Origin of the sequence: Hymenobacter telluris (assembly GCF_017313265.1) — a bacterium.
In the GTDB taxonomy this organism is placed as follows: domain Bacteria; phylum Bacteroidota; class Bacteroidia; order Cytophagales; family Hymenobacteraceae; genus Hymenobacter; species Hymenobacter telluris.
In genome coordinates this window covers 516,740-574,410 of record NZ_JAFLQZ010000003.1, presented here as the reverse complement: position 1 = coordinate 574,410, position 57,671 = coordinate 516,740, and the positions used below count along the sequence as shown (strand labels likewise).

Annotated in this window: 51 protein-coding genes (2 of these 51 running past the window's edge); 31 read left to right on the top strand and 20 right to left on the bottom strand. The window is 57.1% G+C overall.

Annotated features, from left to right (window positions below):
* From J0X19_RS07375 to ccsA, 4 genes are all read left to right on the top strand, one after another.
* On the top strand, positions 1–222 hold the 3' portion of the coding sequence (locus tag J0X19_RS07375; RefSeq protein WP_219167731.1) for a CcmD family protein. It extends 69 nt beyond the left edge of the window; only the last 222 of its 291 coding nucleotides appear in the window; the start codon falls outside the window, past its left edge; it ends in the stop codon at positions 220–222.
* A gap of 160 nt (positions 223–382) precedes the next feature.
* Complete coding sequence (locus J0X19_RS07370; RefSeq protein WP_206983305.1) at positions 383–811, top strand: cytochrome c maturation protein CcmE domain-containing protein; 429 nt, start codon at positions 383–385, stop codon at positions 809–811.
* 180 nt (positions 812–991) lie between these two features.
* On the top strand, positions 992–1,831 hold the full coding sequence (locus J0X19_RS07365; protein ID WP_206983296.1) for a hypothetical protein: 840 nt from the start codon (positions 992–994) through the stop codon (positions 1,829–1,831).
* Positions 1,832–1,901: 70 nt separating this feature from the next.
* A complete protein-coding gene (ccsA, locus tag J0X19_RS07360; protein WP_206983294.1) occupies positions 1,902–4,502 on the top strand; it encodes a cytochrome c biogenesis protein CcsA in 2,601 nt (866 codons plus the stop codon).
* 82 nt (positions 4,503–4,584) lie between these two features.
* Here the strand turns inward: ccsA and J0X19_RS07355 are convergent, their stop codons facing one another.
* Positions 4,585–7,287, bottom strand: coding sequence for a T9SS type A sorting domain-containing protein (locus J0X19_RS07355; protein ID WP_206983284.1), 2,703 nt, complete (start codon positions 7,285–7,287; stop codon positions 4,585–4,587).
* Positions 7,288–7,498: 211 nt separating this feature from the next.
* A complete protein-coding gene (locus J0X19_RS07350) occupies positions 7,499–8,896 on the bottom strand; it encodes a T9SS type A sorting domain-containing protein (RefSeq protein ID WP_242582240.1) in 1,398 nt (465 codons plus the stop codon).
* Between the two features lie 799 nt (positions 8,897–9,695).
* Here J0X19_RS07350 and J0X19_RS07345 point away from each other — a divergent pair.
* From J0X19_RS07345 to J0X19_RS07310, 8 genes are all read left to right on the top strand, one after another.
* Entirely contained in the window at positions 9,696–10,532 is an 837-nt protein-coding gene (locus J0X19_RS07345) for a Rossmann-like and DUF2520 domain-containing protein (RefSeq protein WP_206983259.1), read from the top strand.
* Positions 10,533–10,591: 59 nt separating this feature from the next.
* The gene (locus J0X19_RS07340) at positions 10,592–10,924 is read left to right on the top strand and encodes a 2Fe-2S iron-sulfur cluster-binding protein (RefSeq protein ID WP_206983257.1); all 333 of its coding nucleotides are present in this window, start codon (positions 10,592–10,594) and stop codon (positions 10,922–10,924) included.
* A gap of 120 nt (positions 10,925–11,044) precedes the next feature.
* Positions 11,045–11,284 carry a Fe-S cluster assembly protein IscX gene (gene iscX / locus J0X19_RS07335; RefSeq protein ID WP_206983254.1) on the top strand — a complete coding sequence of 80 codons (240 nt, stop codon included), beginning with the start codon at positions 11,045–11,047 and terminating at the stop codon, positions 11,282–11,284.
* 82 nt (positions 11,285–11,366) lie between these two features.
* Entirely contained in the window at positions 11,367–11,855 is a 489-nt protein-coding gene (locus tag J0X19_RS07330) for a KdsC family phosphatase (RefSeq protein WP_206983244.1), read from the top strand.
* Between the two features lie 131 nt (positions 11,856–11,986).
* A complete protein-coding gene (locus J0X19_RS07325) occupies positions 11,987–12,181 on the top strand; it encodes a cold-shock protein (RefSeq protein WP_206983242.1) in 195 nt (64 codons plus the stop codon).
* A 176-nt stretch (positions 12,182–12,357) separates the two neighbouring features.
* Positions 12,358–13,302: a geranylgeranylglycerol-phosphate geranylgeranyltransferase gene (locus J0X19_RS07320; protein WP_206983240.1), complete on the top strand. Its 945-nt coding sequence runs from the start codon at positions 12,358–12,360 to the stop codon at positions 13,300–13,302.
* 130 nt (positions 13,303–13,432) lie between these two features.
* On the top strand, positions 13,433–14,680 hold the full coding sequence (locus J0X19_RS07315; protein ID WP_206983238.1) for a BamA/TamA family outer membrane protein: 1,248 nt from the start codon (positions 13,433–13,435) through the stop codon (positions 14,678–14,680).
* A gap of 228 nt (positions 14,681–14,908) precedes the next feature.
* Positions 14,909–16,144: a glycosyltransferase gene (locus tag J0X19_RS07310; protein ID WP_206983227.1), complete on the top strand. Its 1,236-nt coding sequence runs from the start codon at positions 14,909–14,911 to the stop codon at positions 16,142–16,144.
* Here J0X19_RS07310 and J0X19_RS07305 read toward each other — a convergent pair.
* The 3 genes from J0X19_RS07305 to J0X19_RS07295 form a co-directional block, all read right to left on the bottom strand.
* Complete coding sequence (locus tag J0X19_RS07305) at positions 16,091–16,693, bottom strand: class I SAM-dependent methyltransferase (RefSeq protein ID WP_206983225.1); 603 nt, start codon at positions 16,691–16,693, stop codon at positions 16,091–16,093. The two genes, J0X19_RS07310 and J0X19_RS07305, sit on opposite strands and share 54 nt — an antisense overlap.
* Positions 16,694–16,788: 95 nt before the next feature.
* Complete coding sequence (locus tag J0X19_RS07300; RefSeq protein ID WP_206983223.1) at positions 16,789–17,535, bottom strand: PIG-L deacetylase family protein; 747 nt, start codon at positions 17,533–17,535, stop codon at positions 16,789–16,791.
* Positions 17,528–18,712, bottom strand: coding sequence for an acyl-CoA dehydrogenase family protein (locus J0X19_RS07295; protein WP_206983214.1), 1,185 nt, complete (start codon positions 18,710–18,712; stop codon positions 17,528–17,530). The genes J0X19_RS07300 and J0X19_RS07295 overlap by 8 nt, the downstream gene beginning before the upstream one ends.
* A gap of 222 nt (positions 18,713–18,934) precedes the next feature.
* Between J0X19_RS07295 and purH the strand changes: the two genes are divergently transcribed.
* The 8 genes from purH (at position 18,935) to J0X19_RS07255 (ending at position 28,796) form a co-directional block, all read left to right on the top strand.
* A complete protein-coding gene (gene purH / locus J0X19_RS07290) occupies positions 18,935–20,485 on the top strand; it encodes a bifunctional phosphoribosylaminoimidazolecarboxamide formyltransferase/IMP cyclohydrolase (RefSeq protein WP_206983212.1) in 1,551 nt (516 codons plus the stop codon).
* Positions 20,486–20,726: 241 nt separating this feature from the next.
* On the top strand, positions 20,727–21,752 hold the full coding sequence (locus tag J0X19_RS07285; RefSeq protein ID WP_206983210.1) for a rod shape-determining protein: 1,026 nt from the start codon (positions 20,727–20,729) through the stop codon (positions 21,750–21,752).
* Between the two features lie 106 nt (positions 21,753–21,858).
* On the top strand, positions 21,859–22,788 hold the full coding sequence (gene mreC, locus J0X19_RS07280; protein ID WP_206983208.1) for a rod shape-determining protein MreC: 930 nt from the start codon (positions 21,859–21,861) through the stop codon (positions 22,786–22,788).
* A complete protein-coding gene (locus tag J0X19_RS07275; RefSeq protein ID WP_242582192.1) occupies positions 22,785–23,312 on the top strand; it encodes a hypothetical protein in 528 nt (175 codons plus the stop codon). The genes mreC and J0X19_RS07275 overlap by 4 nt, the downstream gene beginning before the upstream one ends.
* A gap of 165 nt (positions 23,313–23,477) precedes the next feature.
* Complete coding sequence (gene mrdA, locus J0X19_RS07270; RefSeq protein WP_206983207.1) at positions 23,478–25,322, top strand: penicillin-binding protein 2; 1,845 nt, start codon at positions 23,478–23,480, stop codon at positions 25,320–25,322.
* A gap of 32 nt (positions 25,323–25,354) precedes the next feature.
* Positions 25,355–25,732 carry a four helix bundle protein gene (locus J0X19_RS07265; protein WP_206983205.1) on the top strand — a complete coding sequence of 126 codons (378 nt, stop codon included), beginning with the start codon at positions 25,355–25,357 and terminating at the stop codon, positions 25,730–25,732.
* Between the two features lie 83 nt (positions 25,733–25,815).
* Positions 25,816–27,117, top strand: coding sequence for a rod shape-determining protein RodA (gene rodA, locus J0X19_RS07260; protein WP_206983203.1), 1,302 nt, complete (start codon positions 25,816–25,818; stop codon positions 27,115–27,117).
* 104 nt (positions 27,118–27,221) lie between these two features.
* Positions 27,222–28,796 (top strand): hypothetical protein, encoded by a 1,575-nt coding sequence (locus J0X19_RS07255; RefSeq protein ID WP_206983201.1) that lies wholly within the window; start codon positions 27,222–27,224, stop codon positions 28,794–28,796.
* A 140-nt stretch (positions 28,797–28,936) separates the two neighbouring features.
* Here J0X19_RS07255 and J0X19_RS07250 read toward each other — a convergent pair whose 3' ends face one another.
* Positions 28,937–29,980: a hypothetical protein gene (locus J0X19_RS07250; protein WP_206983199.1), complete on the bottom strand. Its 1,044-nt coding sequence runs from the start codon at positions 29,978–29,980 to the stop codon at positions 28,937–28,939.
* Between the two features lie 102 nt (positions 29,981–30,082).
* Positions 30,083–31,252, bottom strand: a complete 1,170-nt coding sequence (locus J0X19_RS07245; RefSeq protein WP_206983196.1) for a hypothetical protein — start codon at positions 31,250–31,252, stop codon at positions 30,083–30,085.
* A 35-nt stretch (positions 31,253–31,287) separates the two neighbouring features.
* Here J0X19_RS07245 and J0X19_RS07240 point away from each other — a divergent pair, with 35 nt between their 5' ends.
* The 4 genes from J0X19_RS07240 to recO all read left to right on the top strand — a co-directional run bounded on the left by J0X19_RS07240 (position 31,288) and on the right by recO (position 35,654).
* A complete protein-coding gene (locus tag J0X19_RS07240; RefSeq protein WP_206983194.1) occupies positions 31,288–31,611 on the top strand; it encodes a 2Fe-2S iron-sulfur cluster-binding protein in 324 nt (107 codons plus the stop codon).
* Between the two features lie 183 nt (positions 31,612–31,794).
* On the top strand, positions 31,795–32,418 hold the full coding sequence (locus tag J0X19_RS07235; protein ID WP_206983192.1) for a thymidine kinase: 624 nt from the start codon (positions 31,795–31,797) through the stop codon (positions 32,416–32,418).
* Positions 32,419–32,478: 60 nt separating this feature from the next.
* On the top strand, positions 32,479–34,842 hold the full coding sequence (porZ, locus tag J0X19_RS07230) for a type IX secretion system anionic LPS delivery protein PorZ (protein ID WP_206983189.1): 2,364 nt from the start codon (positions 32,479–32,481) through the stop codon (positions 34,840–34,842).
* A 95-nt stretch (positions 34,843–34,937) separates the two neighbouring features.
* Entirely contained in the window at positions 34,938–35,654 is a 717-nt protein-coding gene (gene recO / locus J0X19_RS07225) for a DNA repair protein RecO (RefSeq protein WP_206983180.1), read from the top strand.
* A gap of 86 nt (positions 35,655–35,740) precedes the next feature.
* Here recO and J0X19_RS07220 read toward each other — a convergent pair whose 3' ends face one another.
* From J0X19_RS07220 to J0X19_RS07200, 5 genes are read right to left on the bottom strand one after another with little or no spacing between them, the layout of a single operon-like run.
* Entirely contained in the window at positions 35,741–36,805 is a 1,065-nt protein-coding gene (locus tag J0X19_RS07220; protein WP_206983178.1) for an FKBP-type peptidyl-prolyl cis-trans isomerase, read from the bottom strand.
* Between the two features lie 39 nt (positions 36,806–36,844).
* Positions 36,845–37,333, bottom strand: a complete 489-nt coding sequence (locus J0X19_RS07215; RefSeq protein ID WP_206983176.1) for an FKBP-type peptidyl-prolyl cis-trans isomerase — start codon at positions 37,331–37,333, stop codon at positions 36,845–36,847.
* Complete coding sequence (locus J0X19_RS07210; protein ID WP_206983173.1) at positions 37,323–37,904, bottom strand: FKBP-type peptidyl-prolyl cis-trans isomerase; 582 nt, start codon at positions 37,902–37,904, stop codon at positions 37,323–37,325. The genes J0X19_RS07215 and J0X19_RS07210 overlap by 11 nt, the downstream gene beginning before the upstream one ends.
* Positions 37,905–37,959: 55 nt before the next feature.
* Positions 37,960–38,919 (bottom strand): FKBP-type peptidyl-prolyl cis-trans isomerase, encoded by a 960-nt coding sequence (locus J0X19_RS07205; RefSeq protein ID WP_206983172.1) that lies wholly within the window; start codon positions 38,917–38,919, stop codon positions 37,960–37,962.
* 39 nt (positions 38,920–38,958) lie between these two features.
* Entirely contained in the window at positions 38,959–40,002 is a 1,044-nt protein-coding gene (locus tag J0X19_RS07200) for a DHH family phosphoesterase (RefSeq protein WP_206983170.1), read from the bottom strand.
* Between the two features lie 353 nt (positions 40,003–40,355).
* Between J0X19_RS07200 and J0X19_RS07195 the strand changes: the two genes are divergently transcribed.
* Positions 40,356–40,775, top strand: coding sequence for a nucleoside-diphosphate kinase (locus J0X19_RS07195; protein ID WP_206983168.1), 420 nt, complete (start codon positions 40,356–40,358; stop codon positions 40,773–40,775).
* Positions 40,776–40,965: 190 nt separating this feature from the next.
* On the opposite strand, the gene J0X19_RS07190 is transcribed toward J0X19_RS07195, so the two are convergent.
* The 6 genes from J0X19_RS07190 to J0X19_RS07165 form a co-directional block, all read right to left on the bottom strand.
* Positions 40,966–42,069, bottom strand: a complete 1,104-nt coding sequence (locus tag J0X19_RS07190; RefSeq protein ID WP_206983166.1) for an ATP-binding protein — start codon at positions 42,067–42,069, stop codon at positions 40,966–40,968.
* Between the two features lie 139 nt (positions 42,070–42,208).
* Positions 42,209–43,486 (bottom strand): nucleoside permease, encoded by a 1,278-nt coding sequence (locus J0X19_RS07185; RefSeq protein WP_206983164.1) that lies wholly within the window; start codon positions 43,484–43,486, stop codon positions 42,209–42,211.
* Between the two features lie 376 nt (positions 43,487–43,862).
* On the bottom strand, positions 43,863–44,471 hold the full coding sequence (locus J0X19_RS07180; RefSeq protein ID WP_206983162.1) for a superoxide dismutase: 609 nt from the start codon (positions 44,469–44,471) through the stop codon (positions 43,863–43,865).
* Positions 44,472–44,554: 83 nt separating this feature from the next.
* Complete coding sequence (locus tag J0X19_RS07175; RefSeq protein WP_206983160.1) at positions 44,555–44,986, bottom strand: nucleoside deaminase; 432 nt, start codon at positions 44,984–44,986, stop codon at positions 44,555–44,557.
* 287 nt (positions 44,987–45,273) lie between these two features.
* Positions 45,274–45,840, bottom strand: a complete 567-nt coding sequence (locus tag J0X19_RS07170) for a hypothetical protein (RefSeq protein WP_206983158.1) — start codon at positions 45,838–45,840, stop codon at positions 45,274–45,276.
* 192 nt (positions 45,841–46,032) lie between these two features.
* The gene (locus tag J0X19_RS07165; protein ID WP_206983156.1) at positions 46,033–46,485 is read right to left on the bottom strand and encodes a hypothetical protein; all 453 of its coding nucleotides are present in this window, start codon (positions 46,483–46,485) and stop codon (positions 46,033–46,035) included.
* A gap of 315 nt (positions 46,486–46,800) precedes the next feature.
* Between J0X19_RS07165 and aspS the strand changes: the two genes are divergently transcribed.
* From aspS to J0X19_RS07135, 6 genes are all read left to right on the top strand, one after another.
* Complete coding sequence (gene aspS, locus J0X19_RS07160; RefSeq protein ID WP_206983154.1) at positions 46,801–48,564, top strand: aspartate--tRNA ligase; 1,764 nt, start codon at positions 46,801–46,803, stop codon at positions 48,562–48,564.
* 618 nt (positions 48,565–49,182) lie between these two features.
* The gene (locus J0X19_RS25105) at positions 49,183–50,679 is read left to right on the top strand and encodes a T9SS type A sorting domain-containing protein (RefSeq protein ID WP_206983152.1); all 1,497 of its coding nucleotides are present in this window, start codon (positions 49,183–49,185) and stop codon (positions 50,677–50,679) included.
* A 73-nt stretch (positions 50,680–50,752) separates the two neighbouring features.
* On the top strand, positions 50,753–51,007 hold the full coding sequence (locus tag J0X19_RS07150) for an autorepressor SdpR family transcription factor (RefSeq protein ID WP_206983141.1): 255 nt from the start codon (positions 50,753–50,755) through the stop codon (positions 51,005–51,007).
* Positions 51,008–51,024: 17 nt separating this feature from the next.
* Positions 51,025–51,690, top strand: coding sequence for an SdpI family protein (locus tag J0X19_RS07145; protein ID WP_206983139.1), 666 nt, complete (start codon positions 51,025–51,027; stop codon positions 51,688–51,690).
* 333 nt (positions 51,691–52,023) lie between these two features.
* Complete coding sequence (locus tag J0X19_RS07140) at positions 52,024–55,107, top strand: sensor histidine kinase (RefSeq protein WP_206983137.1); 3,084 nt, start codon at positions 52,024–52,026, stop codon at positions 55,105–55,107.
* Positions 55,108–55,286: 179 nt separating this feature from the next.
* Positions 55,287–55,943 (top strand): response regulator, encoded by a 657-nt coding sequence (locus J0X19_RS07135; protein WP_206983135.1) that lies wholly within the window; start codon positions 55,287–55,289, stop codon positions 55,941–55,943.
* 59 nt (positions 55,944–56,002) lie between these two features.
* Here the strand turns inward: J0X19_RS07135 and J0X19_RS07130 are convergent, their stop codons facing one another.
* Both J0X19_RS07130 and J0X19_RS07125 read right to left on the bottom strand, forming a co-directional pair.
* Entirely contained in the window at positions 56,003–57,412 is a 1,410-nt protein-coding gene (locus J0X19_RS07130) for an NADH-quinone oxidoreductase subunit N (protein ID WP_206983133.1), read from the bottom strand.
* 125 nt (positions 57,413–57,537) lie between these two features.
* On the bottom strand, positions 57,538–57,671 hold the end of the coding sequence (locus tag J0X19_RS07125) for a complex I subunit 4 family protein (protein WP_206983131.1). It continues 1,336 nt past the right edge of the window; 134 of the gene's 1,470 nt are visible here — the last part of the coding sequence; the start codon falls outside the window, past its right edge; its stop codon occupies positions 57,538–57,540.

The following is a 57,671-nucleotide window of genomic DNA, read 5'->3' as shown; positions in this document are numbered from 1 at the left end:
TCGGGCCGCCTGGTACTACTGCTGGTAGCGTTGTTGCTGCCTGCGTTGCAAGCCGCTGCCCAAACCGCCACCGATACACCCGAAATGGCTGATGCTCTGCGCGGCAATGGCAAGATTTACGTGGTAGTAGCCGTAGTAACGGTCGTGCTGGCCGGCCTGCTGGCGTTTCTCGTGTCGCTGGACCGGAAAGTGGGCCGCCTGGAGCGGGAGCTGAACGAGTAGCTGAGTAGCAGAGCAACCAAGTAATCGTTCTAACGGTGCGGTTATGCAGCCAGAATAATTACTCTGCTACTCAGTTACTCGTTCCGGGACCCTTCTGTAGATTTCCTTTGTTACAACGTACCCTTAGCTCGGGCTTGAGCTGTTCTGTTCTACGCAAGACATGAAAAAAGCACACATTCTGGCTATTGCCGTCATTGCCATAGCCATTGGTATCATCATGAGTGCCGCCGGAGATGCCAGCGTCTACGTGTCGTTCAATGAGGCCAAGGAGCGGGCCACCGAAGGCAACCTAACCAAGGTGCACGTAGTAGGCCGGCTCCCGCGTGACGGCCAAAAGAACATTCTGGGCCTGGAATACAACCCAGTGCTCGATCCTAACTACTTCGCTTTTACGCTGGTAGATACCAACCGGGTTGCGCAGCGTTGCGTGTACTTCAATCCTAAGCCTCAGGATTTCGATAAGTCGGAGCAGGTGGTGATTACGGGTGCCATGCGCAACAACGTATTCGTGGCCGACAAAATCCTGCTGAAATGCCCATCTAAGTACGTGGAGAAGGATTTGAAAGGAGCCACCGCTGGGGTCAATTAAAAATGAAGAATTAAAAATTAAAAGATGAGTGGACGGCGCGAGTTTCTAGGCCCCTGTCGCAAAGCGGATATTCGCTTTCGACTGCTCGTAGCTGCATTATTTTTAATTTTTAATTCTTCATTTTTAATTGGCGAAGCTGCTGCCCAAGTACCGAATGACGACATCGAGCACCGCCGGACATTGCAGCTCAACCAAGCCGTTCAGTCTTCTACCACCGACTGCACCGTGCAGTGGACCGCCGTCGATGAGAAGCTCACCGGCAAGTGCATCGAGTATCACAACGACCAGTGGTTTGAGTTTACGCCCCGCACTGCGGGCCGCTACTACGTGAATATTGCGGGGCAGCAGTGCCGCGACACGCGCGGCGTGCAATTGGTAGTACTCACCGGCACGCCCGGCCAACCTGCTACGTATCAGGTTCTTTCCTGTACTTCGCTCGGCAGTCAGGATGATGTATTCGTGACCCTGGAGGGGTTGAAAGCCGGGCAGCCGTATCTGTTGGATGTGGATGGCTACCTCAAAGACTTTTGTGGTTTCAGCATAGCCGTAAGCTCTACGCCGCGGGGCGTGCCAGCTATGGCCCTGCCTCCCTTGGCTACCGTAACGCCAAGCGAGAAAAAACTCTTCACGTTGCGCTGGACGCTGGCCGACTCCCTGGGAAGTGTTGCCCGGTTTCAAGTGTTGCGGCGTGAGGCGGCGGCCTTTCGGGCCGCTCCACTGGCTATCCTTTCAGTTGAGCGCACAACGCTTGGCAATGCCAACACCGAGTACTCCTGGACTGACACGCTGGCCATTCCCGGCCGCTACCTCTACCAAGTGGTAGCCGAAACCACTGATACTACCGCTCCTGTACTGGTGCAGCAACAGTGGTACGCTTTCAGCCAGATCATGCCGAACGAGAACTACTTTTCTGGAGCGGCAGCCGCCGCCGCCAAACAAGCCACCAAAGCGCAACAGAGCTGGGAACGGCGCAGTCACCGGGCCCGCATGAAGCACCTCGCAAACTTGCGCCGACACTAATCTTTAAACACGTTCGGGCCGGCTGGTTACTAACGCAGCAAGTCAGCCTTTCTCTACTAGTACCTTTGCTATGCTCAACACTTTCATTGGCGACACTGGGCACCTGAGTGTCATCGTGGCTTTCGTGGCAGCCACGGTGGCTGCGTATTCCTACTACATGGCGGCGCGCAACCAGCCGCTGGGGCAGTCGGATGCCAGCTGGCTACGCATTGGCCGGAGCGCATTTATCGTGCACGGCGTGGCGGTAGTGGCCGTAATTGCCTGCCTGTTCGGCATCATCCACGGGCACCGCTACGAGTACTACTATGCCTGGAGCCACTCCAGCAACCACCTGCCGGTGTACTACATGATTTCCTGTTTCTGGGAAGGGCAGGAGGGCAGCTTCCTGCTCTGGATATTCTGGCACGTGGTGCTGGGCTTCATCATCATGCGCTGGAATAAGCTCTGGGAAGCCCCCGTTATGGCCGTGTTTGCGGGCGTGCAGCTATTCCTCACCTCCATGATTCTGGGCGTGGTGCTGGGCGGTGTGAAAGTGGGCTCGTCGCCGTTCATTTTGCTGCGCGACTTCCTGGATATCCCGGTGTTCAAAATGAACCCCGATTTCGTGCCTAAAGACGGAACCGGCCTCAATGCCCTGCTCCAGAACTACTGGATGGTAATTCACCCACCCACGTTGTTTCTGGGCTTTGCCCTCACGCTGGTACCGTTTGCGTTTGCCGTGGCGGCCCTCTGGAAAGGCGAGTTTACTAAGTGGGTGAAGCCGGCCTTACGCTGGTCGTTGGTGGGGGGCTTGGTGCTGGGTGTAGGCGTGATGATGGGCGCCTACTGGGCCTACGAAACGCTGAACTTCGGCGGCTACTGGAACTGGGACCCGGTGGAAAACGCTGTGTACATTCCGTGGCTGGTGCTGGTGGCCGGTATTCACACGCTGGTGCTCTGGAAACAGCGCCGCACAGCCCTGCGCACCTCATTCGTGCTGGTAGTAGCCACCTTCCTGCTGATTCTGTACGCTACCTTCCTAACCCGGAGCGGTGTGCTGGGCAACGCCTCCGTACACTCCTTCACCGACTTAGGTTTGTCGGGGCAGCTTATGATTTATCTGGGCGCGTTTGTGGTGCTGGCCATTGCCTTGCTGGTGAAGCGCTGGAAGCACATTCCGGTTTCCGAGAAAGAGCTGACCACGTACAACCCTGAGCTATGGGTATTTGTGGGGGCTACGGTACTGTGCCTGGGCGCGTTCCAGGTACTGGTAACCACCAGCATTCCGGTGTACAACGCTTTCCTGGGCTTTATTGGCATCAAATCCAACCTGGCCCTGCCCGCCGACCAGATTGCCCACTACACCAAAATCCAGCTGTGGATGGGGGTGGGCGTGGCCTTGCTTTCCGGCTTAGCCCAACTGATGTGGTGGCAGCGCAACGACAAGAAAACGTTGGTTGAGTCGCTTACTAATCCGGGGGCCTTGGCCTTATTGGGGGCGGCCTTGGTTATCCTGTTGCTGCGCCGCAACAACCTGGAAATTTCGGCCACTTACATTGTGCTCCTCACGGCCGGCCTGTTTGGTTTGCTGGCCAACCTGGGCGTGGTGCTGAAGATGCTGCTGCGCCGGGTACAGCTGTCGGGTGGGGGCGTGGCGCACTTGGGTATTGCGCTGATGCTGCTCGGGATTCTAGGTTCGGCGGGCTATTCCAACATCGTGTCCAAGAACATGTCGGGCATGGTGTATTCCAAGGAGTTCGGTGAGGAAATGAACCGTGACAACGTATTGCTGTGGCGCAACGACACCGCCCCAATGGGCGAGTACGACGTGACGTACACCGGCCAGTATTTCGATGTGCCTGGCGTGCCCGACTACGTGAACAAAGACCTGCTGTTCCGTCTCGAAGACGAGTACAAGGCGCTGGCCCGCGGTACCATCAAGCAGGGTGAGAAAGTGTACTACAAGCCCGGCGACACGGTGAATATTTTGCCCGAAAACACCTACTACCGCGTCGAGTACAAAAACCGGAAGAGCGGCGAGGCCTTCACCCTGTACCCACGGGCTCAGGAAAACGAGGAAATGGGTGGCCTGCTGGCTTCCCCCGACATCAAGCGCTTTGCCTCCCACGACATCTACTCCCACGTAAATGCCGTGCCGCCAATGAAGGAAAAAGACTGGAGCGAGCTGAAGGAGTATCAGCTGGCTGTCGGTGATACCATTTTCCTCAACGACTACTTTGCCGTGTTCCGCGCCATCGAGCCTGCCCAGCAAACTGCCGGCCTCGGCCTCAACAAAGGCGACCTAGCTATTCAGGCCGACGTGGTGGTGTTTGGCGAGAAGCAGCGGCAGTATCATGCCCACCCCGTGTTTGTGGTGCGCAACCGCCTCATCGGCCGCGTGCCTGATGAAATTGAAGACCTGGGCTTGCGCCTGAGCTTGAACGCCGTTGACCCCACCAAAGGCAAGTTCACCTTCGGCGTCAGCACCACCCAGAAGGACTATATCATCCTCAAAGCCATTGAGAAGCCTTTCATCAACCTGCTCTGGAGCGGTACCCTGCTGATGGCCGTGGGCTTCGGACTGGCCCTGCGCGAGCGGAAAACCAAGAAGCAGCCAGTTGCTGCGTCCCCGTCACAACGCACAGTAGCTCGGCCTGCTACCAAGCCTCGGCCCGCGCAACGGGTTGCCTAATCAGCAGCAGAAAAGCAGAATACAAAAAAAGGGCAGCCATGTGGCTGCCCTTTTTGCTGATGGTCGTGGTTGGCGCCTGAACTTACTTGGTGAGCACCAGCTGGCGGGAGGTGAACTCGCTGCCGGTCTGCACCTTCAGCGTATAGATGCCGCCGGCCAGGCCCGAGAGGTTCACTTCGTTGGTGAAGTTGTCTTGCAGCTTAGCCGAGTAGACGGTCTGGCCCAGCAGGTTGATGACCTGCACGTGCAGGTTGCCTTTGGCGTTGGCCCCGCGCACATCGAGCTTGACCACCCCGGTGGAGGGGTTGGGGTACATCGACACGGCCCGGTTCAAGGCTGCCGACGTGCCCTGTACTATTGCGTTCTGGGCTTCCAGCATGAAAATGCCCAGATTGCTGCTAGCAGCATCTACTAGTGTGCCGCCTAGCGCAGTGAATGGCACAGCGGTGTAGAAGGTGCCCGTGCGCGTAGGCGACTCCGCTATGGTACCCATCGGGAAATAGCCGTTACCGGTTGGATCGGTAGTCTGCACCAAGCCTACGTAGAAGTTGCCAGCTGCTACAGCTACTGGCGTGCTGAACGTAAACGACTTCAACTGATTGATGTCGGCTGCTTGAATCACGTAGTCGGCCGAGCGGGCTACCAGTCCGCCGGTGGCGTTTACCATCACGGCGTACACGGTACGTCCTGTTGCATCCAAATCAGCCAATACGGCACCTACCCCACCAATAGTACGGGCATTTGGTGTCGTAAATTTCGCTATAAAAGCACCTGTGATAGTCGGCTGGAAGCCTACGCTGCTGGTTGGCGTAGCCGTGTTGGCGTAGCTAAACGTGCTAGGTGTTACTGCCTGCGTGTAGGTCTGGGTGTTGTTAGACGCAACAGCGTCGGCTGGAATAGTGACCGTTAGGGTGTTGTTGCCAACTGCTGTTGGCGTAAATGCCGGGAACGATACCGTGGCCGAAGCACCTACGGCCAGCGAAGGCACCACCTGAGCGGTAGCGTAGGTATTAGCGCCTGTCACGTTCAAGGCTACTGCCACGTTAGTGAGGGCTGTCGAGCCCGAGTTGCGCACAACTGCCTGTACCGCTTGAGCCGTGTTAACCGGCGACTTACCCAACGAATAGATGATCTGTACGGCGGCGTCATTGGCAGGTAGCGCGGCAGTTACGGCTTCCAGCATGTAGCGGGCGTTGTTGGCCGTGTTGTCGGCAGGAGTGCCGGGGGTGGAAACGCTAAACTGATAGAAAGCCTCTTCGCGCGCCGGGTTTTCGGCCTGATAGGCCATCGGGAAAGCCTGGGTGCTGTTGGCTGGTACTACCTGCGCCAAGCCAACCAAGAAGTCACCGGCTGGCAACGACACGTTCGAGCTAAGCGTGAACGACTTGAGCGTGTTCAAGTCAGCGGCAGTAAGCACGTAGTCGGGCGAGCGGCCAAGGATAGCGCCCGTGTTGAAATCGGCCATTACGCCAAATACGGTTTTGCCTACCAGGTTAGCATCGCTACCAATAAAAGCATTAACACCGGTGCCAAGTCGAGCCGTGTTCAGCGTGAACTTCGCGCCGAAAGCGGCCGTGAAAGCCGTGGCGGTAGGCGTGAAGCCGTAGCTGCTGGCAGCCGGAACGCCCGGATAGATGTACGACGACGTGGTGGGGTCAGTGGTCATCACCAGCGTCTGGGTGTTGTTTCCGTTGTTACCGTCGGTTGGCACGGTTACAGTGAGGGTGTTGCTACCCGCATTCGGAAGCGCTACGCCGGGAAAACTAACTACGCTGGTGGCACCAGGTGCCAAAGAAGCAATAGTTTGAGCAGGAGCAGTTACTGTGTTGGCACCGGTTACAGCCAACGTTACGCTTACGTTGCTGATAGCGGCCGTACCAGCGTTGCGTACCAACGCCTGCAGTGTAGTAGGCTGGCCGGCTGGTACTACTAGCTTGCCATAAGCATAAATCAGCTGCACGGCGGCGTCATTGGCGACAGGCAGCGTGAAGCTGTAGGTGCGGCCTGCATCAGGCAGCGCCGTGGTGCGGATATTGTGCGCGTTGCCGGTGTAGTTGCCACTGATAAAGGTAGTGCCCGACCAGGGCGTAGCCGAAGCCTTAACGCCTAGCACCGATTGTGCCGCGTTGGTGCCCTTAATGCCAACAGTTACAAATTTGGCTGCGTCGCCGGCTGCTGGGCCTGCCGTACCGGGGCCGTACACAAACTCAATCTGGTTGCTGGTTTCATACAGCTTCACCTGGAAAGAAATGTTGGCAAACTGTACTCCGAACGTGCCGCGGGTTTTGTCGCTCACGTTTTTCCACTGAATAGTGGTTACGCGGTTAGGCGCCGTACCAGTGGTAGCCACCCGGTACTCGGTGCCCCCTGCCGTGCCGGCAAACAAATCTTGGTTGAAAGGCAGAAGCAGGTTGGCGTCGGCGCTAGTAATTGGGCCATTCAGCAGCGACTGTGGACCATCCGTGAAGGCAGGGCCTGTTGGTGCAGTGGTACCTAGCTTAAGAAAGCCGTTGGTATTGAGCACAAAATCGGTAAACGCAGTACCGTTGTAAGTGAACGTGAAGCCAATGGGCGTGGCCGCCGAGTTGGCATCATCGGTGTTGGCGGTGGCAATAGCCGTACCCGTGGTGCCCAGGTCGGAGTAGGTGCCCGCCGCATTAGTAACGTTGGGTGCCAAGTAGAACTGCGCCTGCGCCGCAGTGGTACCAGCAGCCAGCAAGCCGGCCAGCGCCATTTTGTGCCAGAAACGAGTGGATGGAGCCACTAGCATGTATTTGTTTCTCATAAGGAAAAGTGAAAAAGTGAAAAAAATAAAAGGCAAGTAGATTCTTGAAAATGAGTGATTCACTCACGCCACAATTTGCTGAATATTCAGGATAATACACAACTAAGATGGGTTTTAGCCAAGTGTATAGTGCTATTTGGGTACACAGGTACAAAAAAAGGGCAGCCATGTGGCTGCCCTTTTTGCTGGTGGTCGTGGTCGGCGCGTGGGCCTACTTGGTGAGCACCAACTGGCGGGAGGTGAACTCGCTGCCGGTCTGCACCTTCAGCGTGTAGATGCCGCCGGCCAGGCCTGAGAGGTTCACCTCGTTGGTGAAGTTGTCTTGCAGGCTGCTGGTGTACACCACCTGGCCCAGCAGGTTGATGACCTGCACATGGAGCTGGCCTTTGGCATTGGCGCCGCGCACATCGAGCTTGACCACACCCGTAGAGGGGTTGGGGTACATCGATATGGCCCGGTTCAAGGCCGCCGACGTGCCCTGTACCAAGTTGACTACGGCTTCAATAACAGGCAAGCCAATGTTAGCGTTGGCAGGTGCGGTTGTAACGTCAGTAGGAGCACCACCGGCTAATGGAACAGCATATACAACGCCGGTACGAGTAGGGGCCTCTTCCTGCGAAGCAATGGGGAAATAGCCCGTAGTGGCATTTGCTGTTTGGGCAAGGCCAGCATAGAAGTCGCCTGTGGCAAGAACTGCTGGTGTAGTCAGCGTGAACGATTTGATAGTACCAAGGTCAGCTGCTGCTATTGTATAATTGGCAGAGCGCCCAACAATAGCTCCGTTGGCATCAAGTATTACTCCATAAACCGTATTGCCTACGCTGGTAGTGCCACCGCCAATACGTGCAGCAACCGACGTAGCGGTGCGAGCAGCAGGTGTATTGAATTTGACGGCTATAATACCGGCGCCTGTGCCGAAGCCAATGCTATTGGTACTAGTGGTTTGCGCGGGATTATATTGAGCAAAAGTGGTATTCTGAATCTGCTGCGAATACGTTTGAGTATCATTAGTGGTACCACCGTCAGCTGGTACAGATACCGTGATAGTATTAGTACCAACAGCAGTTGGAGTAAAAGCAGGGAAAGTCACTACAGTGGAAGCACCAACAGCTAAGCTAGGCACTGTTACCGCATTGGTGAAAGTGTTTGCTCCTGCTACGTTCAAAACCACTGCCAAATTGGTGAGAGCACTCGAACCCAAATTGCGAACCACTGCCCGTATAATCTGTGGCGTGCCAGGCTGCGTTTTTCCTAAAGCATATATGTACTGCACGGCAGCGTCAGTAGCCGGTACTACCCGGAAACGGTACGTGCGGCCAGCATCCGGCAATACGGAATTCTGCGCAAGAATCCCAGATATATAGGCTTGTCCGCCGGAGGTGAACGTGTTAGTGAATGCTGTAGTGCTCCACGCTTGGGTAGGAGCTTTAAATAACAGGCTTAATTCAGCTAGATCCGCTTGCGTGATAGTAGTTCCACTGCTGAGCGCATTAGCCTTGAGGCCAGAAAGAAACTGCTGATAATCAGGGGTAGACGTAGTAGCAGTCCATGCGCCATATACGAATTCAATGGTATTTGTGCCCTCGTACAGTTTAATCTGAAACTGCATGGTAGCAAACTGTGGTGGCACTGATCCACCCGTATAAGCCGTAGCTTTGTCGCGTAAGTTTTTGAACTGGATAGTACAAACTCGGCTGCCTGTCGTACCAGTTGTTACTACGCGAAATTCAGTGGGATTAGCAGTCTGGTCCGCCGCGCCTTGTAGGTCCACGCCCGAAGCCGGAGCTATAATATTAGCATCGGTGGAGTTTAGCAATGCACTAACATCACTGGCAGAGGTTGGCGCTACCGCCCCTAACTTGATAAAGCCGTTGGTGTTGAGGACGAATTGTGTGAACGAAACTCCATTATAGGAAAAGGTGAAACCAATGTTCTGCGCAGCCGAATTAGCATCATCAAAATTAGCAGTGCTGATAGCAGTACCAGTGGTGCCTAGGTCGGTGTACGTTCCTGCTACGTTCTGGCCTTGGCTGGCGGTGTAGTTGTTTGCTGTTGTACGATTAGCAGTGTTCGGCTGCGTGCTCTGAGACAAATCAACATTAGAATTGACTAGACGCGTGGCGCGCAATAGGTCTTGTCCTTGAGCAGTAGCAGCGCCAGCCGTAAACAACGCTGCCAGCGCTAGTTTCTGCCAAGATGCAGTGTATAAGTTCTTCATGAATGTAGAAGTGTTGAAAATGGGAGGGTGGTAAAGTGAGAAAACAGTTAATATGCAATTAAAACGATATTGCAGCGCCATCTTTGCGCCACCAAGTTGCTTAATTTTCCTGTGAACTTACCAAGATGAACCCGTCATTATTGCTTATTCAGGTGCAATCTTGAGTCGCAGCCTTCTTTAATTAGTACCAATGACACCACAACAGGCGCTGCCGTTGCGCATCATATTGCTGGGAGCCGGCCGGGTAGCCAACCAGTTGGGCGCAGCACTCGTGCAAGCTGCACATCAAGTGTCGTACGTTTGGAGCCGTACGCCGGCCTCAGCAGCTGCTCTAGTAGTTCACCTGCCTGGCACGCAGGTTCTTCCCGACCTGAACCTAGCCGCATTGCCACCGGCCGATGTATACTTGGTGGCTGTGCCCGATGCGGCTATACCAGAGGTGCTGGCGCAAGCGCAGTTTCCAGCGGGAGCATTGGTAGCCCATACGTCAGGCACTGTGCCACTCACCGTTTTCAAGGAAGTACCTGGCATTCGGGGTGGGGTCTTCTATCCGCTTCAAACATTTAGCATGGGCCGCAATGTGAACTGGCGTACTGTGCCGCTGTGCATTGAAGCCACCGATGCGGAAGCCGAAGCTACCCTGTTGGCATTGGCCGGTACGCTCAGTGAGCAGGCTCAGCGCGTGGCCACGCCGCAACGGCAGGCCATTCACGTAGCTGCTGTATTTGCCTGCAACTTCACCAATCACCTGCTGGGCATCAGCCACGCGCTGCTCCAGGAGCAACAGTTGCCGCTGACATTGCTGGCGCCACTCCTGCACGAAACCGTGGAAAAAGCCTTGGCCTTTCCGCCGTTCACGGTACAAACGGGCCCCGCTGCCCGCCATGATGCGCCTACGTTGGCTCGCCACCGCACGGCCCTGGCAACGTATCCGAACTGGCTGGAGCTATATAACAAGCTGACAGCCAGTATTCAGTTGCAACAGGCGAAGCCTGGGTTAAACATTGAGGAAGCCTCGGAGCTTTGAATCGGGGGCGGGGGTGCGTACCTTTGTGCCCTTGTTTTGCCTCGCCTGAAGATTCCCTTGTGAAAGCTGTTAACATTACCTTCCAATTCCAGGACGGCCAGCCCGCCCAGACACACGTTGCCGCTGAAGGCGAATCGGTTCTGGACGTCGCCCTCAACAACGGCATTCAACTCCAGCATAACTGCGGTGGCGTTTGCGGCTGTAGCACCTGCCACGTATACGTGCTTCAGGGTGAAGACGAGTTGCCTGAAATCAGTGACAAAGAAGAAGACTTCATCGACCGGGCTGTAAATCCGCGTATTAACTCGCGGTTAGGTTGCCAGTGCGTAGTACAGGCCTCCACCCAAGATTTGGTTATTCTTATTCCGCCGCAGGAATTCCTGGGCCACTAAGTGATGTGTTGATTTCTTGATGTGTAGGTGTGCTGACACAATGCCCGAATAGGCAGCGGCCAGCCGACACGTCAATTACATCAGCATATAAGCACATCAAAAATCAAAAATTCAGAAAACATGGCCCACTTCGAGCCCCCCATGCACTGGAATGACCACGAAGACGTGGCCATGGCCCTCTATGAAAAGTTCGGCGACGACTTTTCGGAAGCTAAAATCTACCGCATCCGCTTCACTGAGCTGCTGGAGTGGGTGCTGAGTTTGCCCAACTTCGAGGGCACCAAGGAAGAGGCCAACGAAGGCCACTTGGAGCAAATTCAGGCCAAGTGGGTGTACGAGTGGCGCGACAATCAGAAATAAGCTGCTGCTTGCTGCTTGCTGACTGTAACCGTAGCAGTTAGTAAGTACCAACCAACGCGCATTAGCAACCAATCAGCACCCGATGCTTCCTGATTTATCGGCTATTAAAGCATTTATTTTTGATGTGGATGGCGTGCTGACCGATGGCACAATGCTGGCCCTGAACTCCGGGGAGCAGGCCCGTACCTTCCACATTCATGATGGTTACGCCATCCGGCATGCGCTCAAGCAAGGCTACCGGGTGGCTATTATATCGGGCCGCGAAGAGGAAGGCGTGCGCAAGCGGCTGGAGTCGTTGGATGTGCGCGACATCTTTCTGGGGGTGGATGACAAGATGAAAATCTTCAACAACTACATCAACACCTACCGCCTCGACCCGCAACACATTGCTTACATGGGCGACGACATGCCCGACATGGAAGTAATGCGCCGCTGTGGCCTAGCCACGTGCCCCTCCGATGCCGCCGCCGATGTGCTAGCCATCAGCCATTACGTCACTACCAAGCCGGGCGGGCGCGGCGCCGTGCGCGAGTTGCTGGAAGCCACCATGAAGGCCCAGAAAACTTGGTAGTTGCGAATGCAATATCCGGGCATCAGTGGCCTGATTTAGAAGCAATAATGCGGTAGGTTGCGCGGAGTTGCGCTTTTCCTAATTACCTCTATCTTTACCCACATCATCTATTCACCATTTTCTTTTTTTACATGAAAACAGGAACCGTAAAATTCTATAATGAGTCGAAGGGCTATGGCTTCATTACAGAAGACGAGACGAAGGAAGATTTCTTCGTGCACGTAACGGGCCTTAACGGGGGCCAGATCCAGCAAAATGACCGGGTGGAATTTGATACGCAGGAAGGTCGTAAGGGCGTAAATGCTGTGAACGTAAAGCGCCTGTAAGGCTTAGCTCTACGCCGCTTTTTGCATTCTGGAAAGCCTCTCCAATACTGGGGAGGCTTTCTTTCTATCTGTAAGGGCACCGTCCCGCGCAGAAAAGCCGGATTTCAACGTTACCTTTTTGTTGCCTGCTGCTTTTGGGCACTGGCAGTACCTATACTCCCTCACTATCTGTGGCCATGTCGTCTGCTTCCTTCTCTTCGACTGCCTCGCCGGCTGGCCCGGCCGGGTCCGACGACGACAGCGCTGGCCACAGCCTGCTGCTACGGCCCATTGCGCAGCTTATTCGGTTGCCCAACTTGCTGATTATGCTGCTGTGCTTGGTGCTGGTGCGTGCCGGCCTGCTGCGGCCTGCTACACCCTTGGCTACCCTGTTTGATCTGCGCTTCGGACTGCTGGTGCTGGCCACTTTGTGCATTGGCGCTGCGGGCTACATCATTAATGATTATTACGATGTCAAGATTGACGCCATCAACCGGCCGGGGCGGCTGGTGGTGGGGCGGGCCGTGCGCCGCCGCCGCGCCATGCTGGCCCACCTGCTGCTTTCGGGGCTGGGGGTGGGCATTGGCGGGCTGCTTTCCCCGTTGTTGGGCGTCGTAACGTTGGGGTCGGCGGTGCTGCTGTGGGGATATTCGGTGCGCTTTAAGCGGGTGGCGCTGGTGGGCAACCTCAGCATTGCTACCCTCACGGCGGCACTGGTGCTCCTGCCCGAATTGCAGCTGCGCACCACCAATAGTAGTGTGTGGGCTTATGCGCTGGCCGCTTTTCTGCTTACCGTGGTGCGCGAAATCGTAAAGGACGTGGAAGACATGCGCGGCGACGCCCAACACGACTGCCGAACCCTGCCAATTGTGTGGGGCGTAGCGCGCACCAAATGGGTGACGGGCTTTTTCCTGGGGTGCTTGCTGTTGCTGGTGCTCGGGGCAATAGGGGAGGCGCTGCTACACGGTCCGGTGCTGTTGGGGGTGTGGCTGTTGGTGCTGGTGCTGGTGCCGCTACTGGCTTTGCTGCGGCTGTTGTGGCGGGCCGACCGACGCCGGCATTTTGCGAAGTTAAGTACTTGGTGCAAAGGGATTATGTTGGCCGGGGTGCTCTCGATGCTACTGGTAGAGGTGATAGGGTAAAACCGTAGACGCGACTGTTGCGTTAGGAGACCAACGACATGTGCTGTGGACTGTAGTTGCTGGTAGCTAGCTGCTGCCTGAACTACCCTCCAACGTGCTGTTATCCTCTTCCTTCTTACTTAAAGCCTATATGCGCTTTCTCTACCTGCCGCTGATTCTGCTGTGCAGCCTGGCCCGAATGGGTGCGGCCCAAGTGGCCCCTACTACTACCGATGGTACCACTGCGCCCGCGCCACCGCCGCTTGGCGTTGTTGATGACACTCCCAAGAAAAAATCGATTTTTGCGCCCAGCGACAAACCCAGCTTCATTCCCGTTCCGATAGCCTTCTATCAGCAGGAAACAGGATTTGCGGCCGGAGTAGCTATCCTGCCGATATGGCGCTTCGGCACCGATACTACGGTGCGCAAGTCCAATGCTCGTTTGCTGGCGTGGTACTCGCAAGAAAAGCAAACCACAGTGCAGCTCACGCACACCATTTTCACGCCCGGTGAAAAGTTTTACTTTTCTGGTGAGTTGAGCTATTATGATTTGGTTTTCAACTATTACGGTATTGGCAACAATACGCGTAAGAGCGACGAGGTGCAAATTCAGTATCCGTTGTTTGTGTTTGATGAAAAAGCATTAGCGAATGTGGCTCCCAACTTATTCGTGGGGCTTCGCTACCGGCTTACCAACCTCGGTGATGTAAAGCTTCAGGATGCCGAAGATTACTCGCCAATCAATCCGCCCGTTGTATACGACCAGCTCGGCGAGGCTGCCAACGTACGCGGATTGGGTGAGCAACGCAATGGAATTATTAGCTCGGGCGTTGGTCCGGCCATTCTCTACGATGGGCGCGACAATGTGCTAGCCACATACCGCGGCAACTTTGTGGACGCGCACATGCTCTTCAATGGCTCGGCTTTGGGCAGTGATTATAAATTTACTCGTTATCAAGTAGATGCCCGACACTTCAATCCTTTGTTCGGCTCCAACAACACCATTTTTGCGGCGCAGTTTATGGGGCAATATCACTCTGGTGATGTTCCGTTTCGTGAGCTAGGCGGTATGGGCGCTACGTTGGGCGGTTCGCTCTACAACAATGCCTACCTGATGCGCGGTATCTACGAAAACCGCTTCCGCGACCGGCAGTTCACTACGGTGCAGGCCGAAATTCGGCAGAAACTGTTCTGGCGTTTCGACGTGGTTGGCTTCCTAGGTGCAGGCCAAGTGGGCTATAAGATTTCTGATTACACCTTCGACGGCACCAAGCTGGCTGGTGGCCTGGGTGCCCGCTTCCGCTTCAACCGCCGCGACCGGCTTAATATTCGCCTCGACTACGGGGTGGGTTCCGGGGGCAACTCGGGTATCATTTTCGCCGTGGGCGAGGCATTCTAGGCAGTTCGTATCAGCAAAAGCGCTGCTGCTTTCTAGAGCATACCTAGGCAATTTTTCGGCCCTTCCGCCCCGTGTGGAAGGGCCACTGTTTTGTCTGCCTGCGGTAAGCTCGACGCTAGACAAGTGCCTAGCTTTTATGTTACTATTTCTTTCCTGATTCGCGTATCAGAATACCCGATGCTACCTCCCGCCGCTAGTTTCGCCACGCCTGCTTTTCCTACTGCATCTATGCCAGCTACTATCTGGCAAGAAACTGCCGCTCCCCATCCGGGCGTGCTCGTAAGCGTTATTATTCCGGCCAAAGACGAAGCCACCAACCTGCCGGCTACACTAGCTGCCCTGGCTGCTCAAACAAACCTGGCCGGCCAGCCCCTCGACCCTGTTACGTACGAAATTTTGGTGCTGGCCAATAACTGCAAAGACCGGACGGCCGCCGTGGTGCGCAAGTTTGCCCAGCAGCATCCGAGCTTGGCGCTGTACGTGGCTGAAGTGAAGTTGCCGCCCGCCGAAGCGCATGTGGGGCAAGCCCGCCGCCTGCTGATGGATGAAGCCTGCCGCCGGCTAGAATCGGTGGCTGGCGCTACCGGTATTATCGCCAGTACCGACGCCGATACCCGGGTGGCACCAACCTGGCTGGCCGCAACCCTCATGGAAATACAAGCCGGTGCCGATGCAGTAGGCGGCCGTATTTTTCCGGAACAAACGAATGCCCAGAAGGGCCCAGTACGCCGGACCCACCTGCACGACGCCGCGTACCGCCTACTGCGGGCCCGCCTCGAAGCGTTGCTCGACCCAGAACCCGCCGACCCGTGTCCGCGGCACCACCAGCATTTCGGGGCTAGCTTGGCGCTTACGGTGGCAGCCTACCAGCAGGTGGGTGGTTTGCCGGTGGTGCCGTTTCTGGAAGATGAGGCGCTTTGGCAGGCCCTGCGCCGCCACGATTTGCGTTTGCGCCACAGCCCGGCAGTGCGAGTCAGCACGTCGGCGCGATATGCGGGCCGTGTGGCGGTGGGCCTATCGTGGCAGTTGCGCGAATGGGCCCGCATGACCCGGCAGCAACGGGAGCCGCTGGTGGAAAGCGGGGTGGCGCTGGCCGCCGAATGGACGGCCCGCCGGAAACTGCGGCAACTATGGGCGCAGGCCCGGCAACAGCCGCGCCAGCAGTGGCCGTTGTGTGTGCGCTTGGCCGCAGTGCTGAGCGTGCCCGCCAGCCCGTTGGCGCGGCAGATTACCAGTGCGCCCACGTTTGGGTTGCTGTGGGAGTGGGTATTGAAGCACCGGGCCGTGTGGCGGCGGGGGCGGGTAACTACCTTATCAGTAGCAGTTAAAGAGCTGCGCCAGTTGATTGCCCAGCAGGAGCAACTGGAAGCTGAAGCGGCCAGCAACGTACCCTTGCCATCTACGCAACCATTAAGTGCGAGCCAGCAAATCCAGGCGGTATTGCGCCGCCCGATGGCCGTGTAGGTGCTTTAGGGGACCATCAGGACCGGTTTTAGCCAGAAAAAAATCGTGCACTTCGTCGCCGGTTAGCGGGTAGTCGTGGACTGGTGGAGTCCAGTGCACAAGCAGCAGATGGCCACCGGGCTGTAAAGCGGCCAGCAAGTGGTTGGTTACCTGCTCTAAATCAGGCATTGCCCAGTAGTAGCCTACTTCCGATAGCACCACCAAGTCGAAGGTTTCAGCCGCCGGAAACTCGTTTGGCAAAGTCATCTGCCGAAACTCCACCTGCGGAAGATGCGCACAGCGTTGGCGGGCACGTTCCAGCGGCGCCTGGGCTACGTCAATGGCCAGCAGATGGCGGCACCGGGTTGCTAGCTGTTCGGTTAGCACGCCCAGGGAGCAGCCCACTTCAAAGGCGCTTTCATACTGCCGTTCGGGGGGCAGTGCGGCCATTGTATCGGCGTATTTACCTTGTTCATACGGGCTGGTTTCGAAGTTCCACGGGTCGTTGTTGGCACGGTACACCTCATCGAAATATTCAGGCCGCAGGGTATGGGGTTGGTTTGGATTCATGGAATGGGTGATGTGTTGATTTGCTGGTGTGCTGATTGGTTGATGTGCCGGTTAGTGAATAATAATCCATCAGCACATCAACCAATCAGCAATTATCAATCAACCTCCAGATAGGCCTCAAACGGCTGGGCAAAGTGAGCCAGCATGTCCGCTGATAGCAGAAAACCTGTTGGGTCGTCGTCGATAATGCCGGGGGCCAATTGGGAGCGGTGCGCGGCAATGGCCCGTTGCTTCTGCGGCAGCACGGCACTGATGTCCAGCCGCCAGCCAGTAGCTTCGCCGGGCTGAGGTAAATCGGCGGGGGCAGCCCGTTCCCAGGCCCAGACCACGTATTCGAGCAGGCGTGGCGGCTGCGGCAGCTTGGCTATAGTTGACCGAACCAGCTCACTGGTGGCGCGGTGGTCGGGGTGCGGGTCGCGCCGCCACGGGCACAGAATGGTTTTGGCGCCTATCTGTTGCAGGAAATTGTACAGATGCTGCACGGCCATCGCACCGGTCGGCGTATCAGGTGTCGGCACGGCTCCGTCGGTGAGGTTGAGGGTTTGCAGTTCATTGGAATCTACGCCTAGTTCGGTTAGAGCCAAACGTAGCTCGGTTGCACGCAGGGCCTGCCGGGCGGCTGCCGGAAACTTTACCGAGTTGGGGTGCGACATGCTTCCGTCGCTGACCAGCACGCACCACACGGGCACGCCAGCCTTCCGTAGCAGCGCCAGCAGGCCGCCGCAGCCTAGGCTTTCATCATCGGGGTGAGGAGCAATAACCACCGTGGGGCCCAAAGTAGCCGCGTAATCAGCGGAACGCAGGGGCAGGCTCTGGAAATCGAAAGTGCGCTCGTTATGCATGCCAGAGGGAGTGAGCGGGAGCGGTACGGTCGAGGACGAAGCGGCCGGCGTCGGCTTGGGCGGCATCGGGGGCGGGCTGGCGGAGGTAATGCGTTAGGTCGCGGTGCAGGCGCTCAAAAGGCTCGGGTTTCAGCAGGCCGCGGGCGCCTACGCACCGCTCGGCCAGTTGCAGCACGCGCAAACAGATTTCCTCGATGGCCGTGCGCATCATGTTGGCATACGCCACGGTAGCTTCCGCATCCGACTCGGCGGTGGGGCGGCTGGCGTGGTCGGCGGCGCCGCGCAGCCAGAGGTTTCCGCTTTCGATGAGCAGGGCCATTTCGCCGAGGCGCTGCCGTTGGTACGGGTCGTCGGTGCGGCCCAAGCCTTGCAGAAAGTGCCGGGTTTCGTCGAATACCGCTTCGGCGCCGCCTAGCTGCACGGCGGCAAACCGGATGGCGCCGCCGCTAAACCACGGCTGACGGTAATAGTCGCCGGGCTGGCCTATCAAATCATCAGGGCCCACTTCCAGGCCCGTAAAATCAACCCGGAAGCTGGCGGTGGCGCGCATACCTAGGGGCCGCCAAAAGCTGGCATCATAAGTAGGTTGCTGCTCATCGGCGGGCAGAATCAGCATTTGCCAACCCCCATCAGGCAGCGCGGCCGTGAGCAGCGGCCGACTCAGAAAATCGGAACCCGAGCCGAAGGTTTTGCTGCCGTGCAGCCGGTAGCGGCCGTTGGGCAGGGGCTCCAGTTTCACGCCGTCGGCCGCTTCGGTGTTCCACACCCCAAACCAATGCCCACTGTGCGCATCGGTGGCGTAGCGCGCCACCTGGGTGGCCGTACCGAAGCGTTGGAGCAGTTGCAGCGCGTTTACGTGCCCTTCATACACGCGCCCTACGGCTAGGTTGCCGTGCCCGATGTGCCGGAGCGTGCGTAGCAGCGACAAGGTGTGGCAGACCTCGGCAAAGTCGGCGCCGCCAAGTGCCACCGGCAGCGGGGCCGTCAGGAGACCCGCTTCCCGGAGCCAGTTGAATTCCTGGGTTGGAAAGCCACCTTCAAAGTCGGAAAGTGGCGCCTGCGCCAGTAAGCGGGGCACTAAGTTGGCAGCAGCAGTTTCGGGTGAAGGAAAAGGAAGGGGCGGCGTATCGACAGCAGAATCGGGGGCTTGCAAGTCCGGAATAGACGATGTGGGCATATAGGGTAGCTAACGGAGTGGAGGTTGAATACAATACTTCAATCCGGGGGTTCGTGTTGTCTGGGGTTGGTATTGGCTGAAATGCAACGAGGGCAGCTAGCACCGGGACTTGCACTTGAAAAGGAACAAACCGCAACAATTCCAGACGGGCAGTTGGCGCAGCGGGCCTGATGGGGCTACCTTCGCGGCGTCGTTCGTTTCTTCATCAAACTTCTGCTTGCTATGTCGCAGCCCATTCGTTCCGCCCTTGTTTCCGTCTATTACAAAGACCGTTTGGAGCCACTGGTGGCACTGCTTAAAGAGCACGGCGTGACGCTGTATTCCACGGGCGGCACGCAGCAGTTCATGGAAGAGCAGGGCGCCGAAGTAACGGCCGTAGAAAACCTGACGGGCTTCCCCGCCATTTTCGGGGGCCGCGTGAAAACCCTGCACCCCAAAGTATTCGGTGGTATCCTGCACCGCCGCCACGAAACCGGCGACTTGGCCGAGGCCGAGCGGCACCAGATTCCACCCATTGACCTGGTTATAGTAGACCTCTATCCGTTCGAGGAAACCGTGGCCTCGGGTGCGCCAGAAGTGGACATCATCGAGAAGATTGACATCGGCGGTATTTCCCTGCTGCGTGCCGCCGCCAAAAACTTCCGCGACGTGCTGGTGGTCAGCAGCCGCGACCAGTACGAAGCCGTAACCGAGCTACTCCGCACCAAAGGCTGCGCCACCGACCTCGAAGACCGCCGGCAATACGCCACCGCCGCCTTCGCCACCACCTCGCACTACGACACGGCCATCCACGGCTATATGGCTGGTGCCGCAACTGGTAATGAGGAAGTAGCCAGCAAGACTTCTTCCGCAACCAGCAACCAGCCCGCCACGCCGTTGCGCTACGGCGAGAACCCGCACCAAGCCGGTACGTTCTACGGCGACTTGGAGGCGCTGTTCGACCAACTGCACGGCAAGCAGCTCAGCTACAATAACTTGGTGGACGTAGATGCCGCCGTGCTGTTGATGCAGGAGTTTCAAGCCGATGGCCCTGCCGCCTGCGCCATCCTCAAGCACACCAACGCCTGCGGCGTTGCGCAGGCCGATACGGTCCACGCGGCCTACCTCAACGCCTTGGCCTGCGACCCGGTTTCGGCGTTTGGGGGCGTTATCATCGTAAATAAGCCCGTGGATGCCGCTACGGCAGAGGAGCTGAACAAGCTGTTTTTCGAGGTGCTGATTGCGCCGGAGTTCGAGGCCGACGCGCTACCCGTGCTGCAAAGCAAGAAAAACCGCATTCTGCTCCGCCAAAAGCCCGTTGACTTCCCCACCAAACAAGTGAAAACGTTGCTCAACGGCGTTATCGAGCAGGATTTCGACCGAGCCACCGAACACGCCGCCGACTTCCGCACCGTTACCGAATCGGAACCTACTGCCGAGGAAGTGGCCGCGCTGGAATTTGCCCTCAAAGTGTGCAAACACACCAAGAGCAACACCATTGTATTGGCGCGGGCCGGGCAGTTGCTGGCGTCGGGCGTGGGCCAGACCTCCCGCGTGGATGCCCTGCGCCAGGCCATTGAAAAAGCCCATTCCTTCGGCTTCGATTTGAAAGGCTCAGTTATGGCCTCCGACGCCTTCTTCCCCTTCCCCGACTGCGTGGAAATTGCGGGGGAAGCCGGCATCCGGGCGGTGGTGCAGCCCGGCGGCTCCATCAAAGACCAAGATTCTATTGCGGCCGCCAACCGCCTAGGTATGGCCATGGTTTTGACCGGCGTACGTCATTTCAAGCACTAATAAGCCTATAGCCGGCCGGCTGCTTTGAGCGGCCGGCCAGACAAGCAATCCAATAAGCCCTTGACGTTTTCGTTACCGTTAAGGGCTTATTCGTGGAGGAAACAGCACTTGCTGTCAAGAAGGATAATTCGATCTTCGATCTTGACAATGACAGGTCGTGCTTCCCTGAAACTTCCGTACTTTTGTGCCCACTTTTTGTGTGGATGAGTTTCATTCGCACTCATTTTCTTGCCGTTAACTAATGGGTTTCTTCAACTTCCTTACCAGCGACATTGCCATCGACCTGGGTACGGCCAATACGCTCATCATCCACAACGATAAAATCGTGGTGGATGAGCCGAGCATTATCGCAAAAGATCGGACGACCAATAAGGTAATTGCCGTGGGCCGGCAAGCGCAGCAAATGCACGAGAAAACCCACGACAACATTAGAACCATCCGCCCCCTCAAAGACGGCGTAATTGCCGATTTCCACGCCGCCGAGGAAATGATAAAGGGCATGATTAAGATGATTGACACGCGGAACCGGCTGTTTCAGCCCTCGCACCGCATGGTCATCTGCATCCCGTCGGGCATTACGGAAGTGGAAAAGCGCGCCGTGCGCGACTCCGCCGAGCACGCCGGGGCCAAAGAAGTGTGGATGATTCAGGAGCCAATGGCCGCCGCTATTGGTATCGGCATTGATGTCGAGCAGCCGATTGGCTCGATGATTATCGACATTGGAGGAGGTACCACCGAAATTGCGGTTATTGCCCTGTCGGGTATCGTCTGCGACCAGTCCATCAAAACGGCCGGTGACGTGTTCAACCAGGACATTCTCGACTATATGCGCCGCCAGCACAACCTGCTGATTGGCGAGCGTTCCGCGGAGCGCATCAAGATTGAGGTAGGCGCGGCCCTCACCGAGCTGGACATCACGCCGCCCGATTTCGAGGTGCGCGGCCGTGACCTGATGACCGGCATTCCGAAGGTTATCAAGGTAACGTCGTCGGAAATTGCCATTGCGCTTGATAAGTCGGTGGCCAAAATCGAAGAAGCTGTACTGAAGGCCCTGGAAATCAGCCCGCCCGAGTTGTCGGCCGACATCTACGAAAACGGCATCCACCTGACCGGCGGCGGCGCGTTGCTGCGCGGCCTCGACAAGCGCCTGGCCGTGAAAACCAAGCTGCCCATTCACATTGCCGAAGACCCCCTGCGCGCCGTGGTACGCGGCACCGGCAAAGCCATCAAAGACATCCAAGCCTTCCGGGGCGTGCTGTTGACCTAGGGTCAGGCAGTTATGAGTTATGCGTTAAAAGTTATGAGTTGGGGTTTGTCCTTGGCTCCTGACATTTAACGCATAACTCATAACTTTTAACTCATAACTCGACCCCGTGCGTAACCTGTTCGCTTTTCTGTTTCGCTACCGGGGCTTGCTCGTGTTTGCGCTGCTGGAAATTGCGAGCTTGTATTTGCTGGTCCGCAACAGCACCTACCAGCGGGCGGCCTTCTTCAACTCGGCCAACACCTACGTGGGGCAGATTCTGGCAACGCGCGACCGTATTTACAGCTACTTCCGCTTGGAAAGCATCAACCAGGGGCTGGTGCAGGAAAATGCCGCGCTGCGGCAACAGCTCTACGCCAGCGACCTAAGCCACCGCGTAGCCGACAGCCTGCCCGTGCCCCAGGATAGCGCCTCGCGGGTACGGCTGGCCCGCCTCAGCTCCCCCGATTCGCTGCTGCTGGGCTTGCGCACCCTGCCCACCCGCGACCCGGATTATCCGCTGATTGGCGCCCGGGTGGTAAATAACACGCTGCGCCGCGTGGACAACTACCTCACCCTGAACGTAGGTGCCCGCGACGGGGTGAAAACCGGGATGGGCGTGTTGTCGGCGGCTGGGGTGGTGGGCCGGGTGAAGGTGGTGAGCGAGCAGTTTGCTACGGTCACGAGCCTGCTGCACTCTAAAACCTTTGTTTCCGCCAAAATCAAGCGCGACAACACCTTTGGCAGTATCAAGTGGCTCGGCGACGACCCCACCCACGCGCTGCTCGACAACATTCCGCGCCAGAACAAGCTACTGCGCGGCGACACCATTGTGACGTCGGGCTACAACGCCGTATTTCCCGAGGGTATCCTGATTGGCACCGTCGATTCATTTGTGAAAGAGCCCGACAAAAACTTCTGGACCGTGCGGGTGAAGCTGGCCGTAGATTTCTCGAATATAACCTACGTGTACGTGGTCAATCCGCGCTTGAAAGCCGAGCGGGACACATTGGAATTGCGCGCCGGACTCCGGCCAGAAGCAGGGGAGGAGCGGCCATGAAGGGAGTAGGCGGAATCTTGTTGCAGTTGCTGCGCTTCGTGCTATTTGTGGGCGTGCACATGCTGCTGGTAAGCAAACTGGCTTTGTTCGAGCTGGCCTGGTGCTTCTTCTACCTGGGTTTTCTGCTGTTCTTGCCCATTGCTACTCCCATTGTGTTGCAGTTGGTGCTAGGCTTTGCCACGGGCCTGCTGATGGACATTTTCTACGACACCGGCGGGGTACACGCTGCCGCCGCCGTACTGCTGTGCTACCTGCGGCCCTGGGTGCTGCGCCTGCTTACCCCCCGCGACGGGTACGAAGCCGCCGACTCAGTGAACGTGCACCAGATGGGCGGGCAGTGGTTTGTGGTGTACATCGCACTACTCATTGGCCTGCATCATCTGGCGTTTTTTCTGCTGGAACTGGGCAGTTTCCGCGCCTTCGGCCTGACGCTGGTAAAAGTGGTCGGTAGCACCCTGTTCACCGGCCTCACGCTGCTCATTGTGCAGCTCATTTTCTTCCCTACCCGCCGCCGAAACCGGTGATTTAGTGACGGGGTGAAACAATGAGTTGATGTTCCGGAGGTGCTATTCGCGCTGGCAGGAAATCAACTCACTATTTCACCATCTCACTATTTCACCACTCGTCGTACGTATCTTTGCGAATCCGGCCGGCTGGTCGTAAGTAGCTACTTTTCAGAATATACCGCTTTGCAATACCTTGAAGGACGACGGTTTGTGGTGATGGCCATCTTCCTGGCCGTAGCCCTCACGTTTGGGGTCCGACTTTTCTACATTCAGGTGCTCGATGGCAGCTACAAGCTGGCCGCCGACCGCAACACCTTGCAGCGCATTGTGCAGGTGCCCTACCGCGGCCTCATCTACGACCGCAAAGGCCAGCTGCTGGTGCAGAACACGCCCGTGTACGACCTGATGGTGGTGCCGCGCGAAGTGAAACAGCTGGACACCCTGCGCTTTTGCGAGCTGCTGCAACTGCCACTGGAAGAAGTGCGCGAAGGTCTGAAAGTGGCCCGCACCTTCAGCCGCGTGAAGGCTTCGCCGCTGGTGCAGAACCTGAGTACGGCCGAGCTGGCTACTATTCAGGACAACCTGATGGACTTTCCCGGCTTCACCATCAAAGCCCGGATGGCCCGCTCGTACCGCACCGAAAACATGGCCCACGCGCTGGGCTACGTGGGTTCCATCACGCCGAAGCTGCTGGAAAGTGAGCGGTTTGCCAAGTACATGCCCGGCGACTTTGTGGGCGTGAACGGGCTGGAATCGTTCTACGAAACGCAGCTGATGGGCCGGCGCGGCGTGCAATACCGCATGGTGAACGTGCGCGGCATCGAGAAGGGCGCTTTCCGTAACGGCGAGTTCGATACGTTGTCGGTGGCTGGGCAGGACCTGCACACCAGCATCGACATCGAGCTACAGAAGTACGGCGAGATGCTGATGAAGAACAAGCGGGGCTACATTGTGGCCATCGAGCCCAAGACCGGCGAAATTCTGGCTATGGTGTCGGCCCCGGCCTACGAGCCTTCCATTCTGACCGGCAAGGGCATGGGCAACCGCTACATGGCCTTGCAGAACGACACCACCAAGCCGCTGTTCAACCGCCCGCTGATGGCCAAATATTCGCCGGGCTCGGTGTTTAAAGTGGTGAACGAGCTGGTGGCCTTGCAGATGGGCGTGGTGACGCCGCAAACCGGCTTCGACTGCAACTGGAAGCTGGTGCGCTGCACCCACCGCCACGAGTACCCCAGCAACGTGGGCATTGCCATCAAGCAAAGCTGCAACCCCTATTTCTACCAGGTAATGCGGGCCGCCGTGCTGCGCGGCCGTTCCACCAACCGCTTTGAGGACTCGCGCCTGGGCCTGGCCGACTGGCGCCGCAAGGTGATGGCCTTCGGGCTCGGTGACAAGCTGGGCGTAGATATACGGAGTGAAATTGGCGGGCTGGTACCGTCGCCGGAGTACTACGACAAGCGCCTGAAAACCCGTCGCTGGAACTACAAAACCGTGTACTCGCTCAGTATTGGGCAGGGTGAGCTGAGCGTGACGGGCCTGCAAATGGCCAACATCATGGCTACGGTAGCCAACCGGGGCTGGTACTACACCCCGCATTTCGTGCGCGGCATCGGCAACGGCGGGCCGCTGCCGCAATTCACCGAGCGGCACACGGTTGGCGTAGACCCGATGCATTTTGAGTCCATTATTCCGGGCATGCAGGCGGTGGTAGATGGCCGCGGCGGTACCGGCGAAAATGCGTCGTTGCTGGACGTGGGTATTTCGGTGGCGGGCAAAACCGGTACCGTGCAGAACTACCACGGCGAAGACCACGCCACCTTTGCCGCCTTCGCGCCCGCCGAAGACCCCAAGATTGCCATTGCCGTTTTCATTGAAAATGCCGGTTTCGGAGGTTCCTCGGCCGCGCCCATGGCTTCGCTGATGATGGAAAAATACCTGCGCGGCCGTATTGCGCCGTGGCGTAAGCGCTGGGAAGATTGGCTGCAAAGCCCCGCCGAACGATTCATCAGAAGACGAAGACACTAAGTCAATTAAAAATTGAGAATTAAAAATTATAAATGAAGCAAGATAACGCGGTGCTTATCAAGAGCTATGCTTTTGCCGTGCGAATAGTAAGATTGTATAAGCACTTGCGTCAGCAAAGTGAAGTACTGCCACTGGCAGCCCATGTGCTACGGAGCGGTACTTCAATTGGAGCAAATGTGGAAGAAGCGGTAGGTGGTTTTTCGCGGCGAGATTTTGTAGCCAAATGCAGCATAGCTTACAAAGAAGCCCGTGAGACGCATTTTTGGTTGCGGCTGTTACGTGATACAGATTGTCTGGAGAAGAAACTGGCAGATTCCCTACTAGAAGAAGCCGATGAACTCAAGAAGCTACTGGCTAAAATTATTTTATCGTCGCGCCAATCTCCAGACACAACAAAAAAGGGTGAATGATTTGAAGCTGCTGCTTAAGCGTAAGCTTCGATGACTGAAATGCATCATAGCACCATTCTTAATTTTTAATTCTCAATTTTTAATTGAATTCCTCTCCCGCCCGTTATAACCGTAGCCTCGATTGGGTTACCGTGCTCATCTACCTGCTGATGGTGGGGCTGGGCTGGGTGAGCGTGTACGCAGCCAGCTACTCGCCCGACCTGCCCACCAACGGCAGCCTGTTTGGCGACCTTAGCTTTCAGCAGTTGATGGCCTTCGACTGGTTCAAGCAGATTTTGTGGATTGGCACGGCCATCGTGCTGATTGTAGTGCTGGTGGTTATCGACTACAAGGCCTACGACACGTTTGCGTTTGCGCTGTACGGCGGCATGATTGTGCTGCTTATCATCACGCCGTTTATTGCGCGGCCTATTGGCGGATCACGGTCGTGGCTGGAACTTGGGCCAATGCGGCTACAGCCCGCCGAGTTTGCCAAATTCGTGACAGCGCTGGCCGTGTCGCGCTTTATGGCGGGTATCAATCTGCGCCAGCAGAATTTCCGCGACCAGGCCGTACTGGCGGGCCTCACGCTGCTGCCGCCACTGCTCATTCTGGCTTCCAACGAAACCGGACAGGCGCTGGTGTTTGCCGCTTTTCTGCTGGCCTACTTCCGGGAAGGCATGTCGCCGCTGATTCTGGTGATTATGGCCGCCGCTGCCGTCATTCTCATCCTGGCGCTGCTGATAGACAAGGTGTGGCTAGTGGTGGCTTTTACGGTTATTCTGGGGTTGGTTTTCCTGTTCAACCGCAAAGCGCTACGTCACCATCTGCCGCTTTCCCTGAGCGTGTGGGCGGTGATTATCGGGATGGTATTCGGGGTTGATTTCTTTTTCAACAACGTATTGCAGCCGCATCAGCGCAAGCGCATAGAGGTGCTCATCAACCCCTCAGCCGACCCGCTGGGCGTGGGCTGGAACGTCACGCAAAGCAAAATTGCCATTGGCTCGGGCGGCTTTGATGGCAAAGGATTCCTGCAAGGCACCCAAACCAAGTTCGACTTCGTGCCCGCGCAAAGCACCGACTTTATTTTCTGCACTATCGGCGAGGAATGGGGCTGGTTGGGTACTACCACGGTTATTGTTCTGTTCGTGACGCTGCTCTGGCGGATTTTGTACGTGGCAGAGCGCCAGAAATCGGTGTTTGGGCGCACCTACGGTTATTGCGTAGCCAGCATCATGTTCTTTCACTTCGCCGTGAACATCGGCATGACCATTGGCCTGGCGCCGGTAGTAGGTATTCCGCTGCCGTTTTTCAGCTACGGCGGTTCCTCGTTGTGGTCGTTTACTACGCTCCTGTTTATTTTGCTGGGCATTGATGCTTACCGCAAGCAGGACCTGGAGCGGTAACAGTTGCCGGTTGTCGGAGCCCCGCTGAAACTCCGTGACTGGCAACTGACAACTGACAACTGACAACCGGCAACTGCTAACCGCCCTTTTAATCCCCTGTTGCCGTGCCGTTTACTGCTGCCGCTACCCTCCGCCCCAGTGCCCGCATTCGGCTGGTGGAGTGGCTGGTAGTGGGGCTGCTAACGGTGCTGTGCCTGTTGCTACCGACCCATAACTCCACGCCCGATGCCTGGTACTACGCGGCCTGCGTCCGGCACGGGCACGAGCTGTTGCAGCCTCACCACTTGCTTTACAACGCTGTCGGCTGGCTGTGGTGGCACTTACTGCTTGCCCAAGTTGATGCCTTAACTGCCCTGAAAGCGCTAAATGCGCTGGCTTTTGGCGGTTGCTTGCTGGTGCTGCGCAACTTGCTTCGTCGGGTAGCTGGGCCGGCCGCGCCGGTGGCGGGTTGGTTGCTGGTGGTGGGCAGTAGCTTCGGCATGCTGCGTTTTGCCACTGAAAACGAAACGTACATAGTGCCCTTGCTGCTGTCGTTGCTGGCTAGCCGCAGCTGGTGGCGGGCTGTTACAGAAGGCGGCAGCGCAAGTTGGCTGGCGGCAGGCAGCTGGGCAACTGGCGCGGCGCTGTTCCACCAGATTCATGCGGGCTGGTGGCTGGCGTTGCTGGTGGGTACAGTGCTTGGCGGCGGCAAATCTTGGTGGCATAAGGCGCTGCTCTACGTGTTGCCTGCCTTGCTGGTGCCGGTGGCCTATGCGGCGGCGTTGCCCTCCTGGAACCTGCCATTCACCTTTTCTGCTTTCTGGCGTTTCGTGTTTCACGACCTCTACGCCGGGCATGCGGGCGCGTCGCCTTCGGGGCATACGCTGCTGCTAACGAGCGTTAATCTGGTCCGTACGCTCGGGCAGCTGCACGGCTCCACACTGGCATTGTTGCAGCGTTGGCCAGGGCTGGGTGGCCTTGCGTTAGTGAGTGTCGGCCTGATGGGGTGGGGGGCTTTCCGATGGTGGCAGGCGCGGCAAAACGCAGTGAATACCCGGTATGTAGCACCAGCGGTAAGAGAAACGACTGATGCACAACGCCTTTTCCAACGAACCCACTGGTTGGTTTTGCTGCTACAGCTGGCTTGCGCGGTATGGGCGGAGGGTAACGCCGAGTTTATGGTGATGATGCCAGCTTTGCTGGCCTTGCTGCTGATTAAGCAACCAATGCTACGAGCGGCATTGCCGTGGGCCGGTGCATCATTGCTGGTGTGGAACCTAACGTTTGGCCTGCTGCCGGCGCATCTACTTCGCTTCACCAATACCACTTCTCTACTGACTCGCATCGAACGGGAACCCGCCGCGTGGTGGCTGCTATCCGACCCCAACCTAGTGCTGAATCAGTTGCACTACCGCACGGGGCAGCTTATCGGGCCGGCCAACATCCTGCCCGCACCGGCCTTGCTGGTGCGGCGGCCGGGCCAGTCGCCGGCGGGGTTTCGGGCGTGGCTGGCAGCCCGCCGGGCCGCGGGGCAGCCCGTGTACACCGATGCGCTGGGTGGCCCCCGCCTCCTCGACCGGGCCCGCCTCACCCAGGGCAGCGACGAAGCACAGCTGCCGCTGCTAACCGGCTACCACCTCGCCCGCATCGATTCGTTTGCCACGTCCTTCGGACCTGTCTACGTCACTGAAATTCAGTGAGAAACCTGCTAGTAGAATGTAGCTAGGGCAGTTTCCGGGTCGGGGTACAGGTTGCACGCGGTAGGGGCGGGGCTGGCCCCCGCCCCGCTACCGGCGCCGTTTCACCGATTCCGTTCGACAACGGGCGGGGCCAGCCCCGCTTACCTCCGAAACCGCTCCAAGTTGCTCTGGAAACCTAATTGCTGCGTGATAATCAGGGCAAACGCCACTGCGAAAACCGGGGCCGCTAGGTAGCCCATGCGCCCCAGGTCGCCGGACAGAAACATGTGCACCAATACCACGCCCACAAAGGTTGCACCAGGCCACCCCAGCGGAGTGAGCCACTGCGCCCGCCGTACCGTGCCGCCGCGCAGGCCTAGTAGCAGCACCAGCCAGAAAAACCCAAAGACGCTGAATATTTCGCCTGCTCCTTTCACCGACAGCAAACGCCGCAACGAGTAGCTCAAGTTTTCGAAATGGTTTAGCGCATTTTGCACGCTTGCAGCGGGTGGCGCCCCAATGCGCGTGTCAATCCAGTACCGGACTGCAAACGCCAGCGCGCCGCCCAGAGCCAGCCACGCCAGCTGCGCCGGCCAGTTCAGCGCCCGGCGGCTGAAAAGCAGCAGCCACGGCACCAGAAACACAAACGACTCCTTCGCCTGCCACCCCAGCACAAGCACCGCCACCAACGCCCACTTCGAGCCGCTGCGGCTCGCGTAAAAAGCCAGCGCGAAAACCAGCATGTACAAGCTGTCAACCAGCGGCAACCCGGTGATATACACTGCCCAACGGCTACACAGCACGGCCACTACCGCCAACGCCGCCGCCGCCGGTGTGGCTCCAAAAAGGCGGCAGGTTTCATAGAGCACCAGCCCCGTGCCGGCCATTAGTAGCGTATTCAGCACGTAAAACGCCAGCCGAAGGGGCCAATCGGTGGCGGCGCGCTGGGGCCAGATGCGGGCGTACACCTGCTCCAAGGGCCAAGCCAAAACGCCCGCAGCAGCAGGCACCAGCACCCGGTAGCGGCGCGTTACGCTCACGCCCTCAAACTCGCCCCGCGCCATGCGCAGGTAGCTGCGGGTGTCGAGGGAGTGCGAGAAATCGTAGTGCACGTACATGGTGTACGCCGGACCCGCCAGTACGCCCAGCGCCAGCAGATACACCAGTACCCATTCGCGCCACCGCGCTTTGCGACTTATAGCCAATGGCAGATTGCTGCTATCTGCTGTGCTGGAAGCTGTTGAATGAAATCTACCTGCAAGCATTCACGATACCAATCAACAGTGCAACAATCAGCTACCAGTTGCTCACGCAAACTTCCGGTCAATCAGCTTGAGCAGCTTGTTTACGTGCTCATCCTTGCGCGCCCAGTCGTGCTTGCTGGCCAGATGCTCACTCACGTAGCGCTTCGCCGAGTCGGCATCGGGCAAGGTGTCAAGGTGCTGAATAGCGGCGTGGTACGCCATGTTTTCGCCCTCGAATAGCTCATTGATGAAGCTGAAGCGCTGGTTGATGGAAATAGCCTCGCGTAAGCTTTCCACCTTCGGCGCCTGCTCGGCCAACGTACCTACTGGCCGCTCGGAGCGCAGGGTTTCGCTCAGGGTCTGGCCGGCTGGCTGGCTGGCTTTCAGCTTCTGATACAGCGGAACTACGGCTTCCGCATCTGCTTGCAGCTTTTCCGGTGCCGCTGCCACGGCCGGCTTCACTTCCGGGACAGGCGGCGCGGGAAGAACGGGCTTTACCGGCTCTGGAGCCGTAGCCGCCGCTGCCGGAGCTGGTGCAGCTATCGGGGCGGCTGGCGCCGGCGCAGCAGGCATAGGAGCAACAGGCGCCGCAGTAGCCGAACGGCTGGGTTGTAAGTCTTCCTCGCGTAGTGGTAGCAACGCATCGAACTCCGCCACTATCTGGCTTAGTGGCTGTTGCAAAGCGGTATTACTGGCTACATGCTGCCGAAACTGCTGAAGCAAGGTGTCGCGCTCCAATGGTGTATCCGTTGGTAGCGTATCCAAGAAGCCCTGAAAGAGCGGCTTGTTGATGTCGAGGTAGCGCAGGGCGTCGCGCAGTTGGGTGCTGGTAGCGGCGGGCTGGCCATTCAGCAGCTTCGCCTCGAAAGTACCCGCCAAGTCCTGAGTGGCGGCCAAGGTATCCGCAACGGCGCGGGCCAGCAGCGGCTCGAATGCGCTGCGGCTCAGCTTGATGCGGCGCGACAATACATTCATGAACTGCGTGAGAGCCGTCCGCACGTCGTCGGCCTCAAAATCAAAGTAGGGGCTGCGTAAGCGGGCCATTTCCTGGGTCCATTGCGCCAGTAGCTGTTGCACTACAAACAGGTTTACCTGCCGGATAGGGGTGAAACGGAGCACCGCCGGCCCGTCGAGGGTAGCGGTGGGGCGAGCCCCAAAATGCTGGTCGCAGAGGTGAGCAGCCAACTTGCGGCCATATTGTTCACGAAGGGTCGTGCTATCTTTGTCGTTCATCGGAAAGCCATATTCAGGCCTGAAAGTTAAGGAAAATGCCTACGCTCACCGTGCAAAACCTGCCTGCTACTGTGCCCGTGCCCGCCGGTAGTACGCTCCTGGCTGCCCTGCAAGCCGCCGGCCACGACTGGATGCACGCCTGCGGGGCCAAAGGGCGGTGCACCACCTGCCGCATCATTCTGGTGAGCGGGGCCGAGAGCCTAACGCCGCCCACCGCCGCCGAATTGCGCTACCAGGCCGCCGGCCGGCTCCAACTTACCGAGCGCCTTACCTGCCAAACCCACCTGCCCGAAGGCGACGTAACCGGCCGCGTGCCCGAAGCCACCAAGCTGCCGCACGTGCGCTATGCCAGTGAGTAGCTAGCTGAGCAGCTGAGTGTCTGAACGATAGGCGAACGAGCCCAGAAATCCACCACGTAACCGTGGTAGCTTCCGGAGGTAAAGTTGTAATTTGGGCTGCCAAAGCTGAGGCTTGTGCAGGCTGAAAAGAGCGCCTGTAGATGCTCACTCAGTTACTCCGTCACTCAGTTATTCTTCACGAAGTTGTTTATAGAACCCCGCGGCGGCCATGGCCGCGACGTACCCCGCCGGGGCTGGATTGAAGTGGTGTGCGGCTCGATGTTCTCGGGAAAAACCGAAGAATTGATTCGCCGGCTCAAGCGCGCCAAAATTGCCCGTCAGCGGGTGGAAATCTTCAAGCCGGCTCTCGATACCCGCTACCACGTTGAGGATGTGGTGTCGCACAACGCCAACAGCATCCGCTCAACGCCCGTGGCGCTGGCCCAGGAAATGCTGCTGCTAGCGGCCGGCTCCGATGTGGTGGGCATCGACGAAGCGCAGTTTTTCGATGAGAGCCTGATTGATGTGTGCGTGCAACTAGCCAACCGTGGCACCCGCGTGATTGTGGCCGGCCTCGACATGGACTTTCAGGGGCAGCCGTTCGGGCCCATGCCCGCCCTGATGGCCGTAGCCGAGTTTGTTACCAAAGTGCACGCGGTGTGCGTGTGCTGCGGCGAAATTGCATCGTATTCATTCCGGGTGTCGGCGTCGGAAGACAAGATTCTGCTCGGGGAAACCGATGCGTATGAGGCGCGTTGTCGGCCTTGTTTTTTAGCGGGCATGCAGGAAAAAGCAATTCTGGAAGCCACCGAGCGGAGCAAGCACTAATTCCTGTTATTCGGCGTTGAAGGGGCACTGCTGACCTTCTGCATTTCTTATCCTCCGCATATGATTTGTTTGCTACCCACATTACGCGTTGCCGCTTTATCCCTGCTAAGCTTTGTACTTCTGGCACCCGCAACCACGCAGGCGCAAAGCACCGCCGGCTACGGCGACTGGCAGCTGCACCTGCCCAACAGTCGGGCCCGGGTGATGGCCGACGCCGGCAAACGCATTTATGTGGCGGCGGAGGATGCCTTCTTTTACTTCGATAAGGAAACCAATACCACCACGCTGCTTTCGCGCCGCGACGGCCTCAACAGCGTTGGTGTTAGCACAGTAGCCTACGATGCCACCACCGACCAGGTATTGGTAGCGTACCGCGACGGCAACTTGGATCTGCTGAGCGCCGACGGTACCCGCATCCGCAACATCAACGACATCAAGCGCAAGCAGCTAACGGGCTCAAAGAACATCAACCACATTACCTTCAATGGCCGCTACGCCTATCTGTCGTGTGATTTTGGCTTGGTGGTGCTTGATATGACCAAGATGGAAGTGCGCGACACTTTCTCCAACATCGGGCCGCAGGGCGCGCAGATTAAAGCCTACGCGAGTACCGTAGCCAGTGGCTTCCTGTTCCTGGCTACCGATAAAGGCATCCTGCGGGCGCCCTTAACCGCCGACCAAGCTAACTACCGCAACTGGAATCTTGATTTGCCTGGTTCCGACGGAGTCTACCGCACGCTGGTTACGCACAACGGACAAGCTTATGCGGGCCGTAGCTTTGGAAATGTGCAGCGATACGTAGCCGGCACGGGTTGGCAGTTCTTGTTTGCAGTGTACGCGGACCTGTACTTAAATCTAGCCTCATCCTCGGAAGGCCTGCTGATTACCAGCGCAACGGGTAGTACCCGAACGGTAGCTGTTCTGGCTAATGCGGGCAACACCCTAACTCCTCTTACTACCGTTGCCAATGCGCCTAACCCGCAAGCTGCTCTGCGCGACCGAGACGGTAATCTATACATTGCCGATGGGCAGCGGGGCCTGCTCCGAACTACCGACCGCCAGAACTACGAGGCTTTTGCCACCAACGCCCCGCAGGAAGCCACGGCGTTTGGGCTGCTGGCGGATGCCCGCACGAACACCGTGAATATCTTCACGGGCGGCTACGAAGAGGCATCCAACCAGCGAGGAAACAACAAAGGGTTTTACGAGTACAAAGACGGCCGTTGGACTAATTATACCCGGGAGAATTTCCCGTCCACCACGCAGTTGCCCGATATGCGAGACCTGATTCGGGGAACCCGAACGGCTGATGGCACCCTCTATGTGTGCAGTTACGGCGACGGTTTGCTGCGGTGGAAAGGCCCCGGCGAGTTCAAACAGTATATCGAAGGAATGCCAGGGGTGCCTTTGGTAAGTTCTGTTCAAGGTGACCCCAGATACACCCGGGTAATGGATGCGGTGGCCGCACCTAATGGGGATGTGTGGGTGGCTACGCGTCGCTATGAGCGGCCTGGCCCCGGCTTATTTGTGCTTACGCCAAGCACTGACACGTGGCGCACTATTCCTTTCCAAGAACTCAGCAACCTCAATCGGCTGGTGCTTGATGATTTTGGTGCCGTATGGGTTTCGAAATTCCGTAAGGAAGGAGGAAGCACAGGAGCTGGCCTGTTTGCTTACGATGATGTCTCGAAGGCAGCTCCTTTATATTTTACGGAAAGCAATGGACTGCCATCTAACACCATTTACGCGTTGGCCAAAGACCGGAAAGGCGCTATTTGGGCGGGAACTGCCAAAGGGGTGGGCGTGCTCGACGATCCGGGCTCGGCATTTGTTGCCGGTAGCAATCCGGCTTTCACCACGCCTATTGTGCGGCGCGGCGAAGGTATCGGCTTTGCCGCGCTGGCCGACGATATAGTAAAGGCAGTGGCTGTGGATGGAGCTAACCGCAAGTGGTTCGGAACCGAGCGGGGGCTATGGCTATTCAGCGAAAACGCCGACGAAGGCTTGTTGCATTTCACTACTGATAATAGCCCGCTGCCTTCCAACAGCATCATCGACATAGCTGTGAATGATAAGACCGGCGAAGTATTCGTGGCTACTGCGGCGGGAGTAGTATCCTACCGGGGCTCGGCTACGGTCACTGAAGGCGCACCCAAAGACTGCTTCAAAGTGTCGCCGAATCCGGTGCGCACCAACTTCAACGGGCAGGTAGGCATAACGGGCTTGGCTAACAACGGCGTTGTTAAAATAACCGATGTGACCGGGAAGCTGGTGTACCAGACCACGGCCACCGGTGGCGGCCTTGTCTGGAATCTGAGCGACTACAACGGCCGCAAGGTGCAGTCGGGGGTGTATCTGGTGCTGTCGTCGGATGCCGACGGCAAGAACGGCTGCGTCAGCAAAATTGCCGTAGTAGAGAAATAGGCGGCATAGTTGAATTGTTGAATTGCTAAAGGGTTGGTTGTTCAACAATTTCAGAGAGCAACCAACCCTTTAGCAATTCAACCATTCAACTCCACATGCTAATCAAAACCCGAGGGGTTGTTCTGAGCTACATCAAGTACCGCGAAACCAGCATTATTGCGCGCATATATACCGAGCGGCTGGGGGTGCAGAGCTACGTGGTGAATGGCGTACGCAAAGCCAAGCCCCCAGGCCGGATTGCGCTGTTTCAGCCGCTTACGCTGCTGGAACTGGTGGCCTACACCTCGAAAAACGGTGGCCTCACGCGTCTTTCTGAATTTCGCTGCGCTGAGTCGTACCGCAGCATTCCCTACGATGTGCAGAAGAGCAGTGTGGCGCTGGTTCTATCCGAAATCCTAAGCCACTCGATGCAGGAGGAAGAGGAAAACGAGGCGCTTTTCCAGTTTCTGCACGACAGCCTGCTAACCTTCGACCAGCAAACCAGCGGCTACGAGAACTTTGCGCTGGGTTTCCTACTCAAACTGGCCACGTACCTGGGCTTTGGAGTCGAGACGGGCGAAGAACTGACCACGCAGGTAACTTTTGCGGCCACGGTACCCACCAGCCAAGGCGGCGGCCCCGCCGTGCTGCGCCTCCAGGAGTTCGAGCAGTACATTGACGAATTGCTTGAAGACCCTACCCGCGTTACTATTCCCAACGGTCGGGTACGGCGCGAGCTACTCAATGTGATAATCCGCTATTATCAGCTGCACGTTGAGCGGCTTGGCGAAGTCCGCTCTCTAGCCATTCTCTCGGAAGTGCTAGCAGAATAAGATAAAATAGAGATGGTGAAATGGTGAGTTGTTCGTTCTAACCCCACAAGGGAATCAAACAGAACACTCACCATTTCACCATCTCTCTATTTCACGTCCACCAACTCCACGTCGAAGCGGAGGATGGCATTGGCGGGAATATCGGCGCCAGCACCACGGGAGCCATAGGCGAGAGGAGACGGGATAAGCAAAATGGCCTTAGTTCCCTGGGCTAATTCCAGCAAGCCTTGGTCCCAACCTCTGATTACCTGGCCCCGGCCCAGCGGGAAGGTAATGGGCTGGCCGCCATTCTTTTCCGACGAGTCGAATACCTTGCCATCGAGCAGCATGCCGGTGTAGAGCACCGAAACAGTCTGGCCTGCTTGTGGCTTAGGGCCAGTGCCAGCTTTGGTGACAACGTAATAAGTGCCGCCCGAGGTCTTGACCCCAGTCAGGTTGTTTTTCTTCATGTACTCCTGAATCAGCGCGTCGTCTTTGGCAATGAACTGGGCCGCATCGGCGTCGGCTTTTTGCTGCGCCAGTTCCATCATTTTCTGCTGTTCGGCCTGCGCTTCGGCAGGAGTCATCAGCTTTTGGGCTTTCACTAGCATCGTGAGCGTATTGCCAGCCTTGCGCAGAAACGGAGGAACTGGTTGCCGGAACGACTTTGCAAAAACAGAGTCGAGGTTGAAGCGAAACACGGCCGAGTCGCCGGCTTGCAGCAGCGTAACCGCTTCCTCGATACCGCCCCGCTCCTGAAGAGCGGCCAGCGGCACCTGCGCGGCCATACCTAGCTGCTTACGCGAGCTGAACAGCAGCGAGTCCTTGGCCGTGCGGTACTGCATGTGTGCCGCCAGGGTTTTGCCAATACGGGTGGAATAGGTAGGATCACCGGCCGGGTTTACATCGGTGCGAAGCGTATAGCGGCCATTGCTGCGCCGGTAGATGCGGTACTCGATGCCCGATTTGGTGCGGCTAAAGCCCTGGGGCTGCGCTGGTTTCACGGGTGTTTTGGTAGCAACCGGCTTTTTGGCGGGTGCTTTTGTGGCAGTAGTTGGCTTACGAACCGGTACTGGAGTTTTCTTGGTTTGGGCCTGAGCGGTGTGCCCTAGCACCACAAGCCCGGTGAGGCCTGTAAGTAGGGCCTTGGAAAAGCTGGATAAGGAAATCATAGCAGGAAAAAAGGTGAATCGTAGCGAAAGTAAGTTCGCTCAACGAGCTGAAAGTAGCTCCAGCATGAAAACCAGGTCGGTATCGGGAGGGATAATGTAAGTGTCGTCCGGGCCTTTTACGCCGCGGGAGCCGTACGCCAAACGGGCCGGAATCCAGGCGCGGACGCGCGTACCAACAGCCAAGAGCGGCAGCAATTCGTCCCAGCCCGGAATGACCTCGCCCTGTCCCACCCGAAACCGCAATGGTCGGTTGTTAGGCGAACTATCAAACAACTGTCCGGTAGGCAGGTAGCCACGGTACGCCACCGTAACCCGACTCCGGGGCAGTGGCCGCGCGCCGCTGCCGGCTGCCAGCACCGTATACCGCACCCCGCCCGCCGTGGTAAGGCTGGCCGCAGCCCCGGAAAGCGAATCGGCGGTGACCGGACCCGTTTGGGCCCGCGCCACCGCCGATAGGAACAGCAGTTGCAGCAAGCCCACCCACCACTTGGTGCGCATGGCTTGTTGCCAATGAAGCTTAGCGCGCATCTAGCACAGTCATATCAAATACCAACGGCTCGTCGCCCGGAATGCTTCCAGGTGATCCTGCCTGACCATAAGCTAAGTAAGAGGGAATCAATAATAGCTTCCGGTCACCTTTTTTCATCTTCAGCAAGCCTTCGTCCCAGCCTTTGATTACTTGGCCGGCTCCTACCAATACGCTCAGGCAACCACAGGGAATACCGTTTTCGGTGGAGTTGTCGAATACCGTTGTTTCATTGGTGGCCCGCAGAAAACGGCCGACGTACTTGATTTCGGCCCGGTTGCCGTTGATGATGTTGGTGGTGCCGGGGCCGTTTTCGAGCGTCACTAGGTACAAGCCGTCATTAGACGCATCGGTCAGGCGCTGATACTGATTGACACCCGTGCCTTGAGTGATGTTGTGCCGAGTCAGGTAAGCCTGAATCAAGCCGTCGTCAATCACCTTGTACTCGGCCACGCGGTTGGCGGCGTCCTCAGAGCTGTTGTCGTCTTTACAGCCCGACAAAGCCGGTGCCGTGAGCGTCAGCAGGACCGCCATCAGGCGAAGCAATACGGAGCGTTTGAATAAGTGTGTCATAGGGGTAAGCGGCAAAAGGTAAAAACCGCGCCGGAAATCCGGCGCGGTGTATTCTTTACTTCACATCCACCAACTCCACCTCGAAGCGCAGCGGCGCATCGGCGGGGATGTCGGTACCGGCACCGCGCTGCCCGTAGGCCATCGGCGAAGGAATCAGCAGCACGGCTTTGCTGCCTTTGTTGAGCAACGGAATGGCTTTATCCCAGCCCGGAATTACCTGACCGACACCAATGGCGAAGTCAATCGGCTTGCCGTTGTTTGGGGCCTTCTCCGACGAGTCGAACACTTTGCCGTCGAGCAGCTTGCCGGTGTATTTCACCGAAACCGTCTGGCCTACTTTCGGCTTGGGGCCGGTGCCGGGCGTAGTCACCAGGTAGTACACGCCCGACGAGTCGCGCTGCGCGTTCAGGTTATTTTTCTTGATGTAGTCCTGCAGGATGGCATCGTCTTTCTTGCTTTGCTCGGCGGCGTGCGCAACGGCTTTCTGCTGCTGCTCGGCAACGGCTTTCTGCTGGTCAGCCATGGCCTCGTCGCGGGTCTGCACCTTCTGGGCTTTCACCAGCATGGTCATGGTGTTGCCGGCTTTCTTCATAAAGGGCGGCACCGGCTGCTTGAACGACTTAGCGAAGATGGTATCCACATTGAAGCGGAACACAGCCGAGTCGCCGGGCTGTAGCATAGCAATGGCTTCTTCCAGGCCACCTTTCACTTTCACGTCCTGCAACTCAATGCGCATCGGAATGCCCATTTGCTGCTTGCTGGAGTTGAACAGGATAGAATCTTTGGCAGTGCGGTATTCCACGTCCAGCGCCAGAATCTTGCCAATCCGGTCTTTATAGGTGGCGTCGCCCTCGGCACTTACCTCACGGGGCGAGTAGCTTTTGCCTTCGCTCTTGAAGACTTTGTATTCGATGCCGGACTTGGTTTTCGCGAAGTCGCCGCCTTTGTTGCAGGAAGCCAGGCCCAGGATGCCGGCCGCCAGGGCCAGACTCAGAATGTTGCGATGCAAATGCATGAAGCAGAAAAGGTGGTGGAAATTAAAATTTCGGGCAAGTTACACCGTCGGGGGCGCAACTGCCAGCGGGGCCGTCACCAGTTGGCTCTGGTAGTGAGGCAATAAGTCGAGGAAACGTTGCACGGTACTGTCGAGAGACGTGTGGCTGATGCCGCCGGCTGCGTTGTGGTGGCCGCCGCCCTGGAAATGCTCACGCGAGAAGGTGCTCACCGAGAAGTCGCCCACCGAGCGGAACGAAATCTTAACGGCCTGGCCCCGGTCGATGAGTACGGCCGCAAACACAATGCCTTCGATGCTGAGCGCAAAGTTGACAAGGCCTTCGGTATCACCGGTTTTCGAGTCGTACTCTTTCAGCTCTTGCTGCGTGATGGCAATGTAAGCCGTGTTGTATTCGCGCAGCACCCGCAGCTTATCCTTGAGCACGAAGCCCAGGAACCGCAGCCGCATTTCCGAGTGCGAGTCGTAGATGCGGCGGTGCACGTCGGAGAGGTTGATGCCGGCGTTCAGCAATTCAGCAATAATGAGGTGCACGTTGCGTGAGGTACTGGGGTGCCGGAACGAGCCGGTATCCGTCATGATGCCGGCATACAAACACTCGCCGATACCCGCGTCAATCAGGTCCTGGTCGCCCAAGTCGCGAATCACCTCGAACACCAATTCGGCCGTAGCAGCCGCTTTCGAGTTCGAGAAATCGAGGTCGGCAAACTGCTCGGGTTCCTGATGGTGGTCGATGAGTACCTTGGTGCCAGGGGCTTGCCGGATGTACTCGCCCATCTCGTTGATGCGGTTCAGGCAGGAGAAATCCAGACAGAACAGCACTTCGGCCGTCCCGATGATTTCCTGCACCTGCGCATCATTCTGGCGCGAGTCGTACACGATTACCTCGTTGTTGCCGGGCATCCAGGCCAGGAAATCGGGGTAGTCGGAAGGCGTCACAACGGTTACCGTGTGGCCTTTTTTGCGGAGGTAACCTGCCAACCCCAACGACGAGCCAAGAGCATCGGCATCGGGTTTGTGGTGCGTGGTAATGAAAACCTGCCGGGGTTGCGAAAGCAGCTCCTGCAGCTCAGGGATTGTGGACATTGCCTACTGATAGGTGGCTGAAATTCGGGAATTTATGCCGGGAGCAAGGCGGCAAAAGTCGGAAATATTCTGGGTTCCAACAAAACAGCTTTGGGTTTGGTGCAATTGCACCCGGAATTGGCGAGATATAATGCCTGCTACAGCGCTGGCCGCTCAGCCATGAAGCACTGGCTAGGAACAGCACAGCTTTGGCAAGCCGATACAGGGTGCCAGCGGCTAGGAAATAACGCAAGGTTTAAGCGCAACTTTGGTTGCAGCTAGCAACTTCCCGCCCAAACCCTCTACTTTTGCGCCCGCAAACTTCTTGCGCTTCCCCATACAGGAATCCCTCTAACCCCAACCTATAGAAGAAGATGGCCACGAACCGCACGTTCACCATGATTAAGCCCGACGCCACGCAGGAAAACCACATTGGTGGTATTCTGAGCATGATCGAAGCGGGTGGTTTCCGCATTGTTGCCCTGAAGAAAGTGTTGCTGACCGCCGAGCGCGCCGGCCAGTTCTACGAAGTGCACAAAGAGCGTCCTTTCTACGGCGACCTGGTAAAGTATATGTCGTCGGGCCCCATCGTGGCTGCCATTCTGGAGAAAGACAACGCCGTAGCTGATTTCCGCACGCTCATCGGTGCCACCAACCCCGCACAGGCGGCCGAAGGCACCATCCGGAAGAAGTACGCCAAGAGCATCGAAGCCAACGCCGTACATGGTTCCGACTCCGACGAAAACGCCCAAATCGAAGGCAGCTTCTTTTTCGGCCCCGACGAGCAGTTCTAAGCTTAAGCTCACGACTTGCTTGATGGGCTGAATGTAAAACTTGAACGGGTGCAGCTTAGAACTGATTTTTAGTTTCTCCTTTCAAGTTTTATAGCCTGCTTTATTGCAAAACCCCGCTCTACAGGCTGTAGAGCGGGGTTTTGTATTTACTGCAAACAAACTCTTTATAGACCTTTTTTATGCTAACGCTCTAGCGGGGCTGCCCGAAGCCGATACGGCCCGTGCTTTTGGGCTCACTGGTGAACACCTGCTCTTCGCGGTTATAGATGTCGGCTAGCGTGGTAGGCTCGGTGATAGGCTTGCTTTGGTTTAGGCTAATGGCCAAGTCCTGCGCTTTCGGTTGCGTGAGCGGCTCGAAGTTGTAGGAGGCAATCAGGCGGCCTTTCCGCAACAGAGCCTTGTCGATGCGGGCTATATCGGCGTTGAAGGTGCAGATAATCTGGATGTGGAACCCGTCGGAGAGCAGGCCGTCGGAGAGGTTGAGCAGGTTGCTGACGGCGTTACCGCCGTGCCCGTCGCGCTTAGCCAGCAGTTCTTCGGCATCCTCAATGATGAGGATGGAATTGGTGTTGTCGTGGAGCAGGTTGATAAATTCGGGGTCGGCGATGCGCACGGCCAGGTTGGGCGGAATGAACAGCTTGGGCTTGTCGGTGAGGCCGCACAGGTGCCGGATGTAACTGGTTTTGCCGGTGCCGGGCGGGCCGTGCAGAATTACCAGGCCCTTGTCGTCGGGCTTTTGCAGGCGGCTCACAATGGCCTCGTGTGCCGGTAGCAGGTCGTCGTTGTAGTGCGTGGCTAAGTCAAGCGCCGGAATCTTGAGCGGCAGCGGCGAGAATTCCAGGTCTTTATTCGCTAGCCGAAGCACCTGAATACGCTGGCGTTCCAATTGGCCAGTACCAAGCTGTGCCGCCAGCGCAGCCCGAGCCTGGGCCAGTAAGTCTGCATCGGTGCTAGGGGAATATAACAGTTGAGCGCCTTGGTCGCCGTAGGTGTCACCATCAGAAAACCAAAGCAACATATGTGGCCCTAGCGATAAGGCGTGGTAATGCCACTCGGGAGCTTTGCCGGTTTGCTCTAAGTAAACGGAATGCACTACAGTAGCTGCGTTCAGGTCGTGGCTTACGGCCAAAGTATCCAAAACAGTCTGGCGAGCTTCGGCGGAAACCAGCTGATAAATTTCGCGTCGCGGCAACACGCCGAACGTGGTATAAAACCAGTTTATGGGCTGGAATTCCTGGTAGGAAAAGACCGCGGAAAGGTTGAAAGAGCCCACTGGGGGCGGGGTTGATTCCATAGGGCCGTAAGTTCAGTGAAAACCTCGAACCAAACCAGTTCTTTTAAACGAATACTGCGGACTGTAGAAGGCAATAAGTGCGCTTTCTACAGTCCGCAGTATCGTTCGGGCAACTGCCTTAGCGGCAGTAAGGGAAAATCTATTCGGCGGCCAGCTGCGGCTCGGCGTATGGGTCTTGCGCAGCTTGCGGGTTGTGTTCGTGCTTAAACAGGACGACAAACAGCACGGCAATAACCAGGGCGTACAAAGCAAAGGTTATCCAGATGCTGTGCCAGTCTTTGCTTTGGTCGGCGTTGGTGAAATACTGCTGGATGATGATGCCGCTCAACGAGCTGCCCAGCACGGCCCCGAAGCCATTGGTCATCATCATAAACAAGCCCTGCGCACTGGCCCGGATGGAAGGCGCCGTCTGGCTTTCGACGAACAACGAACCGGAGATATTGAAGAAGTCGAAGGCCATGCCGTACACGATGCACGAGAGGATAATCATCCAGAGGCCGTCACCGGGGTTGCCGTATGCAAATAATCCGAAGCGTAGCACCCAGGCAATCATGCTGAAGAACATCACCTGCTTGATGCCAAAGCGGCGCAGAAAGAAAGGAATAGCCAAAATGAATAACGTCTCAGAAATCTGAGAAATCGACATGATGATGGCTGGATACTTCACCGCAATGGTGTCCTGATAGGCTGGTACCTTGTCGAAATCGTGCAGGAAGGTGTCGCCATAGGCGTTGGTAAGCTGCAAGGCCGCACCCAGTAGCATAGCGAATAAAAAGAACGTCAGCATCTTAGTATCGCGCAGCAAAGCAAACGACTTCAGGCCTAACACGTCAATCAGGGAGCGGCTTGGCGTGTCTTTGGCGGTTGGTGGGCACTTGGGCAGCGTGAAGGAGTAGAAACCCAACAGAATAGCCGCTGCGGCTGCTACGTAAAACTGGTTGGCTGATTTCTCGAAGCCCAGCAAGCTCACCGTCCACATGGCCACAATAAAGCCCACTGTGCCCCACACGCGGATGGGTGGATAGTCCCGCACGATGTCGCCGCCGCGGCTTTTGAGCACGTAATACGACACCGCAATGCTGAGGGCCAGCGTAGGCATGTAGAAAATCATGTTCAGCAGCATCACCCAGAACATGGTGCCGGGGTCCGTAACCAGCGGCACGGTGAACAGCACAATGCCTCCCAGGATATGAAGGATGCCGTACAGTTTCTCGGCATTCATATACTTGTCGGCCACAATGCCCATCAGGGAAGGCATAAAAATCGAGGCAATGCCCATCGTCGAGAAAATAGCCCCGAACTGGGCGCCCGACCATTGCTTGGTTTGAAACCAATACGCCCCAATAGTTATCAGCCACGAGCCCCAGATGAAGAACTGTAGAAAGCTCAGGACAATGAGGCGCAGCTTGGTATTCATGCAGTGAAGCTTTAAAATGAAACAGATTGGTTGCGTGCTGCCCGGCAGTAAGCACATCCATCTTAGGAAACGTACGCGCCACTCACCAGTAGCTAAAGGCCAAAAACCAGTGCCAGCGGCTTTGAAAAGAAGTGAGAAGACGTGAAAAAAGAACAACCCGGCCACTTGCGCGGACCGGGCCTTCAAAGATAAGTAAAATAGGAAACGTGGCAGAGGAAAAGGATTCCTGCGAATAGCCACAAAACTGGCTTCCGGTTGCCGCCGGTTGAAGCCGTTAGCTTGTTCCACAACGCTTGCAAAGACCGCCAGATACAAAAAAACCTCTGCCGCTACGGCAGAGGTTTTTTTGTGTGCCAATAAATTCAGTGAGCTAGCACTAAGCAGCAGCAGCGAAGCGCTTGTTCACCTCGTCCCAGTTGATGGCGTTGTAGAAGGCCGCAATGTAGTCGGGGCGGCGGTTCTGGTATTTCAGGTAGTAGGCGTGCTCCCACACGTCGAGGCCCAATACGGGCGTGCCGGAGCAGCCAGCGTCGGGCATCAGGGGGTTGTCCTGGTTGGGAGTCGAGCAGATTTTCACCGAGCCGTCAGCCTGCTTGCACAGCCACGCCCAGCCCGAGCCGAAGCGCGTGGTGGCCGCCTTGGTGAATTCTTCCTTGAATTTCTCGTAGCTGCCGAAAGCCGCATTGATGGCTTCACCAACGGCGCCGGTTGGCTCACCGCCCCCGTTCGGGCCGAGGATGGTCCAGAACAGCGAGTGGTTCCAGTGGCCGCCACCGTTGTTGCGTACGGCTGCGGGGGCCGAGGCAATGTTCTGCATCAAATCTTCGAGGCTTTTGCCTTCCAGCTCCGTACCGGCAATGGCATTGTTCAGGTTGGTTACGTAGGCCTGATGGTGCTTGGTATGGTGGATTTCCATGGTTTGCGCATCAATGTGCGGCTCCAGGGCGTCGTAGGCGTAAGGAAGTTGGGGCAGTTCGAAAGCCATGATGTTGGGTTTATAAGGTGGAACGTTCCGGGTACTATAACCACCGCACCCCGGCTAGGGTTACGGGAGCGGCCAAAAGTAGCCTATTTCCGCTTTCGCACGAAAAACTCCTGCATCAAGGCGCTGCACTCTTCGGCCAGTACGCCGCGCACCAGCTCGGCCTTGGGGTGCAGCAGGTTGCCGTGCCGCCGAAACCCCACTTTCAACTCGTCGGCCCCGTACACCACCCGCCGGATTTGGGCCCAGGCCGATGCACCGGCGCACATCACGCAGGGCTCCACGGTTACATAGAGGGTGCAGTCGGTGAGGTACTTGTTGCCCAGGTGGTTGGCCGCCGCCGTGAGGGCCAGCATTTCGGCGTGGGCCGTTACGTCGCGCAGCCGCTCGGTTTGGTTGTAGGCCCGCGCAATAATCTGCTTGTCCAGCACCACTACCGCCCCAATCGGAATTTCCTCTTCCGCAAAGGCATACCGCGCCTGCTTCAGGGCTTCGCGCATGTATTCTTCGTGGGACATTAGGGGCTGACGTTTTAGTGGGGCCTCACCCCCCGGCCCCCTCTCCTAGGGGAGAGGGGGAGCCGGACAGTGCAACGCAGCCATTTCGGCTTGCGCCTGCATGACTGCTACCTCTTGGTGAGGGATTATGATGGTTTGAAAGGACTGTAGCGCGCTGAAAAATGGCTCGGGCGAATCTCCGGTAGCAGTTGCGGAGGCGAGAGCCGAAGCGGCTGCGTTGCATCGTCTGGCTCCCCCTCTCCCCTAGGAGAGGGGGGCGGGGGGTGAGGCCCCAAGACCCCAACAAGCTACTTCATTACAATACTGCTCATCACGGCCTGGGCGGTGGGTTGCCACTGGGCCTGCTCGTCGGCGGGGGCCACGAAGGTGAAGACCGTAAGCTGGTCGCCCTCAATGGCGTATTGCACCATCTGGTAGCGGCGGATGGGCGCTAGGTTGCTGCCCCGGCGGTTGTCGGCCACCGACGACACAAACTCCAGCACCACAAAGTCGCGCTTGTTGATGGTACGGATGTCTTCGGTCAGAAACTGCACCTTGGAATACATGTTCTGAATGCTGGCCTTGTAGATTTTGAGCAGCAGACCATAATCCCGGTTGCTGAACGTGCTGGGCTTCTGGGCCACGCTGAAATCGACGCGGCCGTTGGCGTTGCTGAACACGGCCAGCGGCTTGCGCGGGGCCGGGTATTTCACCGCAATGCCATCATCGGGTAGGGCCGTGAAGCCTTCGGGTACGCCCACGCTGATATTTTTGCTGACACTGGTTTTTTTGAGCTTAGGCGCGGCAAAAGCGGCCAATAGCAACACTGCCAGCAAGAGCGGGGCAGCTAGGAAGAAACGGAAGGTGGTTTTCATAAGCGGGCAGAAAGGTACGCAGGATGCAGCGCTAGGCTTGCGCATGGCGCCACAGCCGATAAACGCAAAACTCCGAAGCGGATAGCTTCGGAGCTGTGGAAAGAAAGGTTGTCATTTCGAGCAGCGCGAAGAATTTGGGTGTAGTCGTTCAACGAGAATACCCAGATTCCTCGCGCTGCTCGGAATGACGGTTTAGCGGCGCTTTTTCTTGGCAACGGGCGCGGCAGGATAAGTCACTTTCACCTTCTTCCAGTACACGTAATTGCCGGTTTTGGCTTCGATGAGGTAATTGCCGGCCGGAATGCGGCCCAGGTCCACTGGCTCGCCGGTGTTGTTGGCCGGGTCGAGGGCGGTGGTGTACACGGGCTGGTTTTTGTAGTTGGTCATCACCAGCGTGCCGGGCTTGGTGAACTGTTGCGTGAAGCTGAGCATGATGCTCTGCCCGCCGCTGGCCGGGAAAATATCGATGCCCGATAAGGTTTCCACGCGCTTGATGGGGCCGTTCAGCACCACATCATCCGCCTTCGATTTGGTTTTTACTTCGGTGCCATCAGCCGCTTTGGCTTTGGTTTTTACTTTGGTCTGAGCCTGCACGGAGAAAGAAAACAGGGTGGCAGCCAGAACGAGAAGTGCGGAGCGTTTCATGATAAACTAGAGAGGTAAGAGAAGGTCGAGGCAGAAAGAAGAACGTGGTTGGTTGGGCGTTTTGCATACTCCGTACCAATTTGCACGGGAAGCGCCGAAACCCTGAAAAAATAAGTGGGAAAACGGGTCGGCCAGGTCGGCTGCCCAACCCATGCTTGGTCAAAGGTCGCAAAATTTGAAATCAGGCCTGATTTTACTGCTTACCTTCGCCACTTTAAAAGAACTAAGAGCATAGATCAAAGAAGTTAGATATCTGCTGAGGTATAACTTCTCTTTTTTCTGAGTTCTAAGCTCTCACCTCTAAGCTCTCGAAAAATGCTCCGGACGCACACCTGCGGCGAACTTCGCCCCGAACACATCAATGAAACCGTAACGCTCTGCGGCTGGGTACAGCGCACCCGCGACAAAGGCGGCATTCTGTGGGTGGATCTGCGTGACCGGTACGGCCTCACCCAGCTCACGCTCGAAGAAGGCCAGGAAGCCGACGCCGTGCGTGAGCAAGCCCGCCAACTGGGCCGCGAATTTGTGCTGAGCGTGACCGGCAAAGTGGCCGAGCGCTACTCGAAAAACGACAAGATGCCCACCGGCGGCATTGAAATTCGGGTGGAGAAGATTGACGTGCTCAACCCGGCCAAACTGCCGCCCTTCCTCATCGAAGACGAAACCGACGGCGGCGACGACCTCCGCATGAAGTACCGCTACCTGGACTTGCGCCGCAACACGGTGCGCCAGAACCTGATGCTGCGCCACCGCGTAGCCCAGGCCACCCGCCGCTACCTCGACGGCCAAGAGTTTATTGAGGTAGAAACGCCCGTGCTCATCAAAAGCACGCCCGAAGGTGCCCGCGACTTTGTGGTGCCCTCGCGCATGAACCCCGGCGAGTTTTACGCCCTGCCGCAGTCGCCCCAAACGTTCAAGCAGCTGCTCATGGTGTCGGGCTTCGATAGGTACTTCCAAATCGTGAAGTGCTTCCGCGACGAAGACCTGCGCGCCGACCGCCAGCCGGAATTCACGCAGATTGACTGCGAAATGTCGTTTGTGGAGCAGGAAGACATCCTCAACACTTTCGAGGGGCTGGTGCAGTACCTGTTCCGCGAGGTGAAAGGGTTGGAAATCGGGACGCTGCCCCGCATGACGTACGCCGATGCCATGCGCCTCTACGGCAACGACAAGCCTGACACGCGCTTCGAAATGCAGTTTGTGGAGCTGAACGACCTGGTGAAGGGCCACAACTTCCCGGTGTTCGAAGCCGCCGGCCTGGTGGTGGGCATTTGCGCTACCGGCGCCGCCAGCTACACCCGCAAGCAGCTCGACGAGCTAACCGAGTACGTGAAACGCCCGCAGATTGGCGCTACCGGCCTGGTGTACGCCCGCGTGGAAGCGGATGGTAGCGTGAAGTCGTCGGTGGACAAGTTCTACGGCCAGGAGCAGCTTCAGCAGTGGAAAGCCGCTTTCAACGCCCAGCCCGGCGACTTGCTGCTGGTGCTGGCCGGTGAGCCCAACAAAACCCGTAAGGCGCTGAGTGAACTGCGCCTGGAAATGGGGCAGCGCCTCGGCCTGCGCAACAAAGACGTGTTTTCGGCGCTGTGGGTAGTGGACTTTCCACTGCTCGAATACATTGAGGAGGAAGGCCGCTACTTCGCCATGCACCACCCCTTCACCTCGCCCAAGCCCGAGGACATTGCCCTGCTCGACAACCCCGACACCATCGGCGAAGTCCGCGCCAACGCCTACGACATGGTGATTAACGGCGTGGAAGTGGGCGGTGGCTCCATCCGGATTCATGACCGTGCCGTGCAGGCCCGCATGTTCAGCCTGCTCGGTTTCTCTGATGAAGAAGCCAAAGCGCAGTTCGGCTTCCTGCTCGACGCCTTCGAGTACGGCGCTCCGCCCCACGGCGGCATTGCCTTCGGTTTCGACCGGCTGTGCAGCCTCTTCGGCGGCGCCGATTCCATCCGTGACTTCATTGCCTTCCCCAAGAACAACTCCGGCCGCGACGTCATGATTGACTCACCTTCGCAGATTTCGGAAGTGCAGCTCAAGGAGCTGAGCATTAAAACGGCGGTAGTCGGGAAGTAAGATTTTTTCATTACTAAAATCAGAAGGCGGCCTCCGATTGATCAATCGGGGGCCGCCTTTTGATTTTAGTAATGCATGGTATATAGGGTGGATTGATTATTGCTTATCATAGAAAGCAACCTTCTAAGCCCCATTGTTATGCACATAGGTATACTCCTGATAATTCGAAAGACGTGCTTTATAGTAGCACTCTTGCTGGCACCTCTACTCTTGAAGGCACAGCACCCTGATTTCATTTCAACTACAAGTATTCTATCTTCTGCTTACAGTGACGTGCAGCACGTTTGCAGTGATGCTAGTGGTGCAACCTACGTGACAGGCGTATTCAGCGATACTCTCACCGTTGGCAACGAGATTCGGGTAGCGTCTGGTCTGGGAGGAGGCTCACAACATTTATATGTAGCAAAACATACGCAGCAAGGGGCACCCACGTGGGTGCGGCATATTAAGTTGTCGGCTGCTAGCCTTACTACAGGGCTGCTGACTGTGCAAAATATTACAGCGGACAGTGCTGGTAATGTATGGGTATTGGGATCATACGCAACTAGGCCATTAGAAATAGAAGGTAGCTCGGTCACGTATGCGCCCGCCCAGTTCGGTAATGTTGACACCTATCTAGTGAAATACAATACCCAAGGCACCCTGCAATGGGTGAAAACATTTGCCACTGCCGCTGATGATTGGGGAAATGGCTTAGCTGCTGATAAACAGGGTAATGTATTTATTGGCTTGTCTCCACGGCGTGCTTACACTACCTATGATTCCACTATGGCCCACCTATATAAACTAGATACTGCTGGTGTAGTGATAGGCTTTAGAAGGGAAGCTGGGGCAAGGATACCTTACACTATGCCTAATGTCAAGCCGAACAGCTTTACTTCTTTGGTATACGATACAAAAAACGACATTCTGTATGTAGCTGGAATAATTGGGATGGCGCAACAGGTGGCCGGCATGCCGCTTAGCGCACCCAACGGCCAAGATATGTTCATAGCTAGTTATACCGGAGAGCTGAATCCTTTACGGGCTCAGCTAATTCCTTCGGTTCCACCGGTTCCTAATCCAGGCCGTAGATTAACAGCATCCATAAACCAGCTGGTAGCAAATAAGCAAGGAGGAGTTACAGCATCCATCAGTTTCTACGGGGATGTAGTAATAGGCAGCACTACTTACGCTGCCACTTGCCCAGCTACTAATGCTGGTGTATGCTATGATGCGTTAGTGGTTAGCTTTTCGCCTACTGGTACACCCAGGTGGACTAGAAGAATGAACATGAAGGGTATAGTGGGTGGGCTATCGGCTTTGCCTGCGGGTGAGGTTGTATTGTGCGGTAATTCAACCAGTGATTTTCCGTTCGGTAATTACCAATTTATTGCAAACACAAATCCAGGCCCGAATACGAACAGTAGCAATGGATTTGTGGCAATGGTGGATAGTAGTGGGGCCCCCATATGGTTGCGGCAGTCATGGGGCGGCGGACTTACGAGCGTTACACATGATGGGATGGGTGATATTTGGGCTGCTGGATTTGTAACAGGTTCTGCCTACTTCAATGGTATTACAGTTACCCATGCAAAGCCCAACGGCCTGATAGTTCATCTGGGAGGAATAGTTACTCGTTTAGGCTTTATGCCAACTGCTGGGCCAGCAGGAACCACTGTGGTCATCAACGGACAGAATTTTCAGAGTACTACATCAGTGCGCTTCAACGGTGTGCCAGCTACAACTTTCCGCGTGAATGTGCTTGGCAACCAGATAATAGCTACGGTACCGGCCGGGGCAACTACGGGTGCTATTGCTATTGTGTCTCCCCAAGGAACTACCACTACCACCACCGCTTTTCAAGTAAATAGCGCCTTGGCCACAGTAGCGGCGGCTAAGAATTGGCTGAGCGTATACCCCAATCCAGCGCGGCGGCAAGTGTGGGTTGATATACCGGCAGGTCAAGGCCTAACACAATTGGTTTTGCTGGATGAGGTCGGCCGTATTATCCGAACAAATAATGTTCCGCAGGGTAAAGGCCAATTAGATATTACTGGACTAGCGCCGGGATTGTACCTATTACGTGCCAATACAGCTACTGGAACAATTACACACCGGTTAAGGGTAGAATAAAGGATAAAGAGTAGCCTTCAACTTTTTGAAATCAAAATATTATTTAGACATTTGTCTAAACACCTAATTATTCTTGAACGCCCTCTTCAAAGCTCTCAACGACCCCACGCGGCGCGCTATTCTGGAACTGCTCCGCGAGCAGCCACGCACGGCTGGGGAAATAGCCGACCACTTCCAGTTCTCAAAGCCCACCATCAGCCACCACCTCGACCTGCTCCGCCAAGCCGATTTGGTGAGCAGTGACAAGCAGGGCCAATTCGTGACCTACACGCTGAATATGACGGTGATGGACGAACTGCTGGGCTGGCTGCTGCAATTCAAATCATAGGTTTGTCTGAGTTCATTATGAAAACCAAGTTCTCTATCTGGCATCTGCTTACTCTGTTGGCACTGGTACTGCCTACCATTTACCTTGCTACCACCTGGGATGCCTTGCCCACCCAGATTCCCACGCACTTCGATAGCGCCGGCAACGCCAACGGCTACACCGACAAGCAGCATATCTGGTTGCTGTGCCTGGGCTTGCCGGTTGGTACATATCTGCTACTGAACTTCCTGCCCCGCTTCGACCCGAAGCAGCGGCTTGAAGCCGGCAACACCAACTATCAGAAGCTGATTCTGGCCTTGGTGGCGCTAATGAGCGGGCTGAGTATGTACAGTTTATATGCGGCGCTGCATCCGGGTGGCCACACCGGAAAAGGGCTGGCCGTAATAATGGGGGTGTTTTTTGCCTTCATGGGTAACTACCTCACCACCGTGCAGCCCAATTATTTTGTGGGCTTCAAAACGCCGTGGGCGCTGGAGTTTCCGCGCATCTGGGCCCGCGTGCACCGGGTGGGCGGCTGGCTGTTTTTCGCTACCGGTTTGCTGAGTGCTGCCGTGGCGCTGTTGTGGTCGGGGGAGGTGGCTACGGGCGTACTCATTGTGGGGGTGTTGGGCACTGTGGGAGTGGTGTATAGCTATTCGTACTGGCTCTACAGGAAAGAAATGCAGACCACCAACGCCGGATAGCCCACCAACTCACAGAAAATTCTGGTTTGTCATTCGTCTATAAAGCGCTGCTTCCGGTAAGAAGCCAGCGCTTTATGCTTTTCAACGCACTTGTTAGGCAAGGATAATAGACTAAGCAACTGTCTGCTGATTGCAAATGAGTGGGTTGTTGCTGTATAGCAGTGATAGAAATCGGAATATGAGCTTACTTACATATAATATAGCGCACTGAAGGTAAATAGGATAGGCGAACAGCAACGCGGAAGCGGGTAAGTTGATGAAGATTGATTTTGCGGTCTGTTACTTTTCACTCAATAGTTATCGGTGCATTGGGTCACCTGGTTTGTATCGGCCATGAAAACAACTACTTACCTCTGGCTATTGCTGGCTGGCTTACTGGAGTTGCTAAGCGGTACTGTGGTTGCGCAGGTGGTGGAACCGCTTTTCCGGACGCTGACTGCCACCGATGGGCTAGCTGAAAACAGCGTGTATGCCATTGTGCAGGACCAGCGCGGTTTTTTGTGGGTAGCCACCCAGGATGGCCTGAGCCGTTACGACGGAGTTGGCTTTCGCACCTTCCGCAACGATGCCCAGCAGCCAGCCAGCCTCGCTAGCAACTTTGTGCTTTCGATTTGCCAGGACCGCCACGGCAACTTGTGGGCCGGTACCGGCGGCGGCCTCTCTTGCTACAACTCTCGCACCAACCAGTTTCATACCTACCGCGCGGCCCCCATCGACTCCAGCGGCCTCTCCGACAACTTTGTGCCCGCTGTGCTCTGCGACCGGCAAGGGCGGGTATGGGCCGGCACCGAAAGTGGCCTGCACCGCCTTAACCCGGCCACCCAACGGTTTTCTCTGTTTAAGCACCTGCCTTCACCGAAAGCGGCCAGTGTACGGCGCAACGCGGTGCGGGCACTAGCGCAAGACCGAGCCGGCGTGGTGTGGGTGGGTACCGGCGAAGGTTGCGTCAGCCGCCTCGATACCAGCCGCGGCCACCTGGTACCCGACGACCGGCTGCAACCAGCCGGCGTGGTTACCACGCTGTGCCCCGACCGGGCCGGCGGCCTGTGGGTGGGTACGGATACCGGCCTGCTGCGCTATTTGCCGGCTGGCAGAGGCCCCATCCGCAGCTTCAACCCCGATGCCACCCACTTGGGTAGTTTGCCTGTGGCCGCTATAAAGAAGGTGTTCGAAGACCGGGAGGGTATCATCTGGGTGGGTACAACCGAGGGGCTGTGCCGCTACGAAGCCGCCACGGGCACCTTCAGCCGAGTGCAGCACCAGCCCCGCAACCGCCACAGCCTCCCCGAAAATACTGTGCAGGCCTTATTCCAGGACCACTCGGGGCTGTTGTGGGTGGGTACCGAAGCAGGTCTGAGCTGCGCCCGGCTACAACCTTCGCCGTTTGGCAGCCTTGCTACCGGCGTGGCCGGGCCTGTATGGGCCGTAACTTCTGATGCGCTGGGCCGGGTGTGGGTGGGCACCGAGGAGCACGGCATCGTGTGCTACGACCCTGCCACCGGCCGCCGCCAGCAGTTCCGCCACAACCCCACCGACCCCGGCAGCATTGCCCAGAACTACGTGCGCGCTCTGTGCTTCGACAAGCAGGGCCGCCTTTGGGTGGGCACCCAGAACCAGGGCCTCGACTGCCTGGAACCCGGCAGTACCCGGTTCGTGCATTACCGCCACAACCCCAGCCAGTCCAACTCCCTGGCCGACGACATGATTCAGTCGGTGTATGAAGACCGGCAGGGTACTTTGTGGGTGGGGCACAATGGCGGCGGCCTCAGCTGCTACAATCCCACCACGGGGCGCTTCACCGCCTTTCGCCACAACCCTGGTAATCCGCATAGCCTGCCCAACAACTTTGTGCGGGCTACTTTTCAGGACCGGCAGGGGCGGTTTTGGGTGGCTACCGGCGGTGGCGGGCTGAGCCGCTACGATGTAAAAACCAACCAGTTTACCACCTTCCGGGCCGATGGCCGCGTTCCGCACAGCTTGAGTAGCAACTCGGTACGCTGCATATTTCAGGACCGGCGCGGCGTGCTTTGGGTTGGTACGGAAGGCGGGGGCTTCTCTCAGCTCCAGGATGCCCAACGGGGCCGCTTCACTACGTTTCGGGAAGCACAGGGCCTGCCCAACGACGTGGTATACAGCATGCTGGAAGACAACCAGGGCTACCTTTGGCTGTCTACCAACAAAGGTTTGGCCCGCTTCTCGCCCCGCACCCGGCAGTTTCACACGTTCGATGAGCGTGACGGGCTGTTGCAGGACGAGTTTAATGCCGCTGCCTGCCACCGCAGTGCCGCCGGCCAGCTGTATTTCGGGGGGGTAAACGGGGTGGTGGCGTTCCGGCCTGAAGCCGTGCAAACCAATTCCGTCGCCCCACCCGTTGTGCTGACGGCCATTCGCAAGTTCAACCGCCCCATCGACCTGCCCGACACTGCCATTACCGAGCGGCGCACGCTGCTGCTGGCTCCTCAGGATAATTTCTTTTCGCTGGAATTTGCCGCCCTGAATTTTCAGCTGCCCGAGAAAAACCAGTATGCTTATCGGCTCGAAGGATTTGATGAGCACTGGATTCCGGCGGGGCGGCGGCGCGAAGCCACGTACACCAACCTCGACCCCGGCACCTATACATTTCGGGTGCGCGCCACCAACAACGACGGCATCTGGAATTCGCAGGGCGTGGCGTTGCAGATTGTAGTGGCCCCGCCGTGGTACCGAACGTGGTGGTTTCAGGTGGGAGTTAGCTGGGCGGTGTTTGGGTTGCTGTTTATGGCCTACCGCATGCGGGTAACGCAACTGCTCGCCCTGGAGCGGGTGCGCCACGGTATTGCCCGCGACCTACACGACGATATGGGCTCTACGCTCAGCAGCATTTCCATCCTCAGCCAGATTGCCCGCAACCATCAGCAGCAGCACCGCCCCGACCAGGCCGCCGCTCTGCTCGACCAAATCGGGGAGTCTTCGCGCCGTATGCTCGATGCCATGGACGACATCGTGTGGGCCATCAACCCCGCCCACGACGCGCTGGAAGACGTAACCGCCCGCATGCGCAGTTTCGCCTCCGACGTACTCGAAGCCCGCGGCATCGACTTCACATTCCGCGTCGATCCGTCGGTGCAGGGGCAGAAGCTGGGCATGCAGGCCCGCCGCGAGTTTTTCTTGCTGTTCAAGGAAGCCGTCAACAACTTGGCAAAATACGCTCAGTGCCAGCACGCCAGCATTCTGCTTACCTACCAGCACGGCCAGCTACACCTAACCGTGCAGGACGATGGTATTGGCTTCGACCCCGCCGGCCCGGCGCAGGGTGGGGGCAACGGCCTTGCTAATATGCGCAGCCGAGCCGCCGCCCTCAACGGCCAGCTCACCATCGATACCGCCCCCGGCCAAGGCACCACGCTGCATCTGAAAGTACCGCTTGGGAATGAGTGATTGGATGATTGAGTGATTGGATGACTGGATGATTGGATGACTGGAGTGGTCCATCATCCAATCATTCAGTCATCCAATCATCCAATCATTCACTTTCCTGCATCACATCATCATGTAGTCGCAATGGGTAGGTAAGGGCTGTATATTAGAGGTATTCAATTCTTAACCCTTTCAGCCACATGCCAACTGCCACCCGCGTACTGATTTATGAAGACAACGTTGACTTGCGAACCAGCTTGAGTCAGCTGTTGTCGGGGTCGTTGGGGCTGGAACTGGTAGGCGCGCTCGGCAACTGCATGCAAGCACAGGCCGATATGGCACGCCTGCGCCCCGATGTAGTGCTCATGGACATTGACATGCCTGGCTGCACGGGCATTGAGGGCCTGCGCCGTATTAAGGCCGTTGCGCCGGATGTAAATGTGGTGATGCTGACTGTGTTCGAGGAAAATGACCGGGTGTTCGATGCCATCTGTGCCGGTGCTGATGGTTACCTGCTCAAGAAAACCTCGCCGGCCCGTTTGCTCGATGCTATTGGTGAGGTGCGGGCCGGCGGCGCCCCCATGACGCCTGCCATTGCCCGGCAGGTACTACGCCTGTTTCCGAAAGCCCCGCCGCGCCGTCCGGTAGAGGAGTCGCATGCCAACCTTAGCGCCCGGGAGCAGGAAATTCTAGGCTTGTTGGTAGAAGGCTACAGCTATAAAATGATTGCCGCCGACCGTAACATCAGCATTGATACGGTCCGGTCACACATCAAGAAAATCTACGAGAAGCTGCACGTCCGGTCCATGACCGAGGCTGTAAGCAAAGCCCTGCGTGAAGGCCTGACGAAAGGCTAGCCGAAACAAAAAAGGACTGCCAACCGGCAGTCCTTTTTCTTATGCTTCAGAAGTGGTTTCTACAGAATACCCGCTATAATGCCTGGCAACACACCCAGCACTACGGTGAGTAAAGCCAGCAGCAACAGGGCCGCCGACTGGAACCCGCTTACCTGCAAGGGCTCTATGGTATCGGAATCAGCATCGCGCATGTACATGGCAATAATGGGCCGCAAGTAATAGTAGATGCTCACCATTGACATAATTACGGCAAAAACTACCAGGCCAATGTGTCCGTTTTCCACGGCGGCCGAGAAGACAAAGAACTTGCCGAAGAAGCCGCCCGTGAGTGGAATACCCGCCAAAGAAAGCATAGCCACCGTCATCACGAAAGCCAACAATGGGTTGGTTTTGGCGAGGCCGTTCAGGGCATCATAATCTTCGCGCATGCGCTGGTCCGACACTAGTTTCAGTACGCCAAAGGCCGCCACGGTAGCCACCGAGTAAGCCAGCGAGTAGAAGAAAATACCGTTGGCCGAAGCACCTTCCAACTCGCCATTGAACGCCACCAAGCCAATAAGCAGATAACCAGCGTGCGACACGCTGGAGTACGCCAGCATCCGTTTGGCGCTACTTTGTGCCACTGCGCCCACGTTACCAATGGCCAGGGTAAGCACGCACATGGCGGTGAGAGTAGGCAGCCATAACCCTTGCGCCGTAGCCGCTGGGAAAGCCTGCACCAATAGCTTCAGGAAAGCGGCAAAGCCAGCGGTTTTTACCACCGTGCTCATAAACGCCGTGAAGAAGGTTGGAGTGCCTTCATACACGTCGGGCGTCCAGAAGTGGAACGGTGCGGCCGATACCTTAAACCCAATACCAATCAGCATCATCAGCATACCGATGTAGAGCATCGGGGTGAGGGAAGCATTGACCGGATTCTGCACGGCAAACTTGATGTTGGCCAACTCGAAAGTGCCGGTAGCGCCATATACCAGCGCCATCCCGAACAGCAGGATGCCGGTAGCAAACGCGCCCATCAGGAAATACTTCAGGGCGGCCTCATTAGAACGCAGATTGGTTTTCTGGGCCCCCGCCAGCACGTACATGGCTACGCTCAGAATCTCAATGCCTAGGAACAGCATCAGGAGGTGGTTGTACGATACCATCATGATAGCGCCCACCAACGAAAACAGCAGCAGCGAGTAGTATTCAGCCAGGTTAGGCTGCCCATCAAGCACGTATTTCTCGGAGAAAGGTATCAGTAGCAACGCCGTCAGAACCACGATGCCGGTAAACACCACCGAGAAATTATCGACTACCAGCATGCCGTTGAAAAACGACTGCGAGCCGGCATTCCAGTCGATGAAGTTCACGGTCAGCACCGTGCCCAGCATGAGCATGGCCGCGGGCAGCAGAATTCGGTTGGAGCGCAAGAACCCCAGGAAGAGGTTGGCAAGGCCGAAAACAGAGAGAAGAACGATTGAAATCATGGGCGTTGGATGTAGCGTGAAGCTCCAGCTTCGGGTATCGTGGCATGGCCGAGAAAACCAGCACAACGAGTATCGTTCGATATCAGCAACGACACGCGAAGCTGGAGCTTCGCGCTGCAAGCAATTTAGCGTTTCACTACCTCACTGAGTATTCCCATCACGCTGCCTTCCGACAAGTGCAGGAACGTATTCGGGAACAAGCCAATCCAGAAGACCAGCACGATAAGCGGCACCAAAACGGCCAGCTCGGCACCGGTCA

Bases quoted from the DNA above. Each gene is read 5' to 3' on its own strand.
- J0X19_RS07215 (WP_206983176.1), bottom strand. From the start codon at position 37,333: ATGCGCGCTAAGCTTCATTGGCAACAAGCCATGCGCACCAAGTGGTGG.
- J0X19_RS07140 (WP_206983137.1), top strand. From the start codon at position 52,024: ATGAAAACAACTACTTACCTCTGGCTATTGCTGGCTGGCTTACTGGAG.
- J0X19_RS07130 (WP_206983133.1), bottom strand. From the start codon at position 57,412: ATGATTTCAATCGTTCTTCTCTCTGTTTTCGGCCTTGCCAACCTCTTC.
- J0X19_RS07295 (WP_206983214.1), bottom strand. From the start codon at position 18,712: ATGCCCACATCGTCTATTCCGGACTTGCAAGCCCCCGATTCTGCTGTC.
- J0X19_RS07165 (WP_206983156.1), bottom strand. From the start codon at position 46,485: ATGAAACGCTCCGCACTTCTCGTTCTGGCTGCCACCCTGTTTTCTTTC.
- J0X19_RS07170 (WP_206983158.1), bottom strand. From the start codon at position 45,840: ATGAAAACCACCTTCCGTTTCTTCCTAGCTGCCCCGCTCTTGCTGGCA.
- J0X19_RS07320 (WP_206983240.1), top strand. From the start codon at position 12,358: ATGTCGTCTGCTTCCTTCTCTTCGACTGCCTCGCCGGCTGGCCCGGCC.
- J0X19_RS07350 (WP_242582240.1), bottom strand. From the start codon at position 8,896: ATGCAGTTTCAGATTAAACTGTACGAGGGCACAAATACCATTGAATTC.
- J0X19_RS07195 (WP_206983168.1), top strand. From the start codon at position 40,356: ATGGCCACGAACCGCACGTTCACCATGATTAAGCCCGACGCCACGCAG.
- J0X19_RS07210 (WP_206983173.1), bottom strand. From the start codon at position 37,904: ATGACACACTTATTCAAACGCTCCGTATTGCTTCGCCTGATGGCGGTC.
- J0X19_RS07175 (WP_206983160.1), bottom strand. From the start codon at position 44,986: ATGTCCCACGAAGAATACATGCGCGAAGCCCTGAAGCAGGCGCGGTAT.
- J0X19_RS07135 (WP_206983135.1), top strand. From the start codon at position 55,287: ATGCCAACTGCCACCCGCGTACTGATTTATGAAGACAACGTTGACTTG.
- ccsA (WP_206983294.1), top strand. From the start codon at position 1,902: ATGCTCAACACTTTCATTGGCGACACTGGGCACCTGAGTGTCATCGTG.
- J0X19_RS07145 (WP_206983139.1), top strand. From the start codon at position 51,025: ATGAAAACCAAGTTCTCTATCTGGCATCTGCTTACTCTGTTGGCACTG.
- J0X19_RS07330 (WP_206983244.1), top strand. From the start codon at position 11,367: ATGCTTCCTGATTTATCGGCTATTAAAGCATTTATTTTTGATGTGGAT.
- J0X19_RS07370 (WP_206983305.1), top strand. From the start codon at position 383: ATGAAAAAAGCACACATTCTGGCTATTGCCGTCATTGCCATAGCCATT.
- J0X19_RS07305 (WP_206983225.1), bottom strand. From the start codon at position 16,693: ATGAATCCAAACCAACCCCATACCCTGCGGCCTGAATATTTCGATGAG.
- J0X19_RS07300 (WP_206983223.1), bottom strand. From the start codon at position 17,535: ATGCATAACGAGCGCACTTTCGATTTCCAGAGCCTGCCCCTGCGTTCC.
- J0X19_RS07275 (WP_242582192.1), top strand. From the start codon at position 22,785: ATGAAGGGAGTAGGCGGAATCTTGTTGCAGTTGCTGCGCTTCGTGCTA.
- J0X19_RS07200 (WP_206983170.1), bottom strand. From the start codon at position 40,002: ATGTCCACAATCCCTGAGCTGCAGGAGCTGCTTTCGCAACCCCGGCAG.
- J0X19_RS07185 (WP_206983164.1), bottom strand. From the start codon at position 43,486: ATGAATACCAAGCTGCGCCTCATTGTCCTGAGCTTTCTACAGTTCTTC.
- J0X19_RS07355 (WP_206983284.1), bottom strand. From the start codon at position 7,287: ATGAGAAACAAATACATGCTAGTGGCTCCATCCACTCGTTTCTGGCAC.
- J0X19_RS07345 (WP_206983259.1), top strand. From the start codon at position 9,696: ATGACACCACAACAGGCGCTGCCGTTGCGCATCATATTGCTGGGAGCC.
- J0X19_RS07265 (WP_206983205.1), top strand. From the start codon at position 25,355: ATGAAGCAAGATAACGCGGTGCTTATCAAGAGCTATGCTTTTGCCGTG.
- J0X19_RS07245 (WP_206983196.1), bottom strand. From the start codon at position 31,252: ATGAACGACAAAGATAGCACGACCCTTCGTGAACAATATGGCCGCAAG.
- J0X19_RS07240 (WP_206983194.1), top strand. From the start codon at position 31,288: ATGCCTACGCTCACCGTGCAAAACCTGCCTGCTACTGTGCCCGTGCCC.
- J0X19_RS07310 (WP_206983227.1), top strand. From the start codon at position 14,909: ATGCCAGCTACTATCTGGCAAGAAACTGCCGCTCCCCATCCGGGCGTG.
- J0X19_RS07285 (WP_206983210.1), top strand. From the start codon at position 20,727: ATGGGTTTCTTCAACTTCCTTACCAGCGACATTGCCATCGACCTGGGT.
- J0X19_RS07315 (WP_206983238.1), top strand. From the start codon at position 13,433: ATGCGCTTTCTCTACCTGCCGCTGATTCTGCTGTGCAGCCTGGCCCGA.
- J0X19_RS07205 (WP_206983172.1), bottom strand. From the start codon at position 38,919: ATGCATTTGCATCGCAACATTCTGAGTCTGGCCCTGGCGGCCGGCATC.
- J0X19_RS07325 (WP_206983242.1), top strand. From the start codon at position 11,987: ATGAAAACAGGAACCGTAAAATTCTATAATGAGTCGAAGGGCTATGGC.
- purH (WP_206983212.1), top strand. From the start codon at position 18,935: ATGTCGCAGCCCATTCGTTCCGCCCTTGTTTCCGTCTATTACAAAGAC.
- aspS (WP_206983154.1), top strand. From the start codon at position 46,801: ATGCTCCGGACGCACACCTGCGGCGAACTTCGCCCCGAACACATCAAT.
- J0X19_RS07190 (WP_206983166.1), bottom strand. From the start codon at position 42,069: ATGGAATCAACCCCGCCCCCAGTGGGCTCTTTCAACCTTTCCGCGGTC.
- recO (WP_206983180.1), top strand. From the start codon at position 34,938: ATGCTAATCAAAACCCGAGGGGTTGTTCTGAGCTACATCAAGTACCGC.
- J0X19_RS07180 (WP_206983162.1), bottom strand. From the start codon at position 44,471: ATGGCTTTCGAACTGCCCCAACTTCCTTACGCCTACGACGCCCTGGAG.
- porZ (WP_206983189.1), top strand. From the start codon at position 32,479: ATGATTTGTTTGCTACCCACATTACGCGTTGCCGCTTTATCCCTGCTA.
- iscX (WP_206983254.1), top strand. From the start codon at position 11,045: ATGGCCCACTTCGAGCCCCCCATGCACTGGAATGACCACGAAGACGTG.
- J0X19_RS07220 (WP_206983178.1), bottom strand. From the start codon at position 36,805: ATGATTTCCTTATCCAGCTTTTCCAAGGCCCTACTTACAGGCCTCACC.